At 72.7% G+C, this 53,516-nt stretch carries 44 protein-coding genes and 2 pseudogenes; 23 read left to right on the top strand and 23 right to left on the bottom strand.

The window, feature by feature from the left end; all coding sequences use genetic code 11:
- The first annotated feature begins 60 nt into the window (after positions 1 to 60).
- Genes AB0K00_RS49050 through AB0K00_RS49035 form a run of 4 tightly spaced genes read left to right on the top strand, consistent with a single transcriptional unit; the run spans position 61 to position 3,094 of the window.
- A complete protein-coding gene (locus AB0K00_RS49050; protein ID WP_363537195.1) occupies positions 61 to 1,317 on the top strand; it encodes a LuxR C-terminal-related transcriptional regulator in 1,257 nt (418 codons plus the stop codon).
- Positions 1,318 to 1,321: 4 nt separating this feature from the next.
- Positions 1,322 to 1,753 (top strand): hypothetical protein, encoded by a 432-nt coding sequence (locus AB0K00_RS49045; protein WP_363537193.1) that lies wholly within the window; start codon positions 1,322 to 1,324, stop codon positions 1,751 to 1,753.
- A complete protein-coding gene (locus AB0K00_RS49040; RefSeq protein ID WP_363537190.1) occupies positions 1,750 to 2,214 on the top strand; it encodes a YceI family protein in 465 nt (154 codons plus the stop codon). Before AB0K00_RS49045 ends, AB0K00_RS49040 begins: the two co-directional genes overlap by 4 nt.
- A 4-nt stretch (positions 2,215 to 2,218) precedes the next feature.
- Complete coding sequence (locus AB0K00_RS49035) at positions 2,219 to 3,094, top strand: diacylglycerol kinase family protein (RefSeq protein WP_363537187.1); 876 nt, start codon at positions 2,219 to 2,221, stop codon at positions 3,092 to 3,094.
- Between the two features lie 33 nt (positions 3,095 to 3,127).
- Here AB0K00_RS49035 and AB0K00_RS49030 read toward each other — a convergent pair whose 3' ends face one another.
- From AB0K00_RS49030 to AB0K00_RS48980, 11 genes and pseudogenes are all read right to left on the bottom strand, one after another.
- Positions 3,128 to 4,501 carry a nucleotide pyrophosphatase/phosphodiesterase family protein gene (locus AB0K00_RS49030; protein ID WP_363537184.1) on the bottom strand — a complete coding sequence of 458 codons (1,374 nt, stop codon included), beginning with the start codon at positions 4,499 to 4,501 and terminating at the stop codon, positions 3,128 to 3,130.
- Positions 4,498 to 5,634 carry a metabolite traffic protein EboE gene (gene eboE, locus AB0K00_RS49025; protein ID WP_363537209.1) on the bottom strand — a complete coding sequence of 379 codons (1,137 nt, stop codon included), beginning with the start codon at positions 5,632 to 5,634 and terminating at the stop codon, positions 4,498 to 4,500. Before eboE ends, AB0K00_RS49030 begins: the two co-directional genes overlap by 4 nt.
- On the bottom strand, positions 5,634 to 6,497 hold the full coding sequence (locus AB0K00_RS49020; protein WP_363537182.1) for a TatD family hydrolase: 864 nt from the start codon (positions 6,495 to 6,497) through the stop codon (positions 5,634 to 5,636). The genes eboE and AB0K00_RS49020 overlap by 1 nt, the downstream gene beginning before the upstream one ends.
- On the bottom strand, positions 6,497 to 7,093 hold the full coding sequence (locus AB0K00_RS49015) for an EboA domain-containing protein (protein ID WP_363537179.1): 597 nt from the start codon (positions 7,091 to 7,093) through the stop codon (positions 6,497 to 6,499). Before AB0K00_RS49015 ends, AB0K00_RS49020 begins: the two co-directional genes overlap by 1 nt.
- Complete coding sequence (locus AB0K00_RS49010; protein WP_363537176.1) at positions 7,090 to 7,950, bottom strand: sugar phosphate isomerase/epimerase family protein; 861 nt, start codon at positions 7,948 to 7,950, stop codon at positions 7,090 to 7,092. The genes AB0K00_RS49015 and AB0K00_RS49010 overlap by 4 nt, the downstream gene beginning before the upstream one ends.
- Positions 7,947 to 8,810: an SCO3242 family prenyltransferase gene (locus tag AB0K00_RS49005; protein WP_363537173.1), complete on the bottom strand. Its 864-nt coding sequence runs from the start codon at positions 8,808 to 8,810 to the stop codon at positions 7,947 to 7,949. Before AB0K00_RS49005 ends, AB0K00_RS49010 begins: the two co-directional genes overlap by 4 nt.
- Positions 8,807 to 9,922: an inositol-3-phosphate synthase gene (locus AB0K00_RS49000; protein WP_363537170.1), complete on the bottom strand. Its 1,116-nt coding sequence runs from the start codon at positions 9,920 to 9,922 to the stop codon at positions 8,807 to 8,809. Before AB0K00_RS49000 ends, AB0K00_RS49005 begins: the two co-directional genes overlap by 4 nt.
- Before the next feature lie 190 nt (positions 9,923 to 10,112).
- Positions 10,113 to 10,697 carry a membrane protein insertase YidC gene (yidC, locus tag AB0K00_RS48995; protein ID WP_363537167.1) on the bottom strand — a complete coding sequence of 195 codons (585 nt, stop codon included), beginning with the start codon at positions 10,695 to 10,697 and terminating at the stop codon, positions 10,113 to 10,115.
- Positions 10,698 to 10,898: 201 nt separating this feature from the next.
- Positions 10,899 to 11,156 (bottom strand): hypothetical protein, encoded by a 258-nt coding sequence (locus tag AB0K00_RS48990; protein WP_363537164.1) that lies wholly within the window; start codon positions 11,154 to 11,156, stop codon positions 10,899 to 10,901.
- 245 nt (positions 11,157 to 11,401) lie between these two features.
- Positions 11,402 to 11,644 carry a hypothetical protein gene (locus AB0K00_RS48985; RefSeq protein WP_363537161.1) on the bottom strand — a complete coding sequence of 81 codons (243 nt, stop codon included), beginning with the start codon at positions 11,642 to 11,644 and terminating at the stop codon, positions 11,402 to 11,404.
- 40 nt (positions 11,645 to 11,684) lie between these two features.
- A pseudogene (locus AB0K00_RS48980) lies at positions 11,685 to 11,969 on the bottom strand (GGDEF domain-containing protein); the annotation flags it as partial.
- A 182-nt stretch (positions 11,970 to 12,151) separates the two neighbouring features.
- Here AB0K00_RS48980 and AB0K00_RS48975 point away from each other — a divergent pair.
- From AB0K00_RS48975 to AB0K00_RS48950, 6 genes are all read left to right on the top strand, one after another.
- Positions 12,152 to 12,625: a hypothetical protein gene (locus AB0K00_RS48975; RefSeq protein WP_363537159.1), complete on the top strand. Its 474-nt coding sequence runs from the start codon at positions 12,152 to 12,154 to the stop codon at positions 12,623 to 12,625.
- A 62-nt stretch (positions 12,626 to 12,687) separates the two neighbouring features.
- Positions 12,688 to 13,638 (top strand): ABC transporter ATP-binding protein, encoded by a 951-nt coding sequence (locus tag AB0K00_RS48970; RefSeq protein WP_363537156.1) that lies wholly within the window; start codon positions 12,688 to 12,690, stop codon positions 13,636 to 13,638.
- Positions 13,622 to 14,494 carry an ABC transporter permease gene (locus tag AB0K00_RS48965; protein WP_363537153.1) on the top strand — a complete coding sequence of 291 codons (873 nt, stop codon included), beginning with the start codon at positions 13,622 to 13,624 and terminating at the stop codon, positions 14,492 to 14,494. Before AB0K00_RS48970 ends, AB0K00_RS48965 begins: the two co-directional genes overlap by 17 nt.
- Positions 14,494 to 15,405, top strand: coding sequence for an ABC transporter ATP-binding protein (locus AB0K00_RS48960; protein WP_363537150.1), 912 nt, complete (start codon positions 14,494 to 14,496; stop codon positions 15,403 to 15,405). Before AB0K00_RS48965 ends, AB0K00_RS48960 begins: the two co-directional genes overlap by 1 nt.
- Entirely contained in the window at positions 15,405 to 16,118 is a 714-nt protein-coding gene (locus AB0K00_RS48955) for an ABC transporter permease subunit (RefSeq protein WP_363537147.1), read from the top strand. The genes AB0K00_RS48960 and AB0K00_RS48955 overlap by 1 nt, the downstream gene beginning before the upstream one ends.
- Before the next feature lie 37 nt (positions 16,119 to 16,155).
- On the top strand, positions 16,156 to 17,574 hold the full coding sequence (locus tag AB0K00_RS48950; protein ID WP_363537144.1) for an MFS transporter: 1,419 nt from the start codon (positions 16,156 to 16,158) through the stop codon (positions 17,572 to 17,574).
- Here AB0K00_RS48950 and AB0K00_RS48945 read toward each other — a convergent pair.
- Together AB0K00_RS48945 and AB0K00_RS48940 are read right to left on the bottom strand one after the other, a co-directional pair.
- A complete protein-coding gene (locus tag AB0K00_RS48945) occupies positions 17,534 to 18,289 on the bottom strand; it encodes a 3-ketoacyl-ACP reductase (protein ID WP_363537141.1) in 756 nt (251 codons plus the stop codon). The two genes, AB0K00_RS48950 and AB0K00_RS48945, sit on opposite strands and share 41 nt — an antisense overlap.
- Positions 18,286 to 19,608 (bottom strand): hypothetical protein, encoded by a 1,323-nt coding sequence (locus tag AB0K00_RS48940; protein WP_363537138.1) that lies wholly within the window; start codon positions 19,606 to 19,608, stop codon positions 18,286 to 18,288. The genes AB0K00_RS48945 and AB0K00_RS48940 overlap by 4 nt, the downstream gene beginning before the upstream one ends.
- A gap of 76 nt (positions 19,609 to 19,684) precedes the next feature.
- Here AB0K00_RS48940 and AB0K00_RS48935 point away from each other — a divergent pair, with 76 nt between their 5' ends.
- Complete coding sequence (locus AB0K00_RS48935; protein ID WP_363537135.1) at positions 19,685 to 20,053, top strand: hypothetical protein; 369 nt, start codon at positions 19,685 to 19,687, stop codon at positions 20,051 to 20,053.
- A 59-nt stretch (positions 20,054 to 20,112) separates the two neighbouring features.
- On the opposite strand, the gene AB0K00_RS48930 is transcribed toward AB0K00_RS48935, so the two are convergent.
- The 5 genes from AB0K00_RS48930 to AB0K00_RS48910 all read right to left on the bottom strand — a co-directional run bounded on the left by AB0K00_RS48930 (position 20,113) and on the right by AB0K00_RS48910 (position 25,407).
- On the bottom strand, positions 20,113 to 21,714 hold the full coding sequence (locus AB0K00_RS48930) for a polysaccharide deacetylase family protein (protein ID WP_363537132.1): 1,602 nt from the start codon (positions 21,712 to 21,714) through the stop codon (positions 20,113 to 20,115).
- A 20-nt stretch (positions 21,715 to 21,734) separates the two neighbouring features.
- Positions 21,735 to 22,904 carry a UDP-N-acetylglucosamine 2-epimerase (non-hydrolyzing) gene (gene wecB, locus AB0K00_RS48925; protein WP_363537129.1) on the bottom strand — a complete coding sequence of 390 codons (1,170 nt, stop codon included), beginning with the start codon at positions 22,902 to 22,904 and terminating at the stop codon, positions 21,735 to 21,737.
- 13 nt (positions 22,905 to 22,917) lie between these two features.
- Positions 22,918 to 24,228 carry a glycosyltransferase family 2 protein gene (locus AB0K00_RS48920; RefSeq protein WP_363537126.1) on the bottom strand — a complete coding sequence of 437 codons (1,311 nt, stop codon included), beginning with the start codon at positions 24,226 to 24,228 and terminating at the stop codon, positions 22,918 to 22,920.
- 3 nt (positions 24,229 to 24,231) lie between these two features.
- On the bottom strand, positions 24,232 to 24,399 hold the full coding sequence (locus AB0K00_RS48915) for an LPXTG cell wall anchor domain-containing protein (RefSeq protein WP_327005260.1): 168 nt from the start codon (positions 24,397 to 24,399) through the stop codon (positions 24,232 to 24,234).
- Between the two features lie 189 nt (positions 24,400 to 24,588).
- Positions 24,589 to 25,407 (bottom strand): serine/threonine-protein kinase, encoded by an 819-nt coding sequence (locus AB0K00_RS48910; protein WP_363537122.1) that lies wholly within the window; start codon positions 25,405 to 25,407, stop codon positions 24,589 to 24,591.
- A gap of 192 nt (positions 25,408 to 25,599) precedes the next feature.
- On the opposite strand from AB0K00_RS48910, the gene AB0K00_RS48905 reads away from it, so the two are divergent.
- Positions 25,600 to 26,592, top strand: a complete 993-nt coding sequence (locus AB0K00_RS48905; protein WP_363537119.1) for a substrate-binding domain-containing protein — start codon at positions 25,600 to 25,602, stop codon at positions 26,590 to 26,592.
- A 7-nt stretch (positions 26,593 to 26,599) separates the two neighbouring features.
- Entirely contained in the window at positions 26,600 to 27,946 is a 1,347-nt protein-coding gene (locus AB0K00_RS48900) for a protein kinase (protein ID WP_363537206.1), read from the top strand.
- Here AB0K00_RS48900 and AB0K00_RS48895 read toward each other — a convergent pair whose 3' ends face one another.
- Positions 27,947 to 30,844, bottom strand: coding sequence for a LuxR C-terminal-related transcriptional regulator (locus AB0K00_RS48895; RefSeq protein ID WP_363537116.1), 2,898 nt, complete (start codon positions 30,842 to 30,844; stop codon positions 27,947 to 27,949).
- Between the two features lie 63 nt (positions 30,845 to 30,907).
- Between AB0K00_RS48895 and AB0K00_RS48890 the strand changes: the two are divergent.
- Positions 30,908 to 31,630: pseudogene (locus tag AB0K00_RS48890) on the top strand (protein phosphatase 2C domain-containing protein); the annotation flags it as partial.
- 73 nt (positions 31,631 to 31,703) lie between these two features.
- Here the strand turns inward: AB0K00_RS48890 and AB0K00_RS48885 are convergent.
- Positions 31,704 to 32,819, bottom strand: coding sequence for an FAD-dependent oxidoreductase (locus AB0K00_RS48885; protein ID WP_363537113.1), 1,116 nt, complete (start codon positions 32,817 to 32,819; stop codon positions 31,704 to 31,706).
- 63 nt (positions 32,820 to 32,882) lie between these two features.
- Here AB0K00_RS48885 and AB0K00_RS48880 point away from each other — a divergent pair, with 63 nt between their 5' ends.
- Both AB0K00_RS48880 and AB0K00_RS48875 read left to right on the top strand, forming a co-directional pair.
- The gene (locus AB0K00_RS48880) at positions 32,883 to 33,398 is read left to right on the top strand and encodes a TetR family transcriptional regulator (RefSeq protein ID WP_363537110.1); all 516 of its coding nucleotides are present in this window, start codon (positions 32,883 to 32,885) and stop codon (positions 33,396 to 33,398) included.
- A gap of 96 nt (positions 33,399 to 33,494) precedes the next feature.
- Positions 33,495 to 36,137: an EAL domain-containing protein gene (locus tag AB0K00_RS48875; RefSeq protein WP_363537107.1), complete on the top strand. Its 2,643-nt coding sequence runs from the start codon at positions 33,495 to 33,497 to the stop codon at positions 36,135 to 36,137.
- Between the two features lie 581 nt (positions 36,138 to 36,718).
- Here the strand turns inward: AB0K00_RS48875 and AB0K00_RS48870 are convergent.
- A complete protein-coding gene (locus AB0K00_RS48870) occupies positions 36,719 to 39,376 on the bottom strand; it encodes a glucosidase (RefSeq protein WP_363537104.1) in 2,658 nt (885 codons plus the stop codon).
- A 240-nt stretch (positions 39,377 to 39,616) separates the two neighbouring features.
- On the opposite strand from AB0K00_RS48870, the gene AB0K00_RS48865 reads away from it, so the two are divergent.
- From AB0K00_RS48865 to AB0K00_RS48840, 6 genes are all read left to right on the top strand, one after another.
- Positions 39,617 to 41,542: an amylo-alpha-1,6-glucosidase gene (locus tag AB0K00_RS48865; RefSeq protein WP_363537102.1), complete on the top strand. Its 1,926-nt coding sequence runs from the start codon at positions 39,617 to 39,619 to the stop codon at positions 41,540 to 41,542.
- Between the two features lie 205 nt (positions 41,543 to 41,747).
- Positions 41,748 to 43,019, top strand: a complete 1,272-nt coding sequence (locus tag AB0K00_RS48860) for a glycosyltransferase family 4 protein (protein WP_363537203.1) — start codon at positions 41,748 to 41,750, stop codon at positions 43,017 to 43,019.
- A 130-nt stretch (positions 43,020 to 43,149) separates the two neighbouring features.
- Positions 43,150 to 44,802 (top strand): serine/threonine-protein kinase, encoded by a 1,653-nt coding sequence (locus tag AB0K00_RS48855; RefSeq protein WP_363537099.1) that lies wholly within the window; start codon positions 43,150 to 43,152, stop codon positions 44,800 to 44,802.
- A complete protein-coding gene (locus AB0K00_RS48850) occupies positions 44,795 to 45,631 on the top strand; it encodes a patatin-like phospholipase family protein (protein WP_363537096.1) in 837 nt (278 codons plus the stop codon). The genes AB0K00_RS48855 and AB0K00_RS48850 overlap by 8 nt, the downstream gene beginning before the upstream one ends.
- Positions 45,631 to 46,623: a 1-acyl-sn-glycerol-3-phosphate acyltransferase gene (locus tag AB0K00_RS48845; protein WP_363537093.1), complete on the top strand. Its 993-nt coding sequence runs from the start codon at positions 45,631 to 45,633 to the stop codon at positions 46,621 to 46,623. Before AB0K00_RS48850 ends, AB0K00_RS48845 begins: the two co-directional genes overlap by 1 nt.
- A 63-nt stretch (positions 46,624 to 46,686) precedes the next feature.
- The gene (locus AB0K00_RS48840) at positions 46,687 to 47,580 is read left to right on the top strand and encodes a Gfo/Idh/MocA family oxidoreductase (RefSeq protein WP_363537090.1); all 894 of its coding nucleotides are present in this window, start codon (positions 46,687 to 46,689) and stop codon (positions 47,578 to 47,580) included.
- Between the two features lie 91 nt (positions 47,581 to 47,671).
- Here AB0K00_RS48840 and AB0K00_RS48835 read toward each other — a convergent pair whose 3' ends face one another.
- Positions 47,672 to 51,562, bottom strand: a complete 3,891-nt coding sequence (locus AB0K00_RS48835; RefSeq protein ID WP_363537087.1) for a hypothetical protein — start codon at positions 51,560 to 51,562, stop codon at positions 47,672 to 47,674.
- Positions 51,563 to 51,708: 146 nt separating this feature from the next.
- Between AB0K00_RS48835 and AB0K00_RS48830 the strand changes: the two genes are divergently transcribed.
- Positions 51,709 to 51,972: a hypothetical protein gene (locus AB0K00_RS48830; RefSeq protein ID WP_363537084.1), complete on the top strand. Its 264-nt coding sequence runs from the start codon at positions 51,709 to 51,711 to the stop codon at positions 51,970 to 51,972.
- Here AB0K00_RS48830 and AB0K00_RS48825 read toward each other — a convergent pair whose 3' ends face one another.
- Positions 51,973 to 52,605, bottom strand: a complete 633-nt coding sequence (locus AB0K00_RS48825; RefSeq protein WP_363537200.1) for a response regulator transcription factor — start codon at positions 52,603 to 52,605, stop codon at positions 51,973 to 51,975.
- Between the last annotated feature and the right edge of the window lie 911 nt (positions 52,606 to 53,516).

Below are 53,516 nucleotides of genomic sequence, written 5' to 3'. Positions count from 1 at the left end.
CGATGGTTCCCGCGGACAGTTCGATGCCGGCCATGCAGCAAGTGAACCACATGGTTCACATTGCCACTAGAGGTCGGCGGCCTCCTCCCGTTCCATCCGGCCGCAGTCCTCGACGCCCTGCACGCCATGAAGGAGGCCGTCGCCGGACCTGACTACATCGCCGAGCAGCTGGCGCTCGGCACCAGGATGATCGACCTGGGGGCGCGCGAGGGCCGGCCCGACGCCGTGCTGTGGGGCAGGATCTGGCGGATCGAGGCGTCGTTGCTGCTCGGGGCGATGCCGGCGTTCCAGCGCGAACTGATCGCGCTGGAGGAGCTCGCGGACTGGCTCGGCTGGCCCGTTGCCCGGTGGCACGCGGCACGCGCCCAGGCGGTCGCCGCGTGGCTCGCCGGCGACCTCGGCGCGGCGACGCGGCACATCGGCCACGCGCACACCATCGCGCTGCAGATGCAGGACATGTCGGCGTACTGGCAGTACTACGCGTTCATGACCCTGCTGCTGCGAAGGACCGGCGACGACCTGCCCGGCCTGCAGGAGACCCTGACCGGCGTGGATCACGTGCCGATCGCGGACGCGTTCGCCGTCGGGTACCTCCTCGAACAGGGGCCGGCCGCCGGCGACGCTGCCCTCGCGAGGTTCGACCGGCTCCGGGAGGCGCTGCCGGACCTGCCGCGTGACGGGCTGTGGCTGCCGGTGGTCGTGTCGACCGGTGAGGCCGCCGCGCTCGTCGGCGACCTGCGCGTGGCCGAAGCATGCCTGCGGGAGCTCACCCCGTACGCCGGACTCCACGTGAACTCGGTCTCCGGATGCTACGGCGCGGTGTCGCGACTCCTCGGCGTCCTCGCGGGTGCCCTCGGCCGGCACGACGAGGCCGTCGCGCACCTGGAGGCCGCCGAGACGATGGAGCGTCGGGTCGCGTCGCCGCCGGAGCTGTCGCTGGCCCGGATCGAACTCGCCTCGGCCCTCGTGGCGCGTGGCGCACCGGGCGACCGGGCCCGGGCGGGTCGCGTGGCGAGCGCCGCCGTCGACAGCGCCCGCAGGCTCGGGCTGCGGCCGTTGCTGCGGCGCGGCGAGGACCTGCTGGCCGGGCTGGACCGTGACGTCGCGCTCACCGCCCGGGAGCGGGAGGTGGCCACGCTCGCCGCGGAAGGCCGCTCCAACCGTGAGATCGCCGAGCGGTTGACCCTGTCGGAACGCACCGTGGAGACCCACGTCCGCAACGCCCTGGCGAAGCTCGGCTGCGCGAACCGCACCCAGCTCGCGGCACGGTTCAGTGTTGGTACTGAGGAGAACGGCACCGTCCTGCGGCGACGCTGAACGCATGTACGCGACCCTGGAGACACACGCCGACCAGCTCACCGTGACGCTGTCCAACGAGCGTCGCGACGGCAGCCACACCGTCCTGCACGACATCGCCGGCCCGGCCGGCGGCACGACCCCCGCGGCGGCGCACCTGCTGCACTTCGACGGGCCCGCCACCGACGCGGCGTTCGCCGCGGCCGACTTCGCCTACCGCGAGCGGATCGCGCCCACGTTCCGCGCGGCGCCGGGCGCGGTGCGCAACCTCGTGCTGTTCGACCCGGAGCGCCGGGCCACGGTCGTGGTGTCCATGGCCGTCGACCTCGCCGCCCTCGACGCGATCGGCCGGGCCGCCAACAGTCTGGACCTGCTGCCGGGCGAGGACATGGCGCTGCTGCCCGGCCCCGACCACGTCAGCTTCCACCCCGTGGTGCGGGTGGTGGAGGCGGCATGAGGATCGACCCCGCCCGCAGCACCGTCCGCTTCTGCGCGACGCACGCGCTGGGCCTCGGACCGGTCGAAGGCACCCTCGCCGTCGTGGAGGGGGAGGTCGACGTCGAGCGGCAAACGGCGTGGGCGGTGCTCGACGCGACCAGCTTCAGCACCGGCAACCCCCGCCGCGACAAGGACATCAAGGACAAGCGGTTCCTGGACGTCGCGCGGTTCCCCACGATCCGCTTCGACGGCACCGCGCCGGCCGGCGGCGACGGGCAGCGGCGGGTCACCGGGACCCTGACGGTGCGCGACGTGACCCGGCCGGTGACCCTGGAGGTCGTCGCCGCCCGTCCGATCGACGGAGGTCAGATCGTCCGGGCCACCGGGACCATCGACCGCCGCGTATTCGGGGTGGTCGCCGGACGGGGGCTGATCCGCCCACGGCTGACCGTCACAATCGACGTGTACGCCGTATCGTGAGCGGGTGCTGGTCGTCACGAACGAGCTTGCCGGTCGGACCGAGGCCGATGCCGTCGAGGCGGTCCTCGACGTCCTGCGCGGCGCCGGCGACGTCGAGACGGCCACCTGCGGCGACAAGAGCGACGTCGACCGGATCCTCGACGCCCGCCGCGGCCGCCGGCTGGTCGTCGTCGGCGGTGACGGTTCGCTGCACACGATGGTCGGCGCGCTGCTGCGCCGCGGCGAGGCCGGCGTGTGCGAGGTCGCCCTCATCCCGCTCGGCACCGGCAACGACTTCGCCCGCGGCGTCGGCATCCCCGTCGACGACCTCGCCGCCGCCGCCCGGATCGCCGCCACCGGCACCGCCCACCCGGTCGACCTGATCGTCGCCGACGGTGCCGGTGTCGTCATCAACGCCGTCCACGTCGGCGCCGGCGCGGAGGCCGCGCTGAAGGCCCGCCCGCTCAAGCGCTGGCTGAAGATCGCCGCGTTCCCGATCGGCGCGGTCCTCGCCGGGTTCACCGCCCGTGGGTGGCGGCTGCGCGTCACCGTCGACGGTGCCGTCGTGGCCCGCGGCCGGCGCCGGGTCCTGATGGCCGGCCTGTCCAACGCCCCGACGATCGCCGGCGGCACCGGTGAGCTGGGCCCGGACGCGGACCCGACCGACGGCCTCGCCGACGTGACGGTCTCCTTCGCCGTCGGGCCGCTCGCCCGGGTCGGCTACGCCCTCGCCCTGCGCAACGGCCGCCACCCCGACCGGGACGACGTGACGCACCTGCGCGGGCGCGACATCCGCATCGAGGGCGAGCCGTTCCACGTCAACGCCGACGGCGAGCTGACCGGGCCCTTCCGGACCCGGCACTGGACCGTCGCGAAGGGCGCCTGGCTCCTCGTCCGCTGACCGCGCGGGCAGGCCTCCTCAGATCAGGCCCCCTCAGGTCAGGCCGGCGAGGCGCAGCAGCAGGCCCTTCACGTCCGTCGCGTCGACCGAGTCGAGCTGCAGCGACGGGTCGCCGCACAGCCACACCGGCCCGTCGTCCACTGTGGACGGCATGAGCCCGTGCGAGCCCTTCACCGCCTTCGCGCCGGCGTCCAGGCCGACGACGCTCATCATGTATCGCATGCCGAGCTTCTTGCGGGCGAGCGCGACGCCGGCCCGGGCCTTCGCCGCGCCCGGGCCGGCCGGGTCGAACAGCAGCTCCGCCGGGTCGTAGCCGGGCTTGCGGTGGATCTCGACGAGCTGCGCGAAGTCCGGCTTCCGGGCGTCGTCCAGCCAGTAGTAGTAGGTGAACCACGCGTCGGGCTCGGCGAGCAGGACGAGCTCGCCGGCGCGCTCGTGGTCCAGGCCGTTGCGCTGCTTGCCGGCGGCGTCGAGGACCTCGCCGACGCCGGGCAGGCCGGCGCACAGCTTCTGCACCAGCGGCAGGTCCGCGGCGTCGCGGACGTAGACGTGCGCGATCTGGTGGTCGGCGACCGCGAACGCCCGCGACGTCCACGGGTCGAGGTACTCCATGCCGTCCTGGGTGTAGACGTTGAGCAGCCCCTCGGTGCGCAGGAGCCGGTTGACGTCGACGGGCCGGCTCGCTTCGGTGATGCCGTACTCCGAGAGGACGACGACGGTCACGCCCCGCACGGCGGCGGCGGCCAGCAGGGGCGCGACGACGTTGTCCAGTTCGGCGGCGGCCGCGGCGGCCTGCGGCGAGGACGGGCCGAAGCGCTGCAGGTCGTAGTCGAGGTGCGGCAGGTACACCAGCGTCAGGTCCGGCGACTTCTCGACCATGATCTGCTCGGCGGCCCTGGCGATCCACGCCGAGGACGGGATGCCGGCATTGGGACCCCAGTAGGTGAAGAGCGGGAAGTCGCCGAGCTTGGCGGTCAGCTCGTCGTGCAGCGCCGGCGGGAACGTGTAGCAGTCCGGCTCCTTGCGGCCGTCGGCGTAGTAGACCGGGCGGGGGGTCACGGTCCAGTCGACGTCGGCGCCCATCGCGTACCACCAGCAGACGTTCGCCACCGTGTAGTCGGGCTTGGCCCGGCGGGCGGCGTGCCACAGCTTGTCGCCGCCGACGAGGGCGTTGTGCTGCCGCCACAGGAAGATCTCGCCGAGGTCCCGGAAGTACCAGCCGTTGCCGACGACCCCGTGGTCGGACGGCAACGCGCCGGTGAGGAACGTCGATTGCACGGAACAGGTGACCGCGGGCAGGACGGGCCGCAGCGGCACCGCGGCGCCGACCGCGGACAGGCGCGGCATGTGCGGCAGCAGCCTGGGCGTCAGCCCGACCACGTCGAGGACCAGCAGTGGCTTGCTCATCGGGGCTCCAGCGTCTTGAGACCGAGGTCCTGCAGGGTGTCGCGGGCGTAGGCGAGCTCGGCGGCCATCCCGGCGGCGAGCTGCTCGGGCCCGGTGGGGCGCTGGGACTCGGGCAGCACCCCCCAGGTGTACGTCTCGACCTCGAGGTGGTCGCAGCTGGCGACGGGCCCGCCGAGCAGCGCCGCGAGGCCGGCCCGCAGCACGCCGGTGGTCGCCTCCAGGGGCGGCTCGGGCGAGGCGTGCAGCGGCACGTGGTAGTGCACCCGCCACGGGCCGTCGGCGCCGCTCGCCAGGGCCTCGTCGAGGTCGTCGAAGGACGCCGCGCAGCCGCGGGAGCGGGTCTGGTGCATGAAGCGGGGTTCGACGTAGTCGGCGAGCGCGGGCACGGTCGGGTCGTCGACGGACAGCGCCGCCGACACCTGCACCTTCACGACCGGCAGCCCGGCGCGGGCGAGGCGCTGCACCGCGGCGACCGGCTCCTCCCAGGCGCACGCGAGGTGCGCGAGGTCCACGCAGACCCCGAGGTACCGGGGATCCACCCGGGACAGGTGCACCGTCGCCTGGAGGGTGTTCTCGATGACGCACCCCGGCTCCGGCTCGAACGCGACCCGGACCGGCCGGTCCAGGAACGACAGCCCATAGGCGAGCTGGTCCAGGGCCCGGCCGACGGCGCTGACCTGCGGGCCGTCCCACGGGTCCCGCCAGCCCAGCGGCAGCGTGGAGATCGAGCCCCGCACGGCGTCGTCGGGCAGGAGGTCGACGAGGACGCGGGCGAGGTCCATGGTGTACCGCAGCCGCCGCGGGTCGGCCCAGTCCGGCAGGTAGACGGCCTTCTTGACGACCGGCGCGTGGAACTCCTGGTAGGGGAACCCGTTGAGGGTCACCACCTCCAGGCCGCGCACGTCCAGCTCGTGGCGCAGCTTGCGCCGCAGCGCCGGGTCCGCCGCGAGGGCGGCGGCGGCGGACGCGGCGAGCCAAAGCCCGAGACCGAGGACGGGGGTGTCGAGGTGGGACCTGACCCTGGTGGCGTAGACATCGAGTTGCGTCAGGATGCCGGGCAAGTCCTCCGCGGGGTGGACGTTGGTCCCGTAGGCCAGGTGGACGACCTGGCCGTCCGGGTGCCGCAGCCGCATCACGACCCGCCGCGGAGGATCGAGTTCCCCTCGAAGGTCGCCGGCAGGGGCGCCTGCGGGCCGTCGAGGTCAGCGACGTCGAGGCGCTTGGACTGCCCGTAGAACTCCACCGGGTTGCGCCACAGTACCCGGTCGACATCGTCGTCGCTGAACCCGGCGGCCAGCATCGCCTCGCCGGTGCGCAGGGTCAGCAGCGGGTCGGAGCGGCCCCAGTCGGCGGCGGAGTTGACCAGGACCCGGTCCAGGCCGTGCTCCTGGAGGATGACCACCATCCGCGCCGGGGTCATCTTCGTGTCGGGGTAGATGGAGAAACCCATCCAGCACCCGCTCTCGGCGACCCTCGCGACGGTGACCTCGTTGAGGTGGTCCACGACGACGCGGCCCGGGTCGATGCCCGACTCGCGGACCACGGCGATGGTCCGGTCGGTGCCGCGGGCCTTGTCGCGGTGCGGGGTGTGCACCATCGCCGGGAGCTCGTGCTCGACGGCCAGGGCCAGCTGCGCGGCGAAGACCTCGTCCTCCTCCGGCGTCATCGAGTCGTAGCCGATCTCGCCGACCGCGACGACGCCGTCCTTCTCCAGGTACCGCGGCAGCACCTGCAGCACGTCGCGGCAGCGCGGGTCGTTGGCCTCTTTCGGGTTGAGCGCGATCGTGCAGTGGTGCCGGATGCCGAACTGGGACGCCCGGAACGGCTCCCACCCGACGAGGGAGTCGAAGTAGTCGGTGAACGAGCCGACGCTGGTGCGCGGCTGCCCGAGCCAGAACGCGGGCTCGACCAGCGCACGGACGCCGGCGGCGGCCATCCGCTCGTAGTCGTCGGTGGTCCGCGACGTCATGTGGATGTGGGGGTCGAAGATACGCATCACGAGACCCTCTCCTGGAGGCGGTGCAGCAGCGCCGTGGCGTCCTCGGCGACGGCGCGCCCGGCGGCCTGGCGCTCCTCGACGAGCCCGGCGAGCATGGTGGCGAGTTCGGCGTCGGCGCGCGTGTCGAGGTCGGCGACGACCGTCAGGGGCAGGCCCATGAAGACGGCCTTGAGCACGCCCTGACGCCACGCGGCGGCGGGCAGCACGGCGGCGGCCGGGCCGAGCGCGGCGGTGACGAGCCGGGTGTCGTTGGTACGCAACGCATCGAGGAGGATCCCGGCGGTCGCGTCCTGCGCCGGCAGCAGCGGCAGCGCCCGCAGCACGGCCCGCTTCTCCGCCCCGTCGCCGTAGCGGTAGAGCGGCTCGAGCTCAGTCTGCAAGGCGCTTGCGGGCATCCGGGTCAGCAGGAGGACCCGGGCCGCGTCGTCGACCGTCCAGCCGGGCAGTGCGGCGAGGGCCCACCGTCCGCAGCGGCGGCCGGCGGCGGGGAAGAGCCGTCCGATCGCCGACGGCTGGCGTGCCACGGTCTCCAGCGCCGTGTCCAGCCACACCGTGTCCGTCAGCTCGGCGGTGAGGGAGTCGTACAGGTTCATGGCACCTCCTGGAATCGGTCCAGTGACTGCGCTTCGGCGGCGCGCAGGAAGGCGAGGGAGTCCCGGGCCACGGACGGCGCGGCGTGGCTGTGCCGGGGCAGCTCGACGGCGACGAGGCCGCCGTAGTCGGTCTCGTTGAGGGCCCGCAGCACCGCCGGGAAGTCGACCTCGCCGGTGCCGAACTCGAGGTGCTCGTGGACCCCGCGACGCATGTCGTCGATCTGCACGTTGACGAGCTGCCCGGCGACGCGGCGCACGCACTCCTCCGCGGACACCGGCTCCAGGCAGCGGCAGTGGCCGATGTCGAGGGTCAGTCCGAAGTGGACGGGCGCGCCGAGGTCGGCCCGCAGCCGCTCCCAGTCGTCGATCGACTCGACCAGCATGCCCGGCTCCGGCTCGAAGCCGAGCATCATCTCCGCGCCCTCGGCGGCGGCGAGGACCTCGGCGCAGCCGGTGACGAGCCGCCGCCAGGCGACGTCCGGCGGCAGCCCCGGCGGGCGGACGCCGGCCCAGAAGCTGACCGCCTCCGCGCCGAGGTCGGTGCCGATCCGCACGGCCCGGCGCAGGAAGTCGACCCGCGCCTCCGGCTCATCGTCCAGCAGCGTCGGCGCGTGCTTGTGCCACGGGTCGAGCAGGTACCGGGCCCCGGTCTCGATGACGACACCGAGGCCGAGCTCGTTGAGGCGCTGGCCGAGCGCGCGGACGTGCCGCCACAGGTTGCTGTCGTACGGGTCCAGATGATGATGGTCGAGGGTCAGGGCCACGCCGGTGTATCCGAGCCCGGCGATGACGGTCAGCGCGTCGTCGAGGCGGTGGTTGCTGAAGCCGTTCGTCCCGTACCCGAACCGCAGGCTCATGTCGGTGACAGCCGTTTCGCGAGGTGCCGGCCCAGGGGAGCGGCGGCCGCGACGGCCAGCCCGGCGATCGGCGCGCCGGCCCGTGCGGTCAGCGCGCCCTGCAGCGTCGGCAGGTTGACGATCCCGGCGCCGACCGACGCCCGGATGTTGCCCGCGGTCGGTTTCTCGAATGCCCGCAGCTGCGCCTTGCCGTAGCGTCTGGCGTACCAACCGGACAATGCGACCGGGACGAGCGAACGCCAACCGAAGGGCCGCGACGGCAGCGCCGCGGCCACAGCCACCGCGGCGGACCCGGCCATGGTCGCGGCCGGCAACGCCGGCGTGGAGCCGTGCACCTCCGCGCGGGACAGGGCGGTCACCGTGTACGTGTGGGCGAAGACGGTCGCGGCCGGGAACGCGGCCGACCGCAGCCGCCCGCCGCTCGCGCCGAGGAGCACGTCCAGGGCCCGGCAGGTGGCCATGGCCGCGGGTCCCGCCGGGGTGTTCTTGAGCTTCAGGTCGTAGGCCCAGACCGCGCCGGCCAGGGGCACCGCGACGGCGAGGGCGCGGCGACCCCCGGCGAGCCCGGCGAGCGCGACCCCGGCGGCGGTCAGCCCGGCCGCCACCCCGAACGCGGTCCGCGGCGCGATCCGGCCCGAGGGGATCGGCCGCTCCGGACGTTCGACGGCGTCGAGCTCCCGGTCCGACCAGTCGTTGGCGGCCATGCCCGCCCAGTACAACAGGACCGACGACGAGGCGAGCAGCGGTGTGCGCGGCCCGAGCGACCCCGCGGCCGCGGCCCCCGCGACCACGTCACCGGGCACGCTCAACGCGGCCGGGGCACGCACCAGCTCGGCGAGTGTCCGCCAGTCGGGCCTCACAGCGACCGCACGAACGCGGCGAGGGCCTCGAACTGCGCGCCCAGCGCGTGGTCCACCTCACCGAGGGGGTCCTTGAAGAAGAACGCGAGCTCGGTCAGCGGCCCCACCCGTCCGGCGCCGTGTGCGGCGGCGGTGAGCCGGGCCAGGTCCAGCACCAGCGGCGCGGCGAGGGCGGAGTCACAGCCGTGCCAGGTGAACTCCATCCGCATCGGCGTGCCGAGGAACCCGGCGAAGGTGATCAGGTCCCAGGCGGTCTTGAAGTCGCCGATGTCGGGCACGTATTCGATACGGGTGTGCCCGTCGGGCTGATATCCCAGGGTCTCGCTGAGCACCCGCTGCTTGCTGGCCGACTTGGCCGCGTTGGCGGCCGGCTCGGCGAGGGTCGCGCCGTCGCCGCCACCCAGCAGGTTGGTCCCGGACCAGGACTTGACCCGCAGGTTGCGCATGGCGAACATCGGCGCGAGCACCGACTTGATCAGCGTCTCGCCGGTCTTGCCGTCGTGGCCGGCATAAGGGATATTCCGGATTTGCGCGAGTTCGCGTAATGCTGGCAGGCGGGCGCCCGTCGACGGGGTGAAGTCGACGAACGAGCAGCCGGCCTCGAACGCCGCGTACGCCATCAGCGAGCTCGGCGGCAGCGAGTCCAGAGCGTCGCGCAGCGATTCGAGGTTCGCGTGCGCCGGGTGGGGCGCCGCCGCGGCCTCGGTGGAGGCGACGTTGACGACCACCACCCTCGCCAGGTCGTGCCGCCGCCGGAAGTCCAGCAGGTCGGCGGTGATGGCGGCGGCGACCTCGGCCGCGGTGCCGTGCGGCAGTGGGCGGATCTCCTCGTCCACCGCCGCCAGCTCCGAGTGCAGGGTGGCGACCAGCCGGCCGGGGACGACCCCGGCCTCGGCCAGGGCCTCGGCCTTCTTCACCACGCTGATGGTGGCGACGTCATGGCCGCCGAAGACGAGGTCGCCGAACCCGGGCAGCGCATGACTGCGCAGCACCGGATGCTCGGTGACACAACCGATCGGCTCGGTGAGCCCGGCGCGCACAGCGGCAGCGCCGACGATGCTGGTGACGGCGACGGAACCGCGCGCGCCTACCAGCCACACACCCGTTTGCACCGGGCCCTCCCATGGCGGTTGGAGTTGTGTGACGATCTTGTGGGCGACATCGCCGATTGTCGCTGAGTTGGCAGCGTAGAACTGATATCCCTCCTTCCGCCAGTGGCAACCGAACTTTTCTACAAACCAAAAAAACTTTCCCTAGGTACGTGCAAAAGCGCTGTCGTCCATCGCCACGCGACGCTGTGGTTCACCGCCTCGCGACGACGCGTTCGACGGCCGTCCACAGCCCGGAGGTGACCAGGTAGATCCCCGCCGCGACGGGGGTGAGGACGGCGAACGCCACGGTCCCGAACGACAGCGCCCGGACGAACCCGGGCGAGCCCTCGGGCAGCTGCCGCACGTTCCAGACCGCGATCGCGGCGAGGGCGGCGACGATGAGCCAGCCGGCGAGGAGCGCCGGATGATCGAGGAGCCGGGCGGTCAGGTCGGCGCCGAGCAAGGTGTGCCCGCGGACCGCGTCGCCGCTGAACTCGCGGTACAGCAGCCAGATGACGGGCGCCTGGGCGAGCATCGGCAGGATGCCCGCGAGGGGCCCGGACCCTTCGGCCCGCATGAGCGCGGTGGTCTTCTCGGCGAGGACGGCGGGCTCCTTGCCGTGCCGTTCCCGCAGTGCGGCGAGTTGGGGCGCGAGCCTGGTCCGGACCTTTTCGGCGCGGTACGCCCGCAGGCTGAGCGGCAGCAGCGCCGCGCGGACGACGATGGTGGCGATGACGATGGCAGCGGCGACGGAGCCGGTGGTGGAGGCGAGCAGGACGAGGACATGGTGCAGCACGACGGGAGCCCTTCGGCTTGGGACGCGCACACGCACCGCCCGCCGCGCAGGGTCAGCTGAGCCTCGCCTGGGGCTGGGCTTGGTGAGGCCGGCCTGGGGCCGGGTCTCAGTGGCCGGTCGGAACCTGGCCTCAGTGAGGCTGGACCTCAGCGGCGGTGGGTGGAGGGCGCGCGGAAACGGACAAACGGGAGTCGGGAGGGACTACCGCTGTCCGGGTGCACGGGGCCGCGGCCGCCCGGCCGCGTCGGGGTCCATCGCCCGGGTCGGCTGCGCCCGCCGGGAACGGGCCCGGGCCGGGACGGGCACGACACGCCGCGCCGCTGTGGGCGCGCCGGTGAGCAGGCGCGCCGCGAGGACGATCGCGAGCGCGGTGAGGACCGCCGTCGCCACGGCGACGGCGTCGGCCGGCGAGGTCACGGAGGACCAGGCGGCGAGAAGGGTGGTCAGCGACCACGACATGCGACTGATGATACGCCCGGCGCGCACCTCCGGGGTCCGCCCGTTTCCCAGGAGCATCCCCACAACCGCGCGTCCAACCGCGCGTCACCGCCGCCTTGCTCGGCACAACCCGAAGGATCTCCGGTGCCCCGACCCCGGGGATCCTTCCGGTTGTGCCCGCAGTAGCCTGGCAGGTGCCTGGTATCACGCTCCGTCAGCGTAAAATACGGAGTGCGACGAGCTGGAGATCGATTTTTCGGCGGATGTTAGGGTGCTGGTGAAAGCTGCCCGCCGCGCACTGCCTCAGGGCCGTCGGCGGTCGCCTTGAGGGGCGGGGCCGTGACGTGGCTCAGGTGGCGGCGGTTCGCCTTTTCGTGGTACATGTCGGCGTCGGCGGCGCGCAGGAGTGCGTCGAGGGTGCCCGCGGTCGCCGTCGTCGCGCCGATGCTCGCGTCGATCTGAACGGTCTCCCCGTCGATGTGGATCGGGGCCAGCAGGGCGAAGCGCAACCGCGCCGCGACCTCGGCCGCGCCGCGACCTCGGCCGCGCCGCGACCTCGGCCGCGACGCCGGCGGTGGTGCCGGGCAGCAGGACCACGAACTCGTCGCCGCCGAGCCGGGTGACCAGGTCGCCCTCGCGGGCGTGTGTGCGCAGCCGGGCGCCGACGACGCGGAGCAACTCGTCGCCGGCCGCGTGACCGAGGGTGTCGTTCACGGCCTTGAACCCGTCGAGGTCCAGCACGAGCACCGACGCCGGCACGCCCGGGACGAGCGCGGTGCGGGTGTGCTCGTCGAGCAGGTTGCGGTTGCCGAGGCCGGTCAGCGGGTCGTGCAGGGCGTGCTGGCGCAGTTTCGCGCGGGCCGCGGGCCTCGCCGAGCTGCCGCAGGTGGTTGCGGTGGCCGCGGGACAGCAGGCCGGCCAGGACGGCCACGACCAGGTGCAGGGCGGGTGCCAGGCTCACCAGCTCGCTGGGCAGGGGGTGGCCTGCGATCGGCCCGGCCCAGGCGAACAGCGCGATGCAGCTCAGCGAGGTTGCCAGCCAGGTGAGCAGGGCGCCGGCGAGCTGGTTGCGGAACGCGCCGACGATGATCGAGATGACGAAGATCGGCCAGAGATCCACGTCGGTCCAGCGGGTCGTCGCCATGACCGCGCCGATGCTGGTCGCGGTGTCGATCGCCACCAGTGCGGCGCTCATCCAGGGGTACCGGACGTGTCCGACGTTGCGTAGCGCGTACCAGGCGACGACGTTGGTCAGTAGCAGCGGCGCCGCCCACAGGGCTGTCGCGAGTGGCACCGGGAGCAGCACCACCGAGCACAGCACCCACAGCACGGAGACGAACCGGCTGATCAGGCCGGCCCACTCGATGCTGCGCCGGACACGGAGCAGGGGCAGATCCACGCCTCAACGTCGACTGCCGCGGGGTGAACCTGAGGAGGATCTCAGGCCGTCACGGCCGGAACCTGAGGATGATCTCAGGTTGAACCCCTAAGTGGCCGGGTTCAGGTGCGTTCCGGATAGTCCTCAGGGTTTACGGTCCGTAAGGTCGGCGACGTGGCACTCATCGAGACGCGTGCGCTGACGAAGCGCTACGGGGGTGGCGTCACCGCCCTTTCGGAACTTTCCCTGGCGGTGGAGCCCGGGATCATCGGGCTGGTCGGCGCGAACGGCGCCGGCAAGTCCACATTCATCAAGATCATGCTCGGCCTGCTCCGGCCGTCCGGCGGCGAGCTGCGGGTGCTCGGGCTCGACCCGACGACCCAGTCCGTCGAGGTACGGCAGCGGGTCGGCTACATGCCGGAGCACGACTGCCTGCCGAGCGAGACGTCGGCCGCCGAGTACGTGACGCACCTGGCGCGGATGAGCGGGCTGCCCGCCAATGCCGCCCGGGAACGGGCGTCGGAGGCGCTGCGGCACGTCGGACTGTACGAGGAGCGGTACCGCCAGATCGGCGGCTACTCGACCGGCATGAAGCAGCGGGTCAAACTGGCTCAGGCCCTCGCGCACGACCCGGACCTGCTGCTGCTGGACGAGCCGACCAACGGCCTCGACCCGGCCGGCCGGGACGCGATGCTGGAGCTGGTGTACCGCATCGGCACCGAGTTCGGCATCTCCATCGTCGTGTGCTCCCATCTGCTCGGCGAGGTCGAGCGGATCTGCACGTCGCTGATCGCGATCGACGGCGGCAAGCTGCTGCGCTCCGCGACCGTGTCGGACATGACGACCAGCCGCGACGTGCTCACCGTCGAGGTGAGCGAGGGCGTCGAGCTGCTCGTCGCCCGCCTCACGGAGCAGGGCCTGCCGGTGACCCGTGACGGCGCCGCCCTCATGGTGCCGATGGACAACGACGACGTGTACGACCAGATCCTCGTCGCCGTCGCCGAGCTGGACCTGCCGCTGCACCGCCTCGACCAGCGCCGGCACCGCGTCGCTGAGCTCTTCCAGACCCCGTCCGTGACCGGACCGGCAGCAGCACAGGAGGTCGGCCATGGCGCAGCCCACTAGCGTCATCCATGACATCGGCTATCAGCGGTACAAGGGTCCGAGGCTCGGCCGCTGGTACGCCAACCGCTCCCTGTACGAGCAGAGCCTGCGCACCGCGTTCGGCATCGGCCGGGGCGCCAAGGCGAAGATCTTCCCGTGGCTGGTGATCGGCATCGCGCTCAGCGTCGCCGTGATCGAGATCGCGGTCCGGTCGCTCACCGACCAGTCGTTCATCAGCTACCGCGGGTTCGCGGCCACCATCTCGTTCCCGGTGATGCTGTTCCTCGCCATCGTCGCGCCCGAGCTGGTCTCCCGCGACCTGCGGGACCGGACGCTGCCGCTGTACTTCAGCCGGCCCCTGGCCCGCACCGACTACGCCCTGGCGAAGTACGCCGCGCTGGCGACCGTGGTCCTGCTGCTGCTCGCCGTGCCACAGCTGCTGATCTACATCGGCGCGATCTTCACCCGTACCGACGGGTTCAGCGGCGCCATGAAGGAGCTCGGCGACATGGGTCCGGGCCTCGGCGGCGCCGTCATCCGGGCGCTGGTGCTCGCCGCGATCGCGCTGCTCGTCGCGTCGCTGACCGGCCGGCGGGCGTTCGCGGCGGCGTTCATCGTCGGCGTGTTCATCATCACCGCGCCGATGGTCGGCATCCTCAACGTCATCGGCGGCGAGGGCAGCGCGCTGGCCAGCCTCGCGTTCCTGGTCAACCCGATGACCCTGCTCATCGGCGTCGAACAGTGGCTCTTCGGCACGCCGGACGCCGATCCCATGCCGATCGGCGACTACGGTCCCGCCTACGGCGCCGCCACGCTCGTCCTGCTCGCCGGCTGCATCTCGCTCCTGCTCCTTCGTTACCGGAAGGTGGCCGCCTGATGGGCACCGTCGAACTGCAGCACGTGTCGCGCTGGTACGGCAACGTCGTCGCCGTCAACGACGTGACGATGACCCTCGGCCCCGGCGTCACGGGCCTGCTCGGCCCGAACGGCGCCGGCAAGACCACCCTGCTGCACATGATGTCGGGCTTCCTCGCCACGTCCAAGGGCACGCTCACCGTCGACGGCGCGCCGGCATGGCGCAACCCCGACGTGTACCGCACCCTCGGGCTGGTCAGCGAACGCGAGGCCGTGCACGGGTTCCTGACCGGCAAGGAGTTCGTGGTCGCCAGCGCGAAGCTGTTCCGCCTCGCCGCCCCGGAGGAGGCCGCCCGCCGCGCCCTGGCGATGGTGGAGATGGAGCCGGCGCAGGACCGGCGCATCGACACCTACAGCAAGGGCATGCGGCAGCGGATCCGGGTCGCGGCCTCCCTCGTGCACGACCCCGGGGTGCTGCTGCTGGACGAGCCGTTCAACGGCATGGACCCGCGCCAGCGCTTCCACATGATGGACCTGCTGCACAAGATGGGCGACGACGGCCGCACCGTGCTGTTCTCCTCGCACATCCTGGAGGAGGTCGAGCAGGTCTCCGGCACCGTGCAGGTCATGGTCGCCGGCCGGCTCGCCGCCTCCGGTGACTTCCGCACCATCCGCCGGCTGATGACCAACCGGCCGCACATGTTCACCGTCAAGTCCAGCGACGACCGCCGCCTCGCGGTGGCGCTCATCGGCCAGGCATCCGTCGCAGGTGTCGACATCGACGCGACCGGGTTGCAGGTCCGCGCGTCCGACTACGGCACCTTCACCCGCGCGCTGCCCCGCATCGCGCTGAAGGAAGGCGTCCGGGTGCGCCAGCTGCTGCCCGCCGACGAGTCCCTGGAAAGCGTCTTCTCCTACCTGGTGGGTGCCTGATGAATCCGACCATCGCCCGCATTACCCTGCGCGGCCTGCTCGGCCGCCGGCGGATCTGGCTGCTGGTGCCGCTGCCGATCATCCTCGCCGGCTTCGCCGCAGCGGCCCGGGCTTTCGGGGAGCCGCCGTCGGAATGGGGTGAGCCGGTCATCGTCGGCCTCGGCTTCGCCGCCGTGCTGCCGGTCATCGCGCTCATCGTCGGCACCGGCGTGCTCGGCTCCGAGATCGACGACGGCACGATCACGCACATCCTGTCCAAGCCGCTGCCTCGCTCCGAGATCGTGTTCACGAAGCTCGCCGTCGCGGTCGGGGTCACCGGCGGGTTCGCCGGGGTGCCGCTGTTCGTGGTCGGCCTGCTCGCCGACTCGACACCCCTGGCGTTCGCGCTCGTCGTCGGCGCGTTCGTCGGCGCCCTGGCCTACTGCGCGCTGTTCCTCGCAATCAGCGTCATCACCCGCCGCCCGGTGCTGCTCGGCCTGGTGTACGTCGTGCTCTGGGAGGGGCTGCTCGGCAACATCATGTCGGGCACGGCGAAGCTCAGCATCCAGCAGTACGTCAAGACGATCGTCGACTGGCTGGCACCCACGGACGTGCTCGCCGGCTCGGTGTCGGTGCCGGTGAGCTTCGTGATGGCCGGTGTGTTCACCATCGGGATGACGGCGCTCGCGGTGCAGAAACTGCGGACGTTCGCCGTCGCGGGCGAGACGGGCTGACGTCGCCCCCGCCGGCGAGACGGGCTACCGTCCGCAGGTGAGCTTCCACCGCGTCTACAGCGTCGCCGTCTTCATCGTGCTGGCGTCGCTGGACAACGTGGCGATCAGCCTGGTGCCGCCGCTCTACTCGCCGATCAGCCGCTCCCTCGGCGTCGGCGAGGGAGCGCTCGGCGTGGTGACCGCGGTCGGGTACCTCGTGACCGCGGTCGCCGCCGTCGGCTGGGCGTACGCCGGCGACCGCACCGACCGCAAGCCCGTCCTCATGGTCGGCACCCTCATCTGGGCCGCGGGCACGGTCGGCACCGTCCTCGCCGGCGGCTACTGGACGTTCCTCGCCGCGCAGCTGGTCGCCGCGATCGGGCTCGGCGCCGTCGGCTCGGTCGGCTTCTCGGTCGTCAGCGACCTCATCTCACCCCGCCGCCGCGGCCTGGTGATGAGCCTGTGGGGGTTGTCGCAGGGCATCGGGACCCTGGCCGGGGTCCTCGTCGCCAGCCAGCTCGGCGGCGCGGACTGGCGGCGGCCGTTCTACGTCCTCGCCGGCCTCGGGGTCCTCGCGTCGATCGCGTACTTCACCACCGCCGACATCCGCCGCGGGCAGAGCGAACCGGACCTCGCCGCGGTGTTCGCCGCCGGCGAGGAGTACGAGCACCGGATCTCCCGCGCCGACCTGCCCGGCATCATCGCCCGGCGGACCAACGTCTGGCTGATCCTGCAAGGGCTCACCGCGCAGGCCGCGTTCGGCTCCCTGGTGTGGCTGCCGCGGCTGTTCCAGGCGAAGGCGGAGGCGCAGGGCTACGACGAGCAGTCCGCCATCCAGATCGGTGGCATCCTCGCAACACTGTTCCAGCTCGGCGGGGTGCTGTCCGTCGTGGGTGGGATGCTCGGCGACCGCTGGCAGCGGCGCGACCCCGGCGGGCGGGCGAAGGTCGCCGCGATCGGCATCCTCGCCGGTGTCCCGCTGTACGTCGTGCTGTTCTTCGCCCCGTTGACGCTGCCCTCCCCGGACGGGCGGTCGTCGACCGCGCTCGTGCTCGGCGCGCTGTTCACCACGCCGAGCCTCCTGGCGGCGTTCCTGTGCGCGCTGCTCGCCCTCGCCCTCACGTCCGCGAACTCGCCGAACTGGTTCGCGCTCATCGCCGACGTGAACCCGCCCGAGCACCGCGGCACCGTCTACTCCCTCGGCAACCTCGTCAACGGCGTCGGCCGGGCCGCCGGCAACGGGCTCGTCGGCGCGGTCTTCGCCGCGCTCGCACGCAGCTTCCCGCCGCCGACGAACCTTGCCGTCGGCCTCGCCGCCTTCCAGGTCTTCTTCGTCCCCACCGGCGTCATGTACTGGCGCGCGTCCCGCACCGCCCCGGCCGACATCGAGGCGGTGCACGAGCTGCTGCGCTCCCGAGCCGCCGCCGACGTGGCGCCTACAAGGTCCGCAGGTGGAACCCCCCGTCCACGTCGATGACCTGGCCGGTGGAGAACGGCAGCAGGTCCGTGGCGATCGCCACCACCGCCCGGCCGACGTCCTCGGGTGTGCCCCACCGCCGGATCGGCGTGATGCCGTCCTCCAGGATGAGCTTGTCGTACTTCGCCTGCACGAGCCCGGTCATGTCGGTGGCGATGATGCCGGGCCGGACCTCGAACACGGTGATGCCGTGCTCGGCGAGGCGCGCCGCGAACAGCTTCGTCATCATGCCGAGGCCGGCCTTCGTCACGCAGTAGTCGCCCCGGTTCACGCTCGCCGTGTACGCGCTCATCGACGAGATCGTGACGATCTTCCCGGCGACGCCGGTCTCGATCATCCGGCGGGCGACGTGCTGGGTGAGGAAGTAGGGGCCTTTGAGGTTGATGCCGACGAGCCGGTCGAAGGACTCCTCGGTCGCCTCCAGCAGGTCCGCGCGGACGGACGGCGCCACGCCCGCGTTGTTGACCAGCAGGTCCAGGCGGCCGAAAGCCTCGTGCGACTCGTGCACGAGCCTTGCCCGGTCCTCGGCGTCGCCGACGTCCGCACGGACGAGGACGGCCTGCACGCCGAGCTTCTCGATCTCGGCGGCGGTGTCCTGCGCGGCGGCGAGGTTGGACGCGTAGTTCACCACCACGTCGAACCCGGCGCCCGCCAGGGCGATGGCGATGCCCCGCCCGATCCCGCGCGACGCCCCGGTCACCAGCGCCGCGCTCACGAGGCACCACCGAAGGAGGCACCGCCGAAGAACGTGTAGTACGGGCCGTCGACCAGGCGCCCGACGTACAGCGCCAGCTCCCGCAGGTGGTAGTCGCCCCACATGCTGGACTCGCCGTTGGGCACCGACTGACCCGCCGCGACGTGGTCCCAGCCGTTCGGCCGGTGGTACACCGAGTGCAGCAGCAGCCCCTCGTGCCGGGGATCCGTGGACAGGTAGGGCTCCTGCAACAACGTCCGTGCGACGGTCAGCCCCGCCTGGGTGTACCGGTCCTCCCCGGTGGCCCGGCCGAGGCGCAGCAGCCCCTGCGCGGCGATGGCGGCGGCGCTGGAGTCGACCGGCTCGAACGCGTTGAACGGGTCCGCCGGCGCGTCCACGTCCAGGTGCACCAGGCCCGGCGCGCCCGTGTCCCAGTACGGGACGCCGTCGGCGGGGGAGTGCTCGATGTAGAAGTCGCACGTCGCTTGCGCCGCGGTCCGGAACAGGTCGGACTCGTGGAACTCGAGGAGCTCGGCGAAGCCCAGCATCGCCCAGGCGAGGCCGCGCGTCCACGTCGAGAACGCCGAATACCCCTGCTGCGTGCTCGGCGCCCGGAACCGCCCGTCGTTGACGTTGAACAGCGCCTCGTGTGCGGTGCGGCCGCGGATGTCGTACGTGTCGCGGCCCTCGCCGAAGTAGACGTTGTGCTTCGCGGTGCTCTGCGCGTGCATCAGCAGCCGGTCCAGCAGGTCGATCCGCTCGTCGTGCTCACCCATGAGCACGTGCCCGAGCTGATGCGCCACGGCGAGGGACCGGCACGAGCGGATCGTGTCCACGAACAGTGACTGCGGGCCGTTGAACGAGTAGATGTAGCCGCCGCCGTCCGCGGTCCGGCTCCACCGGGCGGCCTGCACCGCGCCGCTGACCTTCAACGCCAGCTCGGCGAAGTCCCGGTCCGCGTCGTCGACCCGGCCCTCCAGGATGAGGCGGCGCAGCGTCCCGTAGGTGCTGATGTTGTTGAACCCGTGGTCGTGCACGCCGACGTGGCTGACGTGCGGTGCCATCACCCCGATCGTGTGGCGGCGGCCCTGCTCGTAGAAGTGCCGGTCGCCGGTCGCGTCGAACTGCAGCAGCGCCGAGCCCACCTGGAACCCCTGCGTCCACTCCGTCCAGCCGCGGGCCGTGTACCGCCCCTCGACGGTGAACACGGGTGCTCCCTGGCTGCCGCCCGGCGGGTTGGACGCGTCGATCGCGTCGATCTTCCCGGCGGACAGCTCCCACATCCGCCCGACCGCGGGCAGCAGATCCTTGGGCGCGAGCCCGTCATCGATGCGCAACATGCCCCCGAGGATAAGGGGAAAGCGCTTTCCTGAGAACCCCGGGGCGGCCGTGGTTTCGTTCGTGGCAGGATGACGCGTGATGGACGCGACCGCTGTTGAGGATGTCGCCGCGCGCTGGGTCGCGGCCTGGACCACCGGCCGCACCAGCGCGCTGTTCACGCTGCTCGCCGCGGGCGCCCGGGTCGAGTCCAACCTGGACCCCGACGGCGACTTCATCGAGAAGCTCACCGGCTACGCCGCCGCCCTGACCTCGGTCTCGGTCTTCTCCCGCACGGTGATCGACCTGCGCGTCGCCCTCGTCTACGACTGCGCGGTGGGCACCGAGCAGTTCCGCCTGGCCGAGTTCCTGGTGCTGACGCCGACCGGCCTGATCGCCGAGGTCCGCCGCGTCTACGACCTGTATGCGATCGAACGCCTCATGCCCGACCTCCTGCTCGAGACCTGACGGCACAACGAGAGCCGGGCCCCGCGAACGGGACCCGGCTTTCGTGTAACCCGAGGGGATTACGACATCGCGGCGGCGGAGACGAAGGTGTAGCCGAGGCCCTGGATGCCTTCGACGGTCTGCTTCAGGTACGCCGTGCCGAGGTACGGGTGGTAGAAGAAGCTCGCCACGCCGTCGCGGACGGCCAGGTTGGTCTTCGCGTTGGCGATCAGGTCGGCGGGCAGGACGGCCGGGTGCTGGTTGAACGGCTCCGGCTCGATGTTGCCGATGTTCTCCGGGATGACGGTCGAGCCGTAGACGTCGCGGACCGTGTACGGGAAGAACTGCCCGACCATGTGCGCGGTGCCGTTGTCGACGGTGCCGCCGGACAGGACACCCGGGAAGTAGAGGCCGCGCTCGTAGCGGACGCCGACGAGGGTGTTGATCGTCTTGTAGTCCAGGGCGCTCGCGGCGTAGTGCGGGAACTCGAAGATGGTCGGCTGCTTGAGACCGGCGAGCATCCAGTCGGCGCGGGAGGCCAGGACGCGGGCGGTCACGTTGAGCGCCGAGTCGTTCTTCACCGGGCCGTCGTAGATGACGGCGTCGCTGGCGTCGACGTGGGCCATGAAGAACTCGAAGTCGTTGGCGCTGACCCCGTCGTAGGGGTTGTTGAGCGCGTCGAGCTGGTGGGTGTAGCCGTGCTGGAGCAGGGTGCCGCCCTTGCTCTGCATGTACTTCAGGGCGCTGACCACCAGTGGCCGCTGGCGCAGCGTGTAGTCCTCGGCCTTGCCATTGTTGTTCACACCTTTCGGGTCCCGGTAGCGGCTGTAGACGGCGACGGTGAAGGGGACGTTCTTGGAGGAGAGGTAGTCGGCGACGGCGCGCAGCTCGGCCGGGTCGGCGTCGGGGCCGACGTCCTCGATGCGGACCAGGGCCCGGTGCCGGGCCGCGGCCTGCGGGGCGAGGACGGAGTAGAGCAGGTCCGAGAACGCCAGGTAGCGGTCGTTGGAGGTGATGTACGACAGCGGGATCTCGCCGAGGTAGGTGAGGTTGCCCGACCTGATGCCCCAGGGGAAGGTGGTGCCGTCGGCGCGCACCGCGGTGCCGACCGGGACGGCCTTGGCGGGGTCGGAGATGACGTAGTCCATGATGCCGCCGCCGTTGCGCACGTCGCGGGTCATCGTGGTGCCGTTGTACTCGATCTGCGACACGGCCGAGGTGTCGTAGCCCTTCCAGGTGTAGCCGTACTTGGCGACGAAGTCCGCGGAGCGGGCGGTCAGCTGCCAGATGTTGTTGTACATCCACAGGACCGGCTTGGTGCCCGCGAGGGTGTCGTCGAGGAACGCGGTCGGCAGCGCCTCGTCGTAGGTGGAGCCGACGTAGACGACCGCCGAGTACGCCGCCATCTCACCGGCCTTGTAGCCGCCGACCGGGTGCGCGGTCCAGGACCCGAAGTGCGAGACGAGGTTCGTCGCCATCATCCCGTAGTCCTCGCCGAGCCAGGAGTACGGGCCGGTGTTGTCGTAGAGGACGAGCGTCTTCGTCGCGGCGTTGGAGCCGGGGGCGCCGGCGCCGGAGCGGGCGAGCGGGGTGACGGCCGCGGCGGCCGGTGACGCCGGCGCGGTGAGGGCGAGTGACGCGGCCACGGTGACGGCGGCGAGCGAGCTGAGCAACTTACGCATGTCGTACAAATCCCTCAAGGTCAGACGGAGACGGTGGTCGGCATCGGGGCCGGGTGCGAGGCGAGGCCGAGCATCGCGGCGACGGCCTGTTCGGTGCGCTGCGAGGCGAGCCCGTCGCCGTAGGGGTTGCCGTTGGCGGTCATCGACTGCCGCAGGATCGGGTCGTCGAGCAGGCGGGCCGCCTCGGCGACGATCAGGTCCTCATCCGTGCCGACGAGCTTGGCGCAACCGGCGTGCAGCGACTCGACGCGCTCGGTGACCTCACGCAGGACCAGGGCCGGCACCTTGAACGAGGGCGCCTCCTCCTGGATGCCACCGGAGTCGGTGAGCGCCAGGTACGCGTTGGACAGCAGCCGCGCCAGGGCCGGGTAGGGCAGCGGGTCGGTGATCGTCACCCGGGGCACCCCGGCGAGGCCGGCCTCGACCTGGGCGCGGACCGCGGGGTTGGCGTGCGCCGGCAGGACGACCCGGATGTCCGGGTACGCCTCGACCAGGCGGCGCACCGCGCTGAGGATGCGGTCCAGGGGCTCGCCCCACGACTCGCGGCGGTGCGCGGTGACGAGGATCAGGCGGGCGTTGCCGTGCTCGGCGGCGTCCACCGCGGCGGCGATGCGGGCGTCCTCGAACGGCAGCTGCTTCGCGGCGACGGAGAGCGCGGCGTCCACCACCGTGTTGCCGGTGATGAGGACGTTCGCCGGGGTGACGCTCTCGTCGAGGAGGTTCGTCGCGGCCAGGGCGGTCGGCGCCAGGTGCAGCGCGGCGAGCTGGCCGACGAGCTTGCGGTTGGCCTCCTCCGGGAACGGGGAGTCCAGGTCGCCGGAGCGCAGCCCCGCCTCGAGGTGCACGACCGGGATGCGCCGCCAGAACGCGGCCATGGCGCCGGCGAGGGTCGTGGTGGTGTCGCCCTGGACGATGACCGCGGCCGGCTTGCGCTCCTCCAGGAGGGCGTCCAGCGAGGAGATCATCGCGGTGAGGAGCTCGGGCTGGCTGCCGGTGACCCGCTGCAGCGGCAGGGTCACGTCGGCCTGGACGTCGAACGCGTCGAGGGCCTGGGTCACCATCGTCGGGTGCTGCCCGCTGGCGACCAGCACCGGGGTGAGCCGGCCTGCGGCACGCATCGCGGCGGCGACGGGCGCCAGCTTGATGGCTTCGGGACGGGTACCGGCGATGAGGAAGACTTCGGGAGACATGTGCTGACGTCCTTTACGAGAGAACCGGCTCTTCGACCAGGCGTTCGGTTTTCGCCCAGGCCTGTCGCCGGCTGATCTGCCGGCCGATCGCCCGCCAGGTGCTGACCAGGCCGAGCAGGAGGAAGAAGGGGTACGCGACGGCGGCGACCAGCAGTCGCCAGAGCTTCTCGTCGCCGAGCTGGATGCGGTGGACCAGGGCCCAGACGAGACCGGGGACGGTCATGCCGAGCGCCCAGAAGAGTGCGACGTGGCCCATCTGCGCCCACGAGTGGATCATGATGGTCCGTCCGTGGCCGGGGACGAGCCGCCACATCGCGACCGCCCAGAGGCCGAAGACCGCGGCGGTGCCGAAGGCGTTCATCCACGGCGCGAGCAGGTAGTACAGCATCTCGAGCAGGGCGTGGTTGCGGATCTTCCGGGAGGCGATCAGCTTCGGCACGTAGCCGACGCACTGCAGGTTGCCCTGGGCCCACCGGGTGCGCTGCCGCAGCAGCCGCTTCACGTCGACGAGGCCCTGCTGGTTGACGTTGGCGATCGAGGAGTACCGGATGCGCTCGCCGTTGAGGTGCATGCGCAGCCCCAGCTCCAGGTCCTCGACCAGGCAGTGCGACCAGGGCGCGTCGCCGAGCCGCATCAGCGACGACAGCCGGGCGAACTGCCCGTTGCCGCCCAGCCCGACCGTCCCCGCGGCGTTGCGAAGCAGCTGGCTGGCGTTGGCGATGGCGGCGAACTCGAGGTCCTGCACGGCGCCCAGGACGCGGTTGCGGTTGTGGATGCGCACCCGGGTCTGCACCGCGCCGACCTGTGGGTCGCGCATCTGCTTCGACACCTCGGTGAGGATGTTGCTGCTGCCCCGCCCGTCGCCGTCGATGACGCCGACCGCGACCAGCGCCGGGTCCTCGCCGGCCTGCAGGGTCCGGTCCCGGATCGCCCGGAAGGCCGCGTTGAGCGCCTCGCCCTTGCCCTTGCGGGCGTTGGGGAAGTCCCGGCGCAGCACGGTCAAACCCGGGTGGTCGATGGCGGCCAGGACGTCCGGGGTGCCGTCGTCCGATCCGTCATCGACCACCAGGACCCTGGTGCGTGTGCCTGCCGGGCCCGCCAGCGCCAGTGCGGCGGAGACGGTCCGGCCGACAACCCGTTCCTCGTTGAGAGCGGGCACGACGATCCAGAAGGTCAGCGGTTCGTGCTCGTTCGGCGCGACGGCATCGCGCCGGCGACGCCGGCCGGCGGTGGCCGAGTCACTGGTGGTGAAGGCCACCAGCGCCAGGTTGTACGCCGGCCAGAGCGTCAACAGCGCGAAGCCGACCAGAAGGATCGCCGTCATGCGTCAGGCTGCGCTGCGGTTGAAGCGGGACGCCCGCACCATCAGGAAGCCGGTGACGACGAGCGCGACACCTGCGACGACGATGGCGAAGACCGGGCTTCCGGTGACTGGCAGCGACGCGGCGGTGGATCCGCCGGTCACGATGACGCCGGTGACCTTCGTACCTGACATGACAGCTTCCCCTCGGCTATCTCTCCGGCGGTGCTCCCGGCTCCTTGATGGCAACCGTTGTGCACCTTGTCCGAGAAGCTTGGAACGGCCGAGGGGCAATCACAATGGGTGAGCATGGTCGGATGCACCCGAGCGGGCCAAGTCCGTCCAACGACCTGACAGAGCGCTTACGCAGGCAAAACTCGGCAGTTACGCAGAGTGGTGCGACCGTGTGCGGTAGCTCTCAGTAAAGGAGGTTGGGTGTTGCCAGTCGGTTGCGAACTCCGCCCAGAGCGACAGGGCGACCCTCGCACTCTCGGGCCGGTCGGCTGGCCGCTTGGCCATGCACTGGCGGCACAGCTCCGCTACGGAGCGTGGCAGGCCGGGTGCGAGCAGGACCGGCGTGGCCACCGGCTGCAGCAACCTGGCGCCCGGCGCGTGCGGTGAGCGCCCGGTGAGCATCTGGTACAGCAGGACCCCGAGCGCGTAGACGTCCCACGCGGGTGCCTCGCCGACACGGGAGGCCGCGGGGTGCGCGAACGGCACCGCCAGGCCGAAGTCGATGATCTTCACGCCGGCGGTGGTCAGCATGACGTTGTCGGCGGTCAGGTCGCGGTGGGCGATGCCCCGGCGGTGCGCCACCGCCAGGAGCTCGGCGACGGACGCGGCGATCTCGACGGCGTGCTGCCACGGCAGCGGCCCCTCGGCCAGGCGTTTCGTCAGCGGTACCCCGTTGAGCAGCTCCATCGCGACGCACGGGACGCTGGCGCGGCCGATGTCGAGCTCGCCGTACCCGAAGATCTTGGGCACGGTCGGGTGCCGCATCCGCTGCATGAGCAGGGGCTCCCGGCGGGCCGCATGGCAGGCGCGGCTGTTGTTGACGAACGCAGGCGCGAGGACCTTCACCGCCGCGGGGCGCAGCTGCTCCAGGTCGACCGCCTCATAGACGAGCGACATACCGCCGCGGGCGATCGGGCGGACCAGCAGGAAGCGCTCCAGCACCCTGCGGCCAAGCTCGATCTCCGACACAATCGCCGACTATTCCCTATTCGGTCCCGGTCGCGGAAGTCCCAGCGACGTTTGCCACAGCCCGTGTCGATACGATAAATACGGATATGTCGGCTGCACCAAAGGAACCGCACAGCCGATCGAAACCCATAGTTGACATCCGGGTAACGGTGGCTGACGCTGGCCGCAGGAATCGCTCCCACAGGAGACGGGATGACTGACGAGCCATCGCCGCCAACCGTCACCGAGGTCGCCGCCGCCGCGGGGGTCTCCGCGGCAACCGTGTCCCGCGTCCTCACCGGCCGGGTCAGGGTCAGCACCTCGGCCCGGGTGTCGGTGCACGACGCCATCGCCCAGCTCGGCTACGTCCGCCACCGCGGGCCGCGCCGCCCCGACCGGCTGTCCTCCCGGCTGCCCGTCGCCGCGCTCGTCTTCGAGCCCACCGCCCGGCTGTTCCACGACACCTTCTCCGCCCGGCTGCTCGCCGGCGCCGAGGAGGAGCTGACCCGCCACGGCGTCCCGCTGCTGACGATGTCCGCGACCCGGGGCACGATCGCGTCGGCGACCCAGTTCCTGACCACCGGCGGCGTCGGCGGCGTGCTGCTGCTCGGCGGGCACAGCAGCCACCCCCTGGCGGTGTCCCTCGCCGCGTCCCGGGTGCCGCTGCGGGCCACCGGCCGCCCGGCCGAGGGCCTGGACATCCCGTTCGTCGACGTCGACAACCACGACGGCGCCCGGCAGGCCGTCGAGCACCTCATGCTGCGCGGCCGCCGCGCCATCGCGACCATCGCCGGGCCACCCGACTCGCCCGCCGCTGCGGACCGCCTCGACGGTTACCGCCGCGCGCTCGAGACCGCCGGCCGCGCCCCCGTCGTCGCCTACGGTGACTTCACCACCGCCTCGGGCGGCCACGCCGCCGCCTGGCTGCTGGACCGCATGCCCCGCCTGGACGCGCTCTTCGTCGCCTCCGACGCGATGGCCGCCGGCGCGCTGCAGGCGCTGCGCAAGGCCGGCCGGCGCGTCCCCGAGGACGTCGCCGTCGTCGGCTTCGACGACGCGCCCCTGGCGACCTACACCACGCCGGCGCTGACCACCGTGCGCCAGCCGGTCTCCGAACTCGGCGCGGTCGCCGCCGCGCTGCTGCTGGAAGGCTCGCAGGACTGCCCCGTGCTGCCGACCGAGCTCGTCGTGCGGGCATCAAGCTAACGACGTGATGCATGACGGTCAGCTCCGGCAGGGCGACGTCCTGGCCCGCCGGTACATTCTGCGACAACCCGTCGGCGCGGGCGGCATGTCCGTGGTGTGGCGGGCCTGGGACAGCACCCTGGAGCGCACCGTCGCGGTCAAGGTCCTCGACGGCCCCATCGGCACCGACGGCGGCCAGCGCGACCGGATCCGGCGCGAGGCCCGGGCCGCCGCACGCATCGAGCACCCCAACGCGATCGGCGTCTACGACTACGGCGAGACCGTCACCCCGCACGGGCGGATCGCCGCCTACGTCGTCATGCAGCTGCTCGACGGCGTCTCCCTCGCCGGGCGGCTCGCCGAGGGCCCGCTGCCCGTGCCCGACGCCGTCGCGGTCGCGGCCACCGTCGCCGACGTGCTGCACGCCGCGCACCGCCGCGGTGTCGTGCACCGCGACGTCACCCCCGAGAACGTCATGCTCACCACCGACGGCGTCAAGCTGCTCGACTTCGGCATCGCCGCCGACGTCGGCCAGCGCGACACGCTGACGTTCGGCACCCCGCCGTACGTGGCGCCGGAGCGGCTCGTCGGCGCGCCCGCCAGCGGCTCCACCGACGTGTACGCCCTCGGCGTGCTGCTGTTCGAGATGCTCACCGGCGCGCCGCCCGTGCCGGCCGGCACCTGGGACGAGCTCGAACGCGCCGTCGCCGCCGACCACCGCCCGAACCTCGCCGTGCCCGGCCTGCCGCCGGCCGTCGCGTCCGTGTGCCTGCGCTGCCTGGCCACCGACCCCACCGAACGCCCCACCGCCGCGGAGGTCGCCGCCATCCTGGAGTCGTCGGCCGAGCGCGGGCGGCGCAGGTGGGCCACAGCGCTCGCCGTTGTGCTGACGGCGTCGGTACTGGCCGGGCTCGGCTACGTGTGGCGGGACGGCGTACGGCGCGACACCGTCTCCCCGGCACCTTCGGTGAGCATTGTGGTGTCGATCCCGCCGGCGGTCACGGTCCAGCCGTCGCCGGGTGCCACCCCGTCGCCGACCCGGGGGCGCACGTCTTCCTCCCCCGGTGCCACGCCGGGCACGCAGACGCAATCCCCGTCGGCGTCGGCGGCGAGGCTCACGCCGCAGCAGGCCGGCGCGGCCGTCCTTGACGTCGTCGACCGCCGCGCCGCCGCCGGCGAGATCCGCTCCGACGTCGTCGAGGACATCCGCAACCAGGTCAACAACATCATGGGTGTGCCGCCCGACGCCGCCCACCGGATCGACATGCTGCGCCGCCAGCTGCTGGACCGCCGGCGCGAGGCGTCCATCACCACCGCCGCCGCGTACGAGGAGCTGGACGCCGCCGTGGCCGTCTTCGGTGCGTCGCTGACCTGATCAGGTGGGTGTGATGACCCGGTGCCGGACCGCCCACAGCGCGGCCTCGGTGCGGGACGCGGCGCCGGTCTTGCGCAGCAGGTTGGACACGTGCACCGTCACGGTCCGGATCGAGATGCCCAGGGAGCTGGCCACCTGCTGGTTGGACATGCCGGCGGCGAGGCAGCCGAGGACCTCGATCTCCCGGGCGGTCAGGTCGCCGCCGGCCCGCAGGCTGTGCAGCAGCGTCTCCGCCTCGGTCAGTCGCCAGCCGGGCCAGTGCACGAGCAGCGCCACCGCCCGTTCCGCGTGCTGGCGGGCGTCGCCGGCCCGGCCGAGCCGCAGCAGGGCGTGCGCGGCGGCGGTGTGCACCGCGGCGTCGTACGGGGCGGCCTCCACCACCTCGACGGTGCCACTCCCGCCGTTGCCCGCCGCGGCGCCGTGATGCGGCGCGGCTGGGTCGCCGTGGTTCGGGCCGGCCGGGTCGCCGTGGTGCAGGGCGGCGGGGAGCAGGTCGACGGCGGCGGCGTCCCGGCCCGCCGCGACCGCCAGGAGCAGCCGCAACTGGGGTGCCGCGCCGACCGCGTCGCCGACGAGGTCCTCGACCGTCGCGGCCGGCACCCCGCCGTGCAGGGCCCACCGCGCCGCCTCGACCAGGCGGGCCGGGCGGCACCGGCCGACGCACTCGGCCAGCGCGAGCGCCGGGTCGACGGGGTGGACGCCGCGGGCCGCGACCGCCACCCGCAGCACCCGCACGAGGCCGACGTCGCGGCCCTCGCCGTCGGCGCGGGCGAGGAGCCGGACGGCGAGCGGGTCGTCGCCGCGCTCGACCGCGAGGAGCCCGGCGGTGGCCGCGAACCGGACCCGTTCGATGGGGTCGGTCTCGATCGGCAGCCGGGACCAGACGAGGGTCTCGGCGCGGGCGAGGTCCCCGGTCCGCAACGCGTGCGCGACGCCGAGGGCGGTCGTGCGGCCCGCACAGAACTCCAGGCCGGACCGGTCGATCGCGGTCATCGCCTCGTCGAACAGCCGCCGGCCGGTCACGTCGCCGAGCCGGGGCAGGCTGACCGCCACGAGGTTGTTGACGGCCCGGCCGGCGGTCACCGGGTCGCGGTCGTGTTCGGCGATCTGCCGGCACGCGTGCAGCAGGGCAACGCCCCGGTCGTGCGCGCCGCCGAACGCCAGGGCCGTGCCGAGCGTGACGCCGGCCGACGCGATGCTTTCCCCGGTCCGCTCGGCGGCGACCATCGCGGCCTCGGCGAGCGGCACCACCCGGGCCGGCTCGGTCGTGCGCAGCGCGCTCGCCGCCTCCGCCGCCGCCTGCCGCGCCAGCGCCGCCTCGATCCCGCCGCAGTCCTCGTCACCGGTCCCGCTGTCGGTCCCGTCGCCGGTCTTGTCGCCGGTCGCGCTGCCGGTCGTGCTGCCGCCATCGGCCCCGTCGGCCGCCGTGGTGAGGGCGGCGCGGGCGTCGGCGAGGGCGGCCAGGTGACCGGCCCGGTCGGCGAGGCACCAGCGGATCTCGGCCAGGAGCCGGTGCGCGTCGGAGGTCTCGGCCGGGCCGGTCGCCTGGCGCAGCCAGTCCGCCGCGTGCCGTTCCGCGACGGTGAACCGGCCCGCCACGAACGCCGCCGCCGCACCGACCCGCGCCAGGGCCCGGCAGCTCGCCGGATCACCGGGGTCGCCGGCCCGCAGCCCCAGGTCGACCAGGTCGAGGGCGGCGTCCGGCAGGCCGGCGGCGAGGTTGGCCTGCGCACCCCGTACCGCTGCCGCACGGGCCTCCCCGAGCCGCCCGAGGGCGGCCGCGTGCCTGGCGAGGGCGGCGTCGTCGCCGAGCTCGACGGCCAGGGCCCGGGCCAGGCCGTGCACCCGCGCCCGCTCGCTGGGCAGGGCGCTGCGGGCGAGCGCCTCACGCAGCAGCGGGTGCCGGAAGCGCAGCGGGCCGGCCGGCGCCAGGTCCGGCGCGATGACCAGCATCCCGAGGTCCAGCAGCCGGCGCAGCGCGGGCTCGATCTCGCCCTCGCACACGTGCACGAGGACGTCGGTCTCGACCGGGTCGCCGAGCAGCGCCGCGGCGCGGGCGACCCGCCCGACGAGGGCCGGCTCACCGGCGAGCGGCTCGACGAGGAGGCCGGCGACGTGCGCGGGCAGCGGGGCGCCGGCCAGGTCGCCGCGGGCGGTGACGAGCTCGGTCAGCCAGAACGGGTTGCCGCCGGTGCGGGTCAGCATCGCCCGGACCGTCTCCGGCGGCGGTGCGCCGCCGCGGTGCGCCTCGATCAGCTCGGCGGTCTCCCGGGCGTCGAACGGCGCCAGGTGCGCCCGGACCACCGACGGTGCGCCGCCGAGCCGGCGCAGCGTCCGCGCGGCGGCCGGCGCGAACGCGGCCTCCTGCGGCGGGCGGCTGGTGACCAGCAGCAGCGCCGGCAGGGCGGCGGTCGCGGCGAGCTCGCCGATGAGCGTCAGGCTGGCCGGGTCGAGGTCGTGCAGGTCCTCCACGACCAGGACGCCGCAGCGACCGTCCAGCAGGGTCCGGACCACGTCGACCGCGGCCCGCAGCATCGCGGCGGGCGCCAGCCGGGTCCCGGCGCCGGGTGCGGGGGAGCGCTGTGCGAGCTCGGGTGGCACGCCGCCGTCGAGGGGATGCCCGCTGAGGACGGAGGCCAGCCAGTCGTGCGGTGCGGCGCCGAGGGTACGGGCGGCACCCGCGAGGACCACCGGCGGCTGCGGGTCCAGCCGGTCGAGCACCTCGGCGACGAGCCTGCTCTTGCCGCTGCCCGCCTCGCCCGTGACCAGCACGACCCGCGGTCCGGCGGGCCCTGCCGGTGGCCCCGGCCGCCCGGTCACCGCCCCGTTCTGGGCCGCCCAAGCACCCACGATCTCGGCGAGCTCGTCGGCTCGGCCGATGAACGGGGTCGCAGGCATGCGGCCACGATACGCAGAAGTGCGTACAGACGCTGTGTGTGTCGGTCGGGCACGCTGACGGCCATGGAAGAGTCGCAGCCGCGCCCCCTCGCGCTCCAGTGGGCCGCCCGGACCGAGGTCGGGATGGTCCGCAGCAACAACCAGGACTCGATGTTCGCCGGTGGCCGGCTCCTCGCCGTCGCCGACGGCATGGGTGGCATGGCGGCCGGCGACGTCGCCAGCAGGCTCGCGATCGAGGCGATGACCCCCCTCGACGAGGAGTTCGCAGGCAGTGACCTGCTGACCGCGTTGCGCACCGCCGTCTCCGACGCCAACCGGCGCATCCGCGACGAGGTCGAGGCGGACCCGGAGAAGCTGGGGATGGGCACGACCCTCACCGCGATCCTGTTCTCCGGCGAGCGGGTCGGGCTCGTCCACATCGGCGACTCGCGCGCCTACCTGCTGCGCGGCGAGGAGTTCGAACAGGTCACCCGCGACGACACGTATGTGCAGATGCTGGTCGACGAGGGCCGCATCACCCTCGAGGAGGCCGCGACGCACCCGCAGCGGTCCCTGGTCAGCCGGGTCCTGCAGGGCCAGCCGACCGACCCGGTCTACTCGGTCGTCCCGGCCCGCGCCGGCGACCGCTACCTGCTGTGCAGCGACGGGCTGTCCGGGGTGCTGCGGGCCGAGACGATCGAGGAGGTCCTGCGCGAATACGACGACGTCGGCGAGTGCGCCGACCGGCTCGTGGACCTCGCCATGCGGGCCGGCGGCCCGGACAACATCACCGCGGTCGTGGCCGACATCGTGGGCGACGACGTGCCGGAGCCCAAGGGGCTGCGGCACCGGCTGCGGCACTGGCTCGGCCGCGACGAGGTCAACGGCGCGCGGCTGCCGGCCTGACGTCCGAGGGGATCCGCACGTCGTCCGGGGTCCAGCCGGCGACCCGCTGCGCGGCGGCCGCGGTCATGCGGTCCGGGGTGAGCCGCAGCAGGGTCCGGGCCAGGGCGCCGGTGAGCCTGCCCCGTGCGCCGGCGAGCTGTCCGACCTGCCGTGAGCGGCGCGACACTGCCGCGGCACGGGGGCGGCGCTGCTGGTCGTACACCTGCAACGCCGGCATCACCGCAGCGCCTTTCGGCAGCAGGAGGGCGAGGGTGACTGCGTCCTCGAGGGCCTGGCAGGCGCCCTGGCCGAGATTGGGCGTCATGGCGTGCGCGGCGTCGCCGACCAGCGCCACCCGCGTGCCGAAGTGCATCGGGGCCACGGGGTGCAGCTCGAGCAGCGGGTGGTGCAGCAGCTGCCCGGGCGTGGTCGCGGCCAGCAGCCGGCGGACCGGGTCGTGCCACCCCGTGAGTTGCTTTCCGAGCTCGGTGAGCTGTTCCGCCGGTGTACCGGTGCGCAGCGGGCCGGGCGCGGCGGCGTACCAGTACACGGTGCCCGGGCCGGTCGGCGCGTAGCCGAAGCGCCAGCCGCGTGGGCCCATGGTCTCGCCGCTGCCGTCGACCTCGGCGTCGACCACCGCCCGCCAGGACACCTGGCCGCTGTCACGGACCTTGACCTGCGGCGCGTACGCGGCCCGGACCACGCTGCCGATGCCGTCCGCGCCGACGACGAGGTCCGCGTCGCCGAGCGCGTGGACGTCGGTGACGGGGTGCCCGGTGCGGACGGTCGCGGGCAGCCCGTCCAGCAGGATCTCGTGCAGGTCGGCGCGGTGCACCATGACCGGTGGCGCGGCCACCTCGACCCGGCTGAGCCAGCGGCCGTCCCAGGTCCGCAGCCCGCCGCCCCGGACGAGGCCGCCGGCGCGCTCGACGGCGTCGCCGATGCCGAGGTAATGCAGCGCCCGCATCGCGTTGGGCCACAGGGAGATGCCGGCGCCGATCTGGCGCAGGTCCGGCTGCCGCTCCAGGACGGTGACGTCCCAGCCCTGCCGTCCGAGTCCGCGGGCCGTCGCCAGCCCGCCGATGCCGCCGCCGATCACGATCGCGCGCATTGCCGCCTCCGTCTGCCGTTGCTACAGCTGTAGTAACTGACGCTACACCTGTAGCATTCGCGTGTGAACGTTCGTGACGCGGATCGCAAGACCCGCCTGGCCGACGCCGCGATCGACGTGCTCGGCACCGGCGGCGTCCGGGCGCTGACCCACCGGGCCGTCGACACCCGCGCTGGGCTGCCCCAGGGCACCTGCAGCTACCACTTCCCGAGCCGGCCCGCGCTGCTGACCGCCGCCCTGACCCGGATCGCCGACCTGGACCTGCACGAGTCGACCGGCGAGGACCTCGCCACGGTGCTGGCCACGTGGGCCGGTCCTCGGGCGGCCCGGACCCGCGCCCGCTTCATGCTCATGCTCGACCCGCAGGCCCGCGCCGAGCTCGGCCCTTCGGCGGCCCGCCTGGCCGGCGGGTTCGTGGAGCGGGCGAAGGCGCTGTTCGGCTCCGAGGAGCGGGCCAGGCTCGCGATCGCCCTCATCGACGGGCTGCTGCTCGACGAGCTGACCCGCGGCGCGGTCACCGACGAGCAGCGCAAGGCCCGGCTCGCCGCGGTCCACGAGATTGTCACAACCGGGCAGTAACGTCGCGTGAACCGGATCGTTGAGCGCCTTGAGCACGAATCCCCCCGTGCTTTTTGCCTCGCGAAAGCGACACTGATCGTGGTCAGTAACCCGCGCATGTTCTGGCTCGTCCTGGTCACCGCGGTGGCCGCGTTCAGCGCTGCGGCCTCCTCCGGGCCGGTGCTGTCCTTCGGCGCCGTCGCGGCCGGTGTCACCGTCGGCTCGCTCGTGCACGCCGGCTCGCTGATCCGCCTCGCCCTGCGCATCCACCACGGCCGGCGCAGCTTCGGGCCGTGCCGCGGCGCCGGGTTCCTCGGCATGGGCGCCCTGTTCACCGGCGTCGGCCTGGCCGCCGCCGTGCTCGCGGCGCTGACCTCGTCGATCGCCGCGCCCGGCCTCGTCGCCGCCGTCACCACCCTCGTCGCCACGCCCACGTTCCTGCTCGGCCTGCTCCTGCTGCCCGGCACCGCGCCGACGGTCCGCGCCCGGCTGCGCCGCCTCCTCGACGGCGCCGGCATCGGCGTGACCCTGTGCTACAGCGTCTGGGTCCTCGCCTCCGCGCCGGCCGCGTCCGCCCTCGCCGGGCCGCTGCCACTCACGGTCGCCGTCACCTGCTGCGTCGCGGTCTCCGTCGCCGTCGTCACCGGCCTGCGCGCGGCCCGGCACCGCCCCGCCGCGCTCGCCTGCGCCGGCGGTGCCGCCCTGTCGATCGTCGGCCTCGGCGTCTTCACCGTCGTGCTGTCCGCGCTGCGCCGCCCCGACGACCCGGTCGGCCCGACCGCCGGCTGGGTCACCGCCGGCCTCATCGCCGCCGGGCTCGCCCTCATCGCCGGCCCGTTCCTCATCCTCACCGGAGCCCGCCGCGCCGAGGACGCGCCGACCAGCCCGCACGCCGCCGACAGCAGCGGCACCCTCGCCGGCTACCCGCTGCTCATCGGCCCGGCGCTGCTCGCCGTCGCGGTGTCCGTGCTGCACCTGCTCACCGGCGGCGGCTTCGACCGGGCCGCGATCGGCCTCGGCTTCGCCGCCGTCGTCGCCGTCGCGCTCCGCGAGGCCCTGGCCGCCCGCGACATCCGCGGATACGCCCGCACCCTCGCCATCCGCGAGGCGCACTTCAAGACCCTCGTTGCCGGCTCCACCGACGTCACCATCGTCCTGGACGCCGACCTCGTCGTGCGGTGGCAGTCACCGGCCGCGGCCCGCCAGTTCAGCCTCTCCGACCAGGACGTCCTCGGCCGGCCCCTCACCGACCTGCTGCACCCCGCCGACGTCGGCCCGGCCACCGAGGCGCTGCACGCCGTCCTCGCCGGCAGCCAGCACGCCCTCGTCCAGGCCCGGCTCCGCGACGGCTTCGGCCGCTGGCGCGACACCGAGTCCACCGTCAGCGACCAGCGCGCCGCCCCCGAGGTCGCCGGCGTCGTCGTCCACCTCCGTGACGTCGGCGACCGCGCCCAGCTGCAGCGCAGCCTCGACGAGGTCACCTGGACCGACGACCAGACCGGCCTCGCCAACCGGCGCAAGTTTCTGACCGCCGTCGCCGAGGCCCGCCAGACGGGCACCGGCTCCATCCTCGTCGCCGAGCTGGACCGCTTCGAGAGCGTCGCCGACCTGCACGGCCCTACGGTCGCCAACGCCGTGCTCATCGAGGCCGCCCGCCGGCTGCGCGCCACCGTCGGCCGCGACGACCTGCCCGCCCGCCTCACCGGCGCCGGGTTCGCGGCGCTCACCGACGCGCCGCTCGTGCACGCGTTCGCGCTCGCCACCCGCCTCGCCACCGCCTTCGCCGAGCCGTTCCACCTGCCCGGTCACACCGTGCACCTCACCGCCGACGTCGGCGTCGCCGACCTCCTCGGCGCCACCGACGCCGAGGACGCCATCCGCCACGCGGACATCGCCCGCCGCCGCGCCCGGCAGCTGTCCCGGGGCCGCGACGGCGGTCGCGTCGAGTGCTACGACAAGTCCTTCGAGGCCGCCCTCGTCCGCCGTACCGACCTCGAGCAGCAGCTGCCCGGCATCGTCGGCCGCGGCGAGCTCGACCTCGTGTACCAGCCCGTCGTCGACCTCACCCTGCGCCGCCCCGTCGGCGCCGAGGCCCTTCTGCGCTGGCGGCACCCGCGCCTCGGGGTCGTGCCGCCGCACGAGTTCCTCCCGGTCGCCGAGGAGCTCGGCCTCGCCGACGAGCTCGGCGAATGGGCCCTGCACCACGCCTGCCGCCAGCTGTCCCGCTGGCGCGCCGACGGCCGCGACCTGTGGATGTCGGTCAACGCCTCCGCCCGCCAGCTCGCCGCACCTGGCTGGCTCGCCACCGTCGCCACCGCCATCGACACCCACTGCGTCCCCGCCGAGTCGCTGATCATCGAGGTTGCCGAGGCCTCCCTGCCCGACGACGCCGGCGCCGTGGAGCAGCTCGCCGGGCTCCGTGCGCTGGGCGTCCGCACGGCGATCGACCACTTCGGCACGGGGCCGACGGCGCTCGGCCACCTGCGCCGGCTGCCGGTCGACGTGTTGAAGATCGACCAGGTGCTCTTCAGTGAGCCGGCGGGGCAGCGGGCGCCGTCGACGCCGATCGTCGACGTGGTGGTCAGCCTGGCGCGGCGGCTCGGGATCGACGTGATCGCGTGCGGGTTGGAGACGGAGTCGCATGTCGACGTGGTGCGGGCGGCGGGGTGCCGGTTGGGGCAGGGGTTTCTGCTGAGCCGGCCTGATCACGCCGAGCATGTCGAGGCGTTTCTTGAGCGTCATCGGGCTCGGCTGTTCTGATGCTGACCTGTTCACCCCCCAAGATCCTGTGGTCGTCTTGCGGTTGAGGTTCGCGTGGGGGTACGCCGCCTGGAGTGATTCCTGGTGCAGGTCCGCGTAGGTCGGTGGTTCCGCACAGCCTCCGGCCGCGCGATGGGGTAGCGCGGGCACCGTCCGTGCCGTAGTTGCGGTGATGCCAAGCCAGGTCCGCACGCACATGATCCAGCGCCGTCGAGCGCATCATTCGGTGCTACAACACCGCCGCTGGCCAAAAAAACAAACCATCGATCATCGGTCGAACAACCCGAAAGATCTGCGGGGCCCTGACCCCTGAGATCGTTCGGGTTGTTCGGTTTTGAACTGGCGACGGTGTGGCACCACCGAATGATGACCTCGACGGCGCTGGACCATGTGAGCGCGGACCTGGCTTGGCATCACCTCGACACGGCACGGACCGCAACCACGCCACCCATTCGCGCGGCCGAAGGCTGCGCGGAACCACCGACCTACGAGGACCTACACCAGGAATCAGTCCAGGCGGCGTACCCCCACGCGAACCTCAACAGGAAGACGACCACACGATCCTGGGGGTGGACAAACCCTCAGTAATCAGCAGGCCGAGGATGCGGCGGCGCGTGCAGGTTCAGGATCAAGTCGATGACCAGCGCCGTCCACCCAGTCTGATGCGCCGCACCCAACCCCGCCCCCGTGTCCCCGTGGAAGTACTCGTAGTACAGCAACAGGTCATGCCACGCAGGGTCGTTCTGGAACAGCGGAACGTCGCCGAACACCGGCCGCCGGCCCGCGTCGTCGTTGCGGAACAGGTTGACCAGCCGTCGCGACAGATCGTCGGCCACCGCGCCGAGCGTCGCCATCTTGCCGCTGCCCGCCGGGTACTCCACCTGCAGATCGTCGCCGAAGAACTCGGAGAAGCGGCGGACCGCCTCGATCAGGATGTAGTTGACGGGGAACCAGATCGGTCCGCGCCAGTTGGAGTTGCCGCCGAACAGGCCGCTGGTCGACTCGCCGGGCTCGTAGCCGACGGTGTAGTCCGCCTCGCCGACGTGCACGGTGAAGGGCTCGTCCTTGTGCGCGCGGGACAGGGTGCGCAGGCCGTACGGGGAGAGGAACTCCTCCTCGTCGAGCATGCGCTGCAGGATGCGGATCAGCTGGTCGGGCCCGACCATCGACAGCAGGCGCAGCTGCTGCCCGCCGCGGCTCTTCTTCGCGCCGACCACGTCGCCGTACTCGGGCTTGTTGGTGAGGAACCAGCGCAGGCGGGCGGCGACGTCGGGCAGGCGGCGCAGCGTGGAGGAGCTGATGATCGTGGTGGCGGTGAGGGGGAGCAGGCCGACGACGGAGCGGACCTTCAGCGGGATGCGCTGGCCGTCGGCGGTGCGCAGGACGTCGTAGAAGAAGGCCTCCTCCTCGTCCCACAGGCCGAACTCGTAGGCAGCGTCGGCGATGTAGGCGAAGTGTTCGAGGAACTTCGCCGCGATGTCCTCGTAGACGCGGTCGTGCACGGCGAGGGTGAGAGACATGTCGAGCATGTTGAGGGCGTACATCGCCATCCATGCCGTGCCGTCGGACTGTTCGAGCCGGCCGCCGACGGGGAGGGCGGCCGAGCGGTCGAAGGGGCCGACGTTGTCCAGGCCGAGGAAGCCGCCCTCGAAGACGTTGTTGCCTTCGGCGTCCTTGCGGTTGACCCACCAGGTGAAGTTGAGCAGCAGCTTGTGCAGCACACGGGCGAGGAAGTCGAAGTCCTTGGAGCCGTCGATGGCGAAGACCCGCAGCGCGGCCCACGCGTGCACGGGCGGGTTCACGTCGCCGAACGCCCACTCATAGGCGGGAATCTGGCCGTTCGGATGCATGTACCACTCGCGCAGGAGCAACAACAGCTGATCCTTGGCGAACCCGGGGTCGACGCGAGCAATGGCCACGCAATGGAAGGCCAGGTCCCAGGCGGCATACCAGGGGTATTCCCACGGGTCGGGCATCGACAGCACGTCGCAGCTGTTCATGTGCCACCAGTGGCTGTTGCGGCCGTGGCGGCGGCTGTCGGGTGGTGGCTCGGAGACGGGGTCGCCCTCCAGCCAGCGGGCGACGTCGAAGTGGAAGAACTGCTTGCCCCACATGAGCCCGGCGACGCCCTGCCGGACGATCATCGCCTCCTCGGGGGTGGCGGTCGGCGGGACCAGCGCGTCGAAGTACGCGTCGGCCTCGCTCGCGCGTCGCGACATGGTCGTGTCGAAGTCGGTGCGCAGGTCGGCGGGGGCGAGGTCCTTGGCGCCGGGGGCGTTGAGGTTGAGCCGCAGCCGGATCTCGTGGGTGCCGCCGGCCGGCACCGAGATCAGGTAGTGCAGCGCGGCCTTCGTGCCGACGAGGTCGGGGTTGACCGTGTCCTTGCCGTGCAGGATGTGGTCGTTGATGCCGTCCTTCGGGTACTCACGACCCGGCTTGCCCCAGATGCGGTCGCCGTTGGTGTCGTTGTTGCAGAACAGCGGGCGGGGCGCGCCGTCGCCGGTGAGCGCGAGGCGGCCCAGGAGCCGGTGCTCGGCGAGCAGCCCGTTGTCCTTGGCGCGGATCTCGGGCATGTAGTCGCGGCCGGGTAGGCCCCACGCCCACGTGTTGCGGAACCACAGCGTCGGCAGCAGGTGCAGCGTCGCCGGGTCGGGACCCATGTTCTTCACGGTGATCCGGATGCACATGTCGGTCGGGCCGGCCTTGGCGTAGTCGACCTCGACGGCCCAGTAGCGGTCCTCGTCGAAGATGCCGGTGTCGACCAGCTCGTACTCGGGCTCGTCCCGGCCGCGGCGGCAGTTCTCCGCCACCAGGTCGTCGTAGGGGAACGCCTGTTGCGGGTAGTGGTACCGCCACTTCATCCAAGAGTGGGTGGGGGTGGAGTCCAGGTACCACCAATAGTCCTTGACGTCCTCGCCGTGGTTGCCGAGGTCGCCGCCGAGACCGAACATCCGCTCCTTGAGGATCGGGTCCTTGCCGTTCCACAGGGCGAGGGCGAAGCAGAACGTCTGCCGGTCGTCGCAGATGCCGGCCATGCCGTCTTCGTTCCACCGGTATGTGCGGGAGCGGGCCTGGTCGTGCGGAAAGTAGTCCCAGGCCGTGCCGTGGGCGCTGTAGTCCTCGCGGACCGTGCCCCAGGCGCGCTCGGACAGGTAGGGCCCCCAGCCCCGCCATGGGCGCTCCCCGCTGTCGGCCTCAGCGAGCCGGCGGCGTTCAGCGTTCCCATCGTCCTCGATCACGAAAGTCATTCTCCGTCGCAGATGTTTCGCCCAAGTTGAGCGCGGTCCTGAACTAGTCTGATGGCTGCTTCTAGCTCCCCGTCCCTAGCGGGCCGCGGTCTCGTAGGGGGCTGCGCCACCCCACACCCCCCATGCTCGCTTCGCTCCCACTCGTGCCTTTTGTCGGCAGCCCCAATCTTGCCTTGATCAATTATCTTGTCGCGAGTCGCTCGCACTCTGCCACCTCTTGCCATCAAGATTGTGCCCATGGTGGTGTTCGGTGCGCAGGTATGCGGTGATTTGTCGGCTGGAGCGACCCGTGAGTGGCTCGTGCCCGACGGCACCGGCGGTTACGCGATGGGCACCGTCTCGGGACTGCGAACCCGCAGGTACCACGGCCTGCTCGTGGTCGCGGAGCCCGGTCAGCCGGCCCGCCGGCACCTCGGGCTGGCCGCGCTCGACCCCGTCCTGACGCTGCCCTCGGGCGCCACTGTGTCCCTCGCCACCCATGAGTGGGACGGCGGCGTGGTGAGCCCTGAGGGCCACACCCTCCTGGAGCGCTTCGACCTCGTCGACGGGCTGCCGCGCTGGCGCTGGCGGATCGGGCCGGTCGTCGTGGAGCGCAGCATCGCGATGGTGCATGGCAGCCCGCACGTCGGCGTCGTGCACCGCGTGCTCAGCGCGCCCGGCCCGGTGACGCTCACGCTGAAGGCGCTCGTCACCTGGCGCGACGCGCACGGGGAACGGGGTGCGTCCGGCCCGCCGCCTGCGGTGGCGTCCGTGGCCGGCGGCGCCGTCGTCGAGCGGGCGTTCCGCTTGCACGGACCTTCCTGGCAGCCGGGTGGTCAGTGGTACCGGGGTGCCTACGCTCGTGAAGAGGCGGCCCGCGGACTGAACGCGTCCGAGGACCTCTGGTACGCGGGGGAGTTCAGCGCGCAGCTGCACACCGGCGAGGCCCTGGAGGTGGAGGCGTGGGCCGGTGACGGCGAGGCGCGCGGCGCACAGCGGGTCGTCGACCGGGCGAGGGAGCGCAACCGGTCGTTGACGCACGACGCTTCCGATGCGGTGGACGCGGCACTGGTACTTGCGGCCGACGCCTTCGTCGTCGCGGGCGCGCAGGGCGCGCCGGATGTGGTGGCCGGTTACCCGTGGTTCGGCACCTGGGCGCGGGACACCATGATCAGCTACGAGGGTCTGTTCCTGGCGACCGGCTGGTGCGACGAGGGCCGCGAGCTGCTGCGCGCCTACGCGGCGACGCTGTCGGAGGGCATGCTCGCCAACACCGCCGACACGGGGCAGACGGAGTACAACACCGTCGACGGCACGCTGTGGTTCCTGCACGCCGTCGAGCGGCACGTCACCGTCACCGACGACGAGGACCTGGCCCGGGAGGTCCTGCCGGGGCTCGAGCAGGTGATCGCCGCCCACCTGGCCGGGACCCGCTACGGCATCCGCGTCGACCCCGCCGACGGCCTGGTCACGCAGGGCGCCCCCGGCGTCGCGCTCACCTGGATGGACGCCCGCGTCGACGGGATCCCCGTCACACCGAGGGTCGGCAAGCCGGTCGAGGTCAACGCGCTGTGGGTCAACGGGCTGGCCGCGGTCGCGGGGCTCAAGGAACGGCTCGGCGGCGACGCGGCCGGGCTGCACCGACTCCGCGAACGAGCTGCGGCGAGCTTCGGCACCCGCTACCGTATGTTGCACGCTGCAAGCGACGTGCAGGATGCAGCGCCGCTGTACGACGTGGTCGACGGGCCCGACGGCGACGACCCCGCGACCCGGCCGAACCAGCTGCTGGCGTGGAGCCTGCCGCACGGGCCGTTGCGTGGCTCGTCGGTACCAGAGGCGCTGTTTTCCCTGTTCACGCCGCTTGGGCCGCGCTCGCTCGCAGTCGACGACCCGGCGTTCACCAGTGCCCACCGCGGGTCTCCCGGGGACCGGGACCGGGCCTACCACCAGGGGACGGTCTGGCCCTGGATGATCGGGCCATACATCGATGCGGTCGGGCACAGTCAGTCAAAAAATCACCGTGAGTTGTTGGCTGGTATCGAGGCGCATCTGTATGAGTGGGGTGTAGGTTCGGTCAGCGAGACAGCAGACGGAAGCGCTCCGCACGGGGCCACCGGATGCCCGTTTCAGGCCTGGTCAGTCGCGGAGACCCTGCGAGTCCGACGGAATGTCGGCTGACCGTTACACCCTAGAAATGAGATTTGCCTCCCTGGTAACTCTCGCCCGGCAGGATGAGTCTCAAGCCCACCCACCTCGTCACACGCGAGTCTGATTTGCGTGTGTCAGCGTTGGCGCGCGTGGGTACCTGGGCGGGCGTTTTGATCGAAAACTCAACTGTGGGGGCGGCCACGTGGACCAGACCATCGGCAAAGCGGCGACACCGATGCGGATCCTGATGCTGTCGTGGGAGTACCCACCCGTCGTGGTCGGCGGGCTGGGCAGGCACGTGCATGCCCTCGCCACGTCACTGGTGACGGCGGGCCACGAGGTCACCGTCGTGACCCGGCACGCACCCGGCGCTCCCCTGGAGGAGTACTCCGAGGGCGTCCGCATCGTCCGTGCGGCAGAGGACCCGCCGCTGTTCCCCTTGGCGACCTCCACGCTGCTGGCGTGGACGATGGCCTTCAACCACACCCTGACCCGGGCCGCCCTGCGCGCCGCGGCCACCGGCGAGTATGACCTCATCCACGCCCACGACTGGCTCGTCACGCACACCGCCGTGACCCTCAAGGAGTGCCTCGACCTGCCGCTGGTCGCGACCATCCACGCCACCGAGGCGGGCCGGCACCAGGGCTGGCTGCCCGACGAGATGAACAAGTGCATCCACTCCGTCGAATGGTGGCTCGGGCACGAGGCCTGCCGGGTGGTGGTCTGCTCCGAGTACATGCGCTGGGAGGTGACCCGGCTGCTCGACCTCGCACCGGCCCGCGTCTCCGTCGTCGCCAACGGCGTCGACTCCAGCGTCTGGAAGGCCCCGTCCCGAGCCGTCAACGCCGCCCGCGCCAGGTTCGCCGCCGACGGCCCCCTCCTCGGGTATGCCGGCCGCCTGGTGTACGAGAAGGGCGTGCAGGACCTGATCGCCGCCCTGCCGGAGCTGCGCGCCAGGCACAACGGCCTGCGGGTCGTCATCGCCGGTGACGGGCCGCACCGGGCCGAACTCCAGGAGGACGTGCGGCGGCTGCGGCTGCAACGGGCTGTCAGCTTCGCCGGCTTCATGGGTGAGGGCGAGCTGCCGGCGCTCATGGCGGCCACCGACGCCCTGGTGGTGCCGAGCATCTACGAGCCGTTCGGCATGGTCGCCCTCGAAGGCGCCTCCGCGGGTGCGCCCCTCGCGGTCGCCGCCACCGGCGGCCTCGCCGAGATCGTCGAGCCCGGTGAGACCGGTGTCACGTTCCCGGCGAAGAGCCCCGATGCGCTCGCCGCATCCGTCGGCACCCTCCTGGAGGATGAGCCGTTCGCCCGGCGGGTCGCGAAGAAGGCCCGCACGATGGTCGGCCGCAAGTACGGCTGGTCCACCATCGCGGCCAACACCGCCGACGTCTACCGCACGGCCATCACCGAGGCCCCCGGCTTCGCCGCGAAGCAGGCCGCTTCGGTCCTTGAGCACGGCCGGCCGCAGATTGTCGTGCCGGACGGCAACCTTCTGACAATATAAGTCCGATCTTTGAGTGGCCCCGGCGGGAAGTTTGCCGGGGCTGTTCGCATTTGGGGTCTCGCATCCCGACGGGATCGCGATTAGGGTCTCTGGGGGTACAGCGACCGGAATCGATCAGGACGGCGACTGGGTGAGCGGGACGGCTGACGAGGTCCTCGGCAACAGATACCGGCTCATCGCACCCGTCGGCACCGGTGGCATGGCGGTCGTGTGGCGGGCCCAGGATCTCGTGCTCGACCGGGACGTCGCGATCAAGCTCCTCGCCGAGGAACTCGCCAACAAACCCGGCAACCGGGAGCGCATCCGGGCCGAGGCGCAGGTCGTCGCCCGGCTCCAGCACCCCAACATCACCGCCGTGCACGACTACGGCGAGGCCGGTGACGCCTTCACCGTGGGCCGCCACGGCCGCCGCCCGTATGTCGTGATGGAGCTCCTCGAAGGCGAGCTGTTATCCAACCGGCTGCGCGGCGGGCCGATGTCGTGGCGCCGCGCGACCCAGATCTGCGCCCAGGTCGCCGCCGGTCTCGCCGCCGCACACGAACGCCACGTCGTGCACCGCGACATCAAACCCAGCAACATCATGCTCACCGCCGCCGGCGCGAAGATCCTCGACTTCGGCGTCGCCGGGCTCACCGGCTCGTTCGACCCCGACGACGAGGACGGCACCGTCTTCGGTACCCCCGCCTATCTGGCACCCGAGCGGCTCCTCGGCGGCGGCGTCATCCCCGCGACCGACGTGTACACCGTCGGCCTGCTCGTCTACCGGTGCCTCACCGACCGGCTGCCGTGGCACGCGGACACGCCGACCCAGATGATCGCCAACCACGTGTACGAGCCCCCGCACCCGCTGCCGGAGATCTCCGGGCTGCCGCCGGAGATCGGCCGGCTCGTCGCCCGCTGCCTCGCCAAGGACCCCGAGAACCGGCCGGCCGCCGTCGAGGTCGCCCGGGTCCTCGCCGCCGCCACCGGCATCCACGTCGTCCTACCTGGGGAGGACGGCTCCTCCACCCAGGAGGTGCACGTCCCCGCCGCGGTCGGGGCGCGCCACCGCCAGCCGGTCGAGCCGACGTTCGGCCGCGAGGTGACCGAACCGCGCAGCCGGCGGGCCGCCAGGCGCCGCAGCCGCCGCGCCCTCGCCGCCTCGATCGTCGCCGTGGTCCTCGCCGTCGGCGCGGGCGCGCTGGCCATGTGGAGGCCCTGGGCGCCCAGAGCCGGCTGCAGCGTCGACTACTTCAGCCGGCCCGAGCCGGCCGAAGGCGTGGACCGGGGCTTCGCCTCGCGGATCGTCATCGCCAACACCGGCAACCGCCCCGCCGAGCCGTGGCTGCTGCAGTTCCTGCTCCCTGGCGGGCAGGAGATCACCCAGATCGCGGGCGGCATCGCCACCTGGTCGCGGACCGGCGGCGGCGTCGAGATGACCGGTGCCTACGCCCTGCCACCTGACAAGGCGCTCACCGTCGGCATGAACGGTGCCGGCGGGGTCATGCCCATGCCGACCGACTTCACGGTCAACGGCGTCGCCTGCGACACCCGCTGGGGCGAAGGCAGGCGCGGAGCCGTCCTTCCGCCGATGACGGACCTGGTCAACCCGCCCGACGACAAGGACCGCCCGAAGTCGAGCACACCGCCGGACTTCCCGGAAGGTCCCCCGCCGGGCGGCGGCCCGGGCGGATTCGACGGCCAGCCACCGCCACCCGGCCAGGGCGGCGGCCCGCCGCCGACCTACCGCCCGACGACTTCTGCGTCGCCGTCTTTGTCGCGCTACGTTCAGAACCGTGCATGAACGGTTTCCCGGCCCCGTCGGGTTCGTCTTCGGCGGCGGCGGCGTCCTCGGCGCGGTCGAGGTCGGCATGGCCAGGGCCCTGCTGCACGCCGGGATCCGCCCCGACCTCGTCGTCGGCACGTCGATCGGCGCGTTCAACGGCGCGGCCGTCGCCGCCTCCCCGGACGAGCGGGTCGCCGAGCGCCTGATCGAACTGTGGGTCTCCCCGGAGGCCCGCACCGTCTACGGTGACTCCCTGCCGCGGCAGCTGGGGCGCTTCGCCCGCCGGACCCACCTGCACTCCCCGGCGCCGCTGCGGCGGCTGCTGACCCGCGAGCTCGGCGCCGACACCACCTTCGACGACCTGCCGGTGCCGTTCCAGTGCTGCGCGGCCAGCATCGAACGCGCCGCGGAGCACTGGTTCGACAAGGGACCCCTCGTCGAGGCCGTCCTGGCAAGCTCGGCCGTGCCCGGGTTGCTGCCACCCGTACACCTCGGGGATGAGCACTTCATCGACGGCGGGATCGTCAATTCCGTGCCCGTCGGCCGCGCCGTCACCCTCGGCGCGAAGACCGTCTTCGTCATGCAGGTCGGCCGGATCGAACGCCCGCTGCGCCCGCCGCGCCGGCCGTGGGAGGTCGCGCAGGTCGCGTTCGAGGTCGCCCGCCGGCACCGCTTCGCCCGGGAGCTGTCCGAGGCGCCGCCCGAGGTCACGGTCCACGTCCTACCCACCGGCGGCGGCACCGCACGCGACGACTCACCGCTGTCCTACCGCAACATGACTCTTGCCCGGGCCCGCATCGGCCGCGCGTATGACGCCTCCTGCGCCTACCTGGAAGCCGCTGTGTGATGCCACCCCGCTGGCTGCGCCGCGTCGTCCTCGCCCCGATCTACCTCGGGGTCATCCTCGCGGTGCTCGCCACGATGCCGGTCTGGCTGCTCATCGCCGCCGCCGTCGCACCGTTCGGCTCCGGACGGCTGCGCGCGCTGCGGGTCACCTGGATGCTCGCCGTCTACCTGCTGCTCGAAGCCGTCGCGCTGATCGTCCTGTTCGGGCTCTGGGTCGGCAGCGGGTTCGGGTGGAAGTTGCGAGGGCCGCGGCTGCAACGGATCCACTACGTGCTCACCGGCCGGTTCCTGCGGGTGTTGTACGGGCAGGCCCGCTGGGCGCTGGGCGTGAAGGTGGCGGTGGTCGGCACCGATCCCGACGTCGCTGCGCCGGGCCGGCCGGAGCTGGTGTTCTGCCGCCATGCCGGCCCGGGCGACTCGTTTCTGCTCATCCACGCGCTGGTCAACTGGTTCGACCGGGAGCCGCGGATCGTCCTCAAGGACACCCTGCAATGGGACCCCGTCATCGACGTCATGCTCAACCGGCTGCCCAACCAGTTCCTCACCGCCGGCGGCGGCGACCCGTCGCACGTCGCCCGCCTCGCGACCGGCCTCGACGACAACGACGTCCTCGTGCTCTTCCCGGAGGGCGGCAACTTCACCCCCACCCGACGCGAGCGCGCCATCCAGCGGCTGCGCGACCTCGGCCTGCACGCGATGGCCGAACGCGCCGCCCGGATGCGGCACGTCCTGGCGCCCCGCCCCGGCGGGACCCTCGCCGCGCTCGACGCCGCACCCGAGGCCGGGGTCATCTGGGTCGCGCACACCGGCCTCGACAAGCTGCTCACCGTCGCGGACCTGTGGCGGCACCTCCCGCTCGACCTCACCATCACGATGCGCTGGTGGTCCGTGGACGCAGCCGACGTACCGGCTGGTCACGAACAGCGGGTCGACTGGCTGTACGACTGGTGGGCGCGCATCGACGCGTGGATCGACCAGCACGGCCCGTCCTGACCGTTCCGGGCCCTTTTCGGGGGCTCCTGCGGCCGTGGCCGACGGTTCGTGGAGAATGGCCGGATGCGATTCGGGGTGCTGGGCACGGGACACTGGGCTGCGACGACTCAGGCGGTGGCCCTGGCGGCGCACCCCGACGCCACGCTCGTCGGCGTCTGGGGCCGCTCCCCGGCGAAGACCGCGGAGTTCGCCGACACCTTCAAGATCACGGCGTTCGACGACGTGGACGCGCTGTTCGACGCGGTCGACGCGGTCGCGATCGCGCTCCCGCCGGAGATCCAGGCCGGCCTCGCCGTGCGGGCCGCCCGAGCCGGCAAGCACCTCCTGCTCGACAAGCCCCTCGCGCTGACCGTCGAGTCCGCGGGCGCCGTCGTCGACGCGGTCACCGACACCGGGGTCGCGTCCGTGGTCTTCTTCACCAACCGGTTCATCCCGGCCGTCGACACCTTCCTGCGCGACAACGCCGCCCTCGGCGGCTGGTATGCGGCGCACGCCACCATGTACGCCTCGATCTTCCAGCCCGGCAACCCCTATGCGGGCTCGACCTGGCGCAAGGAGCACGGCGGCCTGTGGGACCTCGGCCCGCACGCCCTGTCGGTGGTCCTGCCGCTGCTCGGCCCGGTCGTCGACCTCAGCGCCGCCGACGGCCCCCACGACACCGTGCACCTCCTCCTGCGGCACGACAGCGGGGCGGCGAGCACGCTGTCGCTGACCCTCGACGCAGCGCCCGACGCGACGTCGTTCGGGTTCGCCTACTTCGGCGAGCACGGCGCGACGACGCTGCCCGACTGGGGCGGCGACACCCCCGTCGAAGCGTTCGGCCACGCGGTGACCGCGCTGATCGGGGCGGCGGGCGGCGTGTCGCACCCGTGCGACGTGCGGTACGCGGCCTCCATCACCGGGATCCTGAGCGCGGCGGACCAGGCCCGCCGCACCCAGACGATCGTCGTCGTCTGACACGTCCTGCCGGCGGGGTTGGCGCTGTCTGCCGGGGGTTGGCGCTGTCCTGTTTTTGCAGCGTCTCATCGCATGCGGGCTTTGCGGTGCCTCATCGCATGCGGGTGACCGCTGCCCGGAGGCGCCGGACGTCGCGGATGCGTCGTTCGTAGGTGGTGGCCAGGGCCACCAGCACCAGGCCCGCCACGGCGAGGGGTGCCCACCTCGGCAGCAGGTCCCAGTACACGGCGATCTCGTGCAACGCGATGACCGTCAGGACCGACCCGCCGACGATGGCCGGGGCCTGTAGCCGCAGGACCGCCCCCGCGATCACGACGGCAAGCGCACCGAGGCCGAGCAGCAGCCGCCGGACCGGCTCGCCCTCGCTCACCAGCACCGAGGCGAGGCTCGGCCCGAACGAGGCGAACAGCGCCGGACCGTACGCGACCCAGCTGCTGAGCCGCTCCTGCCCGGCGGCCCGCCCGCGGGCGGCGTACCAGCCGACGGCGGCGGCGATCGCACCCGCCGGCAGCGTATACGCCTCCAGCAGGGCGACCTCGTTGGACGCGAGCACCAGCCAGTACGCCACCAGCTGCGCCGCGCCCGCCGCGCCGGCGAACGCGACCCTGGGACCACCGGTGAGCGCCCGCAGTCCGAGCACGAGCCCCCAGAGGCTGCTGATCCCGGCCATCGCGGCCAGGTCCCCGCTGGTGAGCAGGAACGCCACCACGGCGGTGGCGTGCGCGACCACCTCGAGCACCAGCGCCTCACCCGGCGCCGCGCCACGCTGCACGGCGCTTGCAACCGGCCGGAGCCGGCGGATGACGACTGCGGTCGCGAGGACCACGGCGGCGGCGAGCAGCACCCAGTAGCCGGTCCACCGCAGCGGCAGCTCCGCCGCCCGGGCCGCGGTGAACGTCAGCCAGCCGGCGCTGAGCGCCCCCACCAGCCAGCCGAGGATCCTCGCCGGCGCGGTCCGCCCGGCGACACCCACGACCGCGGCGGTCACCAGGACCGCGGCGAGCGCGGACAGCGTCGCGGGTTTCGTCGCGAGGCAGCCCGCGAACCCGGCCCCGGCGGTGAACCAGCACGTGAACGCCCCCACGTTGACCCGCAGGGCACGCGCCTCGGGCCGGACCAGCGCCGCAGCGAGGGCCGTGACCAGCCCACCGGCGAGCGTCACGGCCGGCACGGTGGGCCACGGCGCCTCGGCGGCCAGGCAGCCGAGCACCACGGCCAGGGTCGCGGGCGCTCCCGCGAGGGTCCACACCGCGGTCCGGGTGCGCCGGCCGACCAGCACGGCCAGCACGGCGAGGAGCCCGAGGGCCACGGCGGCCGGTCCCGGCCCGAACGCCTGCGCCTCGCCGGCCCACCAGCGTCCGGTCGGGTCGAGCCCCACCCCGTCCGGTGCGCCCTGCCAGACGGCGCCGAGCCAGCGGTACGGCCGCAGCAACGCCTCGAACACCGCCGGCCCGACCGCCAGCAGCGCGACGATCGCGGGGATGACGGCGGGCAGCACCGCCGGCACAAGCCATGCGGGCGCGGGTCCTTCGGAAGGAGGAGCGCCGTCGCCGGTCCCTGGCCGCCGGGCGGCGTCGGCCACGAACCAGGTCGACAGCACGGCCGCGGCCGCGAACACCCCGAACGGCAGGTGACCGCCGTCCGACGTGGACAACCCGACCGCGGTCAGGGTCGCGCCCAGCCCGGCAACAGTCACCCCGAACACCCCGGGGGTGCCGAACCTGGCCCGCGCGACGACGACCAGCACCGTCGCGAGCGCCAGCCCGGCCGCCGCACCGAACATCGGCGCCGGCACCGACAGCGTGCCACCGGACCCGGCGAGCCGGACCGCCGCCGCGACGAGCAGTGGCATCCCGGCGAGCCCGACGGCGACGGCCGGCGCCGCGAGCCGTTCGGTGCCGCCCAGCAGGGCGATCAGCACGCACACGGCCACCAGTCCGGCCATGGTGAGCAGCGTTGCCAGCGGTGTGTCCAGCCCGACGAACACCATGTGCACGGCCACGACCGGCAGCCCCATCGCCGCCCACCATCCAGCCGGCGGGCTCACCCACGCCTGCTGCGGGGCGAAGCCCAGTTGCCCCGCACCGACCGGTCGTCCCGCGACTCCCGGGCCTGCACTGACCGGTTGTCCAGCGGCACCTGGTTGCTCTGCGCTGGTTGGTTGTTCTGCGCCGGAGGGGTGGGCCCACGTGGTGTTCGCAGGACCCGGGCCCGGCTCGGCGGGGCCGGTCGGCGCTGCGCTGGTTGGCGCCGAGCCGTCGGGACCTGCGGCCGGTTCACCTGGGCCGGTCGGCGCCGGGCCGGCGGCGTCCGTGGGCGGCTGGCCCTTGCCGGCCGCCGCCGGAACGGTCGCCGGGGCGGGGGCGGTCGCGTGACGGGCGGACCAGTGCAGCGCGGCGACGGCAAGACCGGCGAGGACGGCGAAGTCCAGGACGGACACCACCGGCAGCGGAGCGTCGAACGCGCCCGGGACGGCGAACGCGATCAGCACCACCGCCGGCCACACCACCCAACGGGACCGGCTCAGGACGAGAAACGCCGCCGCGACCGGCAGCAGGGCCACTGGCACCTGCCAGGAGAACACCGACTCCAGGGTGGACACCGGGCCATGCCATGCGGGCAGGGCACGGTCGACGGCGGAGCCGGCGGCGAACAGGGCGGCGTAGGCGTACGGAACGGCGGCCGTCCCGGCGACGACGAACGCGCCGACCCGGGCACCGGCGCGGACCCGCTCCGGCAGCACCACGACGGCGAGCGCGATCAGCACCGGCACGCAGGCGAACGCGACAACCTGATGGTCCGGCACGAGCTCCGCGAGGATCCGCACCGCGACGAGCGCGACGATGCCGACCGCGATCCCGGCGCCGACATGCGCCGTGACCCGGTGCATGAGACTTGCGGCGACGATGACCGCGGCCAGCGACAGCATCGCGGCGCCGGCGCCGAGGACACCGGCCACGCCGTCCACCGTGGACAGCGCGACGAGCCCCAGCGGTCCGGCGACGACGACCGCGAGACCGGCGCCGACCCAGGCGGCCTTCTCCACCGCTCGGGCGAGCAGCAGGTCGAGCGCCGCCACCGCGACGAACGTGAGCGTCCAGCCCGTGGCCCCGAACGACCGCTCGGCGGCGAGCAACGGCAGCGCCGGCTGAGCCGCGAGGATGGCCGCGAAGCGGGGACCCCGCAAGCCGGTTGCAACGGCGTACCCACCGGCGACGACGGCGGTAACCACGAGGACCAACCCCGCGTAGGTTCTCGGCCGGGTCGTGTCGGCGAGCCCGGCAAGGTTGACGTACCAGGCGGCGTAACCGTCCAGCAGCACGAGGAGCAACCCCAGCGCGGCGAACGTCTCCGCCGTGGACCGCAGCCCCCGCGCGAGCGCGACCGGCGGCACCGCGAGGGTGATCAGCGTGACCGTCGCCAGGATCGCGGCCCGCCCCAGCACCCCGAAGCTCGCCCAGGCGACCGCCGTGAACACGATCGCCGCGCTGCCGAGCAGCAGGCCACCGAGGATGAACAGCAGGTTCTGCACCGTCCGGGGACTTGCCTCGGGCTGCCCGACGGGCACGGGAGCCGGCCCCTGAACACCCGGCCCACCGGCGACCAACCCACCGGCACCCGGCGCGGGCACCGGTCCAGCGGGCAACTGCTGGGGTGCGGGCACCGGTCGTACCGGCGCCGGGGTTGCACCTTCCGTCTTGGCCAGGGCCCGCTTCGCCGCCTGCACCGTCTGGCTCACCCGCGCCGCAAGCAAGTTGCGCTGCGCGCGCACGGCGTTCAGCCGCTGGACCGCGGCGTCATACCTACGGCGTGCCTCGTCGAGCTCAGCGCGGGCCGCCTCGACCTCGACGAGCAGCTCGTCGGCACGCGCGCCGAGCCGCACCACCTCCGCGGCATCCGGGAACGGCGCGCGACCGCAGGCGGAGCACCCGGCCTCCAGGTCGGCCTGGCCGCCGCAGAACGGGCACGGGTACGTCGTCATGCCGCTCAGGATGACCCCGCAAGCCTGTTGCAGGTATCGGGTGCCCTACTCATCCTCGTCTGAGTAGTGGGATCTTCCCTGTCGCGCGAGTGACGCGGCATGCTGGCGGGATGCGGTTGCTCACCGAGGCTGAATACAAAGCGACGATGGAGCCCGAACCGATACAGATCGGTCCGGACGACGAGCCGCCGTTCGACTTCTGGCCCTACTTCGACGCGATCCCCGAGGCACACCTCGGCGGCCATGACTTCAGCGAGGGCAGCGTCAACTACGCCTGGCAGATGCCCCTTGGCAAACTGCAACACGTCCTCGTGAACTGTGAGACCCCGAACGTCTTCCTTGTCCTCGTCCTCGACCTGCGCACCGAGACCGTCCTCGGCCACTACCTGCTCGACATCTACGGCGTGTGACTACTCGTCCAGACCCCGCTCGATCGCATACCGCACCAGGTCGACGCGGCTGTGCAGCTGCAACTTGCCCAACGTGTTCTGCACATGGTTCTGCACCGTGCGGTGCGACAACACCAGCCGCTCGGCGATCTCCTTGTACGTGACACCCTTCGCGACCAGCCGCAGCACCTCGGTCTCCCGCTCGGTCAGCCGCGGCGCGTCCGGGTCCTCGGCGCGCGTCACCGTCGCCAACCGGCGAAACTCCCCGAGCACCAGCCCCGCCAACCCGGGCGTGAACACGGCGTCACCCTCGGCCGTGCGCTGCACCGCCGTGAGGAACTCTTCCCGAGCCGCCGACTTCACCAGGTACCCGGTCGCCCCGGCCTTGACCGCGTCGAGCACGTCCTGCTGCTCGCCGCTCGCCGACAGCATCAGGATCCGCACCTCGGGACAGGACGCGAGCAACCCCTGGATGACCTCGACCCCGGACCGGTCGGGCAGCTGCAGGTCGAGCACCACCACGTCGGGCCGCACCGACCCCGCGATCCGGACCGCCTGCGCCCCCTCCCCAACCGCGGCGACGACCTCGTAACCAGCCTCCGCCAGATCCCGGGCGACACCCTCACGCCACATCGGATGGTCATCGACCACCATGACCCGAAGCCGTCCCGCTGCGTCCACACCAGCACCCTATAGGTCCGTTTCCCCACCGGCTGCCCGTGCTCGCCCGTCCGCCGGTGGGTGCGTCGTAGTCGTCGTGCAGCGGGCTGCGCTGCGCGATCGGCAGCGAGTCCGTCAGCACCCCCGACGTATGCCGGGGAGTGGGCTCGTCGAACGCGGGCTGCTCCCGGGTCGGCTCCTCATAGGCGGCGGCCGGGTCGGTCGCCTTGCGCAACGACGGCCGCGCGTAGTCCGAGTCGGCCCGTTCCTCGGCGAGCAGGTCGTTCCGCGGCGCCCGTTCGTGCGGCGGTGCGTCGTCCTCTTTGGTGCCTTCCGTGGCGGGTGCGATCCCGGGTGATCACGCGGCGGCGAGGCGACCGCTGGGCATGCCGGCGAAGGGGGCCGCTGAGGTTGTGCGCGATGGTCGAGTGCGGTTGCGGTGAGCGGGGTCGGCGGGGGTCAGACGGTTCGGCCGTGCCCGCTCGTATGCTGGCGCGCTGTCGTCCTTGTTGGTGCCTTCTGTGGCGGGGCGCGGCGCCGGGCGGGCACGCGGCGGCGAGGCAATCGCCGGGCACGCCGACGAGCATGCCGGGGAGGAAGCCGTCGAGGTTGTGCGTGATGGTGCGGTGCAGTGCGGGGAGCGTGGGTCAGCGGGGGGTCAGGTGGTTCGGCGGTGCCCGCTTGTACGCCTTGTACGCCGGCGTGTCGTGGTCCTCGTTGGTGCCTTCTGTGGCGGGGCGCGGCGCCGGGCGGGTACGCGGCGGCGAGGCGATCGCCGGGCGCGCCGACGAGCATGCCGGGGAAGGAGCCGTCGAGGTTGTGCGTGATGGTGCGGTGCAGTGCGGGGAGCGTGGGTCAGCGGGGGGTCAGGTGGTTCGGCGGTGCCCGCTTGTACGCCTTGTACG

It is taken from the genome of Dactylosporangium sp. NPDC049525 (genome assembly GCF_040676755.1).
Classification (GTDB): Bacteria; Actinomycetota; Actinomycetes; order Mycobacteriales; family Micromonosporaceae; genus Dactylosporangium.
This window is presented reverse-complemented; position numbering and strand designations above follow the sequence as displayed.

Bases quoted from the DNA above. Each gene is read 5' to 3' on its own strand.
- wecB (WP_363537129.1), bottom strand. From the start codon at position 22,904: ATGTCTCCCGAAGTCTTCCTCATCGCCGGTACCCGTCCCGAAGCCATC.
- AB0K00_RS48990 (WP_363537164.1), bottom strand. From the start codon at position 11,156: ATGTCGTGGTCGCTGACCACCCTTCTCGCCGCCTGGTCCTCCGTGACC.
- AB0K00_RS48885 (WP_363537113.1), bottom strand. From the start codon at position 32,819: ATGCGCGCGATCGTGATCGGCGGCGGCATCGGCGGGCTGGCGACGGCC.
- AB0K00_RS48895 (WP_363537116.1), bottom strand. From the start codon at position 30,844: ATGCCTGCGACCCCGTTCATCGGCCGAGCCGACGAGCTCGCCGAGATC.
- AB0K00_RS48965 (WP_363537153.1), top strand. From the start codon at position 13,622: ATGGCGCAGCCCACTAGCGTCATCCATGACATCGGCTATCAGCGGTAC.
- AB0K00_RS48840 (WP_363537090.1), top strand. From the start codon at position 46,687: ATGCGATTCGGGGTGCTGGGCACGGGACACTGGGCTGCGACGACTCAG.
- AB0K00_RS48915 (WP_327005260.1), bottom strand. From the start codon at position 24,399: ATGTCAGGTACGAAGGTCACCGGCGTCATCGTGACCGGCGGATCCACC.
- AB0K00_RS48900 (WP_363537206.1), top strand. From the start codon at position 26,600: ATGCATGACGGTCAGCTCCGGCAGGGCGACGTCCTGGCCCGCCGGTAC.
- AB0K00_RS48955 (WP_363537147.1), top strand. From the start codon at position 15,405: ATGAATCCGACCATCGCCCGCATTACCCTGCGCGGCCTGCTCGGCCGC.
- AB0K00_RS49030 (WP_363537184.1), bottom strand. From the start codon at position 4,501: ATGAGCAAGCCACTGCTGGTCCTCGACGTGGTCGGGCTGACGCCCAGG.
- AB0K00_RS48830 (WP_363537084.1), top strand. From the start codon at position 51,709: ATGGAGCCCGAACCGATACAGATCGGTCCGGACGACGAGCCGCCGTTC.
- AB0K00_RS49040 (WP_363537190.1), top strand. From the start codon at position 1,750: ATGAGGATCGACCCCGCCCGCAGCACCGTCCGCTTCTGCGCGACGCAC.
- AB0K00_RS48825 (WP_363537200.1), bottom strand. From the start codon at position 52,605: ATGGTGGTCGATGACCATCCGATGTGGCGTGAGGGTGTCGCCCGGGAT.
- AB0K00_RS48975 (WP_363537159.1), top strand. From the start codon at position 12,152: ATGCAGCTCAGCGAGGTTGCCAGCCAGGTGAGCAGGGCGCCGGCGAGC.
- AB0K00_RS49020 (WP_363537182.1), bottom strand. From the start codon at position 6,497: ATGCGTATCTTCGACCCCCACATCCACATGACGTCGCGGACCACCGAC.
- AB0K00_RS48960 (WP_363537150.1), top strand. From the start codon at position 14,494: ATGGGCACCGTCGAACTGCAGCACGTGTCGCGCTGGTACGGCAACGTC.
- AB0K00_RS48845 (WP_363537093.1), top strand. From the start codon at position 45,631: ATGCCACCCCGCTGGCTGCGCCGCGTCGTCCTCGCCCCGATCTACCTC.
- AB0K00_RS48920 (WP_363537126.1), bottom strand. From the start codon at position 24,228: ATGACGGCGATCCTTCTGGTCGGCTTCGCGCTGTTGACGCTCTGGCCG.
- AB0K00_RS49010 (WP_363537176.1), bottom strand. From the start codon at position 7,950: ATGAGCCTGCGGTTCGGGTACGGGACGAACGGCTTCAGCAACCACCGC.
- AB0K00_RS49015 (WP_363537179.1), bottom strand. From the start codon at position 7,093: ATGAACCTGTACGACTCCCTCACCGCCGAGCTGACGGACACGGTGTGG.
- AB0K00_RS48860 (WP_363537203.1), top strand. From the start codon at position 41,748: ATGCGGATCCTGATGCTGTCGTGGGAGTACCCACCCGTCGTGGTCGGC.
- AB0K00_RS48940 (WP_363537138.1), bottom strand. From the start codon at position 19,608: ATGTTGCGCATCGATGACGGGCTCGCGCCCAAGGATCTGCTGCCCGCG.
- AB0K00_RS48835 (WP_363537087.1), bottom strand. From the start codon at position 51,562: ATGACGACGTACCCGTGCCCGTTCTGCGGCGGCCAGGCCGACCTGGAG.
- AB0K00_RS48905 (WP_363537119.1), top strand. From the start codon at position 25,600: ATGACTGACGAGCCATCGCCGCCAACCGTCACCGAGGTCGCCGCCGCC.
- AB0K00_RS49045 (WP_363537193.1), top strand. From the start codon at position 1,322: ATGTACGCGACCCTGGAGACACACGCCGACCAGCTCACCGTGACGCTG.
- AB0K00_RS48930 (WP_363537132.1), bottom strand. From the start codon at position 21,714: ATGCGTAAGTTGCTCAGCTCGCTCGCCGCCGTCACCGTGGCCGCGTCA.
- eboE (WP_363537209.1), bottom strand. From the start codon at position 5,634: ATGCGGCTGCGGCACCCGGACGGCCAGGTCGTCCACCTGGCCTACGGG.
- AB0K00_RS48875 (WP_363537107.1), top strand. From the start codon at position 33,495: ATGTTCTGGCTCGTCCTGGTCACCGCGGTGGCCGCGTTCAGCGCTGCG.